The sequence below is a fragment of the Microvirga antarctica genome (assembly GCF_017921815.1).
GTDB classification, from domain to species: Bacteria; Pseudomonadota; Alphaproteobacteria; order Rhizobiales; family Beijerinckiaceae; genus Microvirga; species Microvirga antarctica.
The window spans coordinates 1-56,411 of the sequence record NZ_JAGEMM010000009.1; the positions used below are offsets into that span (position 1 = coordinate 1).

At 62.9% G+C, this 56,411-nt stretch carries 54 protein-coding genes, 1 tRNA gene and 1 pseudogene (1 of these 56 running past the window's edge); 33 read left to right on the forward strand and 23 right to left on the reverse strand.

Features of this window, described 5'->3' with window-relative positions:
* Positions 1–384: 384 nt before the first annotated feature.
* The 5 genes from J4G32_RS20010 to J4G32_RS20030 all read right to left on the reverse strand — a co-directional run bounded on the left by J4G32_RS20010 (position 385) and on the right by J4G32_RS20030 (position 6,380).
* The gene (locus tag J4G32_RS20010; protein ID WP_210497334.1) at positions 385–1,149 is read right to left on the reverse strand and encodes an SDR family oxidoreductase; all 765 of its coding nucleotides are present in this window, start codon (positions 1,147–1,149) and stop codon (positions 385–387) included.
* Entirely contained in the window at positions 1,146–1,949 is an 804-nt protein-coding gene (locus J4G32_RS20015) for an ABC transporter ATP-binding protein (RefSeq protein WP_210497335.1), read from the reverse strand. The genes J4G32_RS20010 and J4G32_RS20015 overlap by 4 nt, the downstream gene beginning before the upstream one ends.
* A gap of 5 nt (positions 1,950–1,954) precedes the next feature.
* Entirely contained in the window at positions 1,955–4,105 is a 2,151-nt protein-coding gene (locus J4G32_RS20020) for a branched-chain amino acid ABC transporter ATP-binding protein/permease (RefSeq protein ID WP_210497336.1), read from the reverse strand.
* Between the two features lie 18 nt (positions 4,106–4,123).
* On the reverse strand, positions 4,124–5,059 hold the full coding sequence (locus J4G32_RS20025; RefSeq protein ID WP_210497337.1) for a branched-chain amino acid ABC transporter permease: 936 nt from the start codon (positions 5,057–5,059) through the stop codon (positions 4,124–4,126).
* 76 nt (positions 5,060–5,135) lie between these two features.
* Positions 5,136–6,380, reverse strand: coding sequence for an ABC transporter substrate-binding protein (locus J4G32_RS20030; protein WP_210497338.1), 1,245 nt, complete (start codon positions 6,378–6,380; stop codon positions 5,136–5,138).
* 156 nt (positions 6,381–6,536) lie between these two features.
* Here J4G32_RS20030 and J4G32_RS20035 point away from each other — a divergent pair, with 156 nt between their 5' ends.
* Both J4G32_RS20035 and J4G32_RS20040 read left to right on the forward strand, forming a co-directional pair.
* Positions 6,537–7,259 (forward strand): SDR family NAD(P)-dependent oxidoreductase, encoded by a 723-nt coding sequence (locus J4G32_RS20035; protein ID WP_210497339.1) that lies wholly within the window; start codon positions 6,537–6,539, stop codon positions 7,257–7,259.
* A 12-nt stretch (positions 7,260–7,271) separates the two neighbouring features.
* Positions 7,272–8,342, forward strand: a complete 1,071-nt coding sequence (locus tag J4G32_RS20040; protein ID WP_210497340.1) for a Gfo/Idh/MocA family protein — start codon at positions 7,272–7,274, stop codon at positions 8,340–8,342.
* A 234-nt stretch (positions 8,343–8,576) separates the two neighbouring features.
* On the opposite strand, the gene J4G32_RS20045 is transcribed toward J4G32_RS20040, so the two are convergent.
* On the reverse strand, positions 8,577–9,356 hold the full coding sequence (locus J4G32_RS20045) for an aldolase/citrate lyase family protein (protein ID WP_210497341.1): 780 nt from the start codon (positions 9,354–9,356) through the stop codon (positions 8,577–8,579).
* Between the two features lie 126 nt (positions 9,357–9,482).
* On the opposite strand from J4G32_RS20045, the gene J4G32_RS20050 reads away from it, so the two are divergent.
* From J4G32_RS20050 to lldD, 5 genes are all read left to right on the forward strand, one after another.
* Entirely contained in the window at positions 9,483–10,175 is a 693-nt protein-coding gene (locus tag J4G32_RS20050; protein ID WP_210497342.1) for a GntR family transcriptional regulator, read from the forward strand.
* A gap of 79 nt (positions 10,176–10,254) precedes the next feature.
* Positions 10,255–11,256 (forward strand): phosphoglycerate dehydrogenase, encoded by a 1,002-nt coding sequence (locus J4G32_RS20055; RefSeq protein WP_246505385.1) that lies wholly within the window; start codon positions 10,255–10,257, stop codon positions 11,254–11,256.
* Positions 11,257–11,270: 14 nt separating this feature from the next.
* Positions 11,271–11,939: a cyclase family protein gene (locus tag J4G32_RS20060; protein WP_210497344.1), complete on the forward strand. Its 669-nt coding sequence runs from the start codon at positions 11,271–11,273 to the stop codon at positions 11,937–11,939.
* Between the two features lie 13 nt (positions 11,940–11,952).
* A complete protein-coding gene (locus tag J4G32_RS20065) occupies positions 11,953–12,396 on the forward strand; it encodes a RidA family protein (RefSeq protein ID WP_210497345.1) in 444 nt (147 codons plus the stop codon).
* A 147-nt stretch (positions 12,397–12,543) separates the two neighbouring features.
* Complete coding sequence (gene lldD, locus J4G32_RS20070) at positions 12,544–13,680, forward strand: FMN-dependent L-lactate dehydrogenase LldD (RefSeq protein ID WP_210497346.1); 1,137 nt, start codon at positions 12,544–12,546, stop codon at positions 13,678–13,680.
* A 234-nt stretch (positions 13,681–13,914) separates the two neighbouring features.
* On the opposite strand, the gene J4G32_RS20075 is transcribed toward lldD, so the two are convergent.
* Positions 13,915–14,934, reverse strand: coding sequence for a dipeptidase (locus tag J4G32_RS20075; RefSeq protein ID WP_210497347.1), 1,020 nt, complete (start codon positions 14,932–14,934; stop codon positions 13,915–13,917).
* A 48-nt stretch (positions 14,935–14,982) separates the two neighbouring features.
* A complete protein-coding gene (locus J4G32_RS20080) occupies positions 14,983–15,699 on the reverse strand; it encodes a helix-turn-helix domain-containing protein (RefSeq protein WP_246505387.1) in 717 nt (238 codons plus the stop codon).
* Positions 15,700–15,744: 45 nt separating this feature from the next.
* Here J4G32_RS20080 and J4G32_RS20085 point away from each other — a divergent pair, with 45 nt between their 5' ends.
* The 6 genes from J4G32_RS20085 (at position 15,745) to J4G32_RS20110 (ending at position 22,438) form a co-directional block, all read left to right on the forward strand.
* Positions 15,745–17,271 carry an ABC transporter substrate-binding protein gene (locus tag J4G32_RS20085; RefSeq protein ID WP_210497348.1) on the forward strand — a complete coding sequence of 509 codons (1,527 nt, stop codon included), beginning with the start codon at positions 15,745–15,747 and terminating at the stop codon, positions 17,269–17,271.
* A gap of 108 nt (positions 17,272–17,379) precedes the next feature.
* Complete coding sequence (locus J4G32_RS20090) at positions 17,380–18,297, forward strand: ABC transporter permease (RefSeq protein ID WP_210497349.1); 918 nt, start codon at positions 17,380–17,382, stop codon at positions 18,295–18,297.
* A 6-nt stretch (positions 18,298–18,303) separates the two neighbouring features.
* Entirely contained in the window at positions 18,304–19,230 is a 927-nt protein-coding gene (locus tag J4G32_RS20095) for an ABC transporter permease (protein WP_210497350.1), read from the forward strand.
* Positions 19,231–19,302: 72 nt separating this feature from the next.
* On the forward strand, positions 19,303–20,313 hold the full coding sequence (locus tag J4G32_RS20100) for a dipeptidase (RefSeq protein WP_210497351.1): 1,011 nt from the start codon (positions 19,303–19,305) through the stop codon (positions 20,311–20,313).
* 14 nt (positions 20,314–20,327) lie between these two features.
* Positions 20,328–21,371 (forward strand): ABC transporter ATP-binding protein, encoded by a 1,044-nt coding sequence (locus J4G32_RS20105; protein WP_246505389.1) that lies wholly within the window; start codon positions 20,328–20,330, stop codon positions 21,369–21,371.
* Positions 21,372–21,385: 14 nt separating this feature from the next.
* Complete coding sequence (locus tag J4G32_RS20110; protein ID WP_343232693.1) at positions 21,386–22,438, forward strand: ABC transporter ATP-binding protein; 1,053 nt, start codon at positions 21,386–21,388, stop codon at positions 22,436–22,438.
* Between the two features lie 80 nt (positions 22,439–22,518).
* Here the strand turns inward: J4G32_RS20110 and J4G32_RS20115 are convergent.
* From J4G32_RS20115 to J4G32_RS20125, 3 genes and pseudogenes are all read right to left on the reverse strand, one after another.
* Positions 22,519–22,743 (reverse strand): annotated as a pseudogene (locus tag J4G32_RS20115) (integrase catalytic domain-containing protein); the annotation flags it as partial.
* Between the two features lie 323 nt (positions 22,744–23,066).
* A tRNA-Ala gene (locus J4G32_RS20120) sits at positions 23,067–23,142 on the reverse strand.
* 83 nt (positions 23,143–23,225) lie between these two features.
* A complete protein-coding gene (locus J4G32_RS20125) occupies positions 23,226–23,606 on the reverse strand; it encodes a TIGR02300 family protein (RefSeq protein WP_210497353.1) in 381 nt (126 codons plus the stop codon).
* 169 nt (positions 23,607–23,775) lie between these two features.
* Between J4G32_RS20125 and aroA the strand changes: the two genes are divergently transcribed.
* Genes aroA through J4G32_RS20145 form a run of 4 tightly spaced genes read left to right on the forward strand, consistent with a single transcriptional unit; the run spans position 23,776 to position 27,024 of the window.
* The gene (aroA, locus tag J4G32_RS20130) at positions 23,776–25,125 is read left to right on the forward strand and encodes a 3-phosphoshikimate 1-carboxyvinyltransferase (RefSeq protein ID WP_210497354.1); all 1,350 of its coding nucleotides are present in this window, start codon (positions 23,776–23,778) and stop codon (positions 25,123–25,125) included.
* A gap of 8 nt (positions 25,126–25,133) precedes the next feature.
* Entirely contained in the window at positions 25,134–25,775 is a 642-nt protein-coding gene (gene cmk / locus J4G32_RS20135) for a (d)CMP kinase (protein WP_210497355.1), read from the forward strand.
* Between the two features lie 52 nt (positions 25,776–25,827).
* Positions 25,828–26,625 carry a DUF1194 domain-containing protein gene (locus tag J4G32_RS20140; protein ID WP_210497356.1) on the forward strand — a complete coding sequence of 266 codons (798 nt, stop codon included), beginning with the start codon at positions 25,828–25,830 and terminating at the stop codon, positions 26,623–26,625.
* A 21-nt stretch (positions 26,626–26,646) separates the two neighbouring features.
* Positions 26,647–27,024, forward strand: coding sequence for a methylglyoxal synthase (locus tag J4G32_RS20145; protein ID WP_210497357.1), 378 nt, complete (start codon positions 26,647–26,649; stop codon positions 27,022–27,024).
* A 3-nt stretch (positions 27,025–27,027) separates the two neighbouring features.
* Here J4G32_RS20145 and hrpB read toward each other — a convergent pair whose 3' ends face one another.
* The 3 genes from hrpB to J4G32_RS20160 are packed head-to-tail and all read right to left on the reverse strand — an operon-like array spanning position 27,028 to position 32,496.
* Positions 27,028–29,520 carry an ATP-dependent helicase HrpB gene (hrpB, locus tag J4G32_RS20150; RefSeq protein WP_246505391.1) on the reverse strand — a complete coding sequence of 831 codons (2,493 nt, stop codon included), beginning with the start codon at positions 29,518–29,520 and terminating at the stop codon, positions 27,028–27,030.
* Positions 29,521–29,546: 26 nt separating this feature from the next.
* Complete coding sequence (locus tag J4G32_RS20155; protein ID WP_343232694.1) at positions 29,547–30,164, reverse strand: HAD family hydrolase; 618 nt, start codon at positions 30,162–30,164, stop codon at positions 29,547–29,549.
* Positions 30,165–30,207: 43 nt separating this feature from the next.
* Positions 30,208–32,496, reverse strand: coding sequence for an NADP-dependent malic enzyme (locus J4G32_RS20160; RefSeq protein ID WP_210497359.1), 2,289 nt, complete (start codon positions 32,494–32,496; stop codon positions 30,208–30,210).
* A 153-nt stretch (positions 32,497–32,649) separates the two neighbouring features.
* Between J4G32_RS20160 and mutS the strand changes: the two genes are divergently transcribed.
* Complete coding sequence (gene mutS, locus J4G32_RS20165) at positions 32,650–35,373, forward strand: DNA mismatch repair protein MutS (RefSeq protein WP_210497360.1); 2,724 nt, start codon at positions 32,650–32,652, stop codon at positions 35,371–35,373.
* Between the two features lie 5 nt (positions 35,374–35,378).
* Here the strand turns inward: mutS and J4G32_RS20170 are convergent, their stop codons facing one another.
* Together J4G32_RS20170 and J4G32_RS20175 are read right to left on the reverse strand one after the other, a co-directional pair.
* Positions 35,379–35,831, reverse strand: coding sequence for a response regulator (locus J4G32_RS20170; RefSeq protein WP_210497361.1), 453 nt, complete (start codon positions 35,829–35,831; stop codon positions 35,379–35,381).
* Positions 35,828–36,946 carry a sensor histidine kinase gene (locus J4G32_RS20175; protein ID WP_210497362.1) on the reverse strand — a complete coding sequence of 373 codons (1,119 nt, stop codon included), beginning with the start codon at positions 36,944–36,946 and terminating at the stop codon, positions 35,828–35,830. The genes J4G32_RS20170 and J4G32_RS20175 overlap by 4 nt, the downstream gene beginning before the upstream one ends.
* Positions 36,947–37,161: 215 nt before the next feature.
* On the opposite strand from J4G32_RS20175, the gene J4G32_RS20180 reads away from it, so the two are divergent.
* Together J4G32_RS20180 and olsB are read left to right on the forward strand one after the other, a co-directional pair.
* Positions 37,162–38,700 (forward strand): YifB family Mg chelatase-like AAA ATPase, encoded by a 1,539-nt coding sequence (locus J4G32_RS20180; protein ID WP_210497363.1) that lies wholly within the window; start codon positions 37,162–37,164, stop codon positions 38,698–38,700.
* Between the two features lie 200 nt (positions 38,701–38,900).
* Positions 38,901–39,839, forward strand: a complete 939-nt coding sequence (olsB, locus tag J4G32_RS20185) for a l-ornithine N(alpha)-acyltransferase (RefSeq protein ID WP_425515541.1) — start codon at positions 38,901–38,903, stop codon at positions 39,837–39,839.
* On the opposite strand, the gene J4G32_RS20190 is transcribed toward olsB, so the two are convergent.
* The 3 genes from J4G32_RS20190 to J4G32_RS20200 are packed head-to-tail and all read right to left on the reverse strand — an operon-like array spanning position 39,827 to position 42,539.
* Entirely contained in the window at positions 39,827–40,702 is an 876-nt protein-coding gene (locus tag J4G32_RS20190) for an SDR family oxidoreductase (protein WP_210497365.1), read from the reverse strand. The genes olsB and J4G32_RS20190 overlap by 13 nt on opposite strands.
* Positions 40,699–41,850 carry a tRNA epoxyqueuosine(34) reductase QueG gene (gene queG / locus J4G32_RS20195; protein WP_281413596.1) on the reverse strand — a complete coding sequence of 384 codons (1,152 nt, stop codon included), beginning with the start codon at positions 41,848–41,850 and terminating at the stop codon, positions 40,699–40,701. The genes J4G32_RS20190 and queG overlap by 4 nt, the downstream gene beginning before the upstream one ends.
* Entirely contained in the window at positions 41,847–42,539 is a 693-nt protein-coding gene (locus J4G32_RS20200; RefSeq protein ID WP_210497366.1) for a glutathione S-transferase family protein, read from the reverse strand. The genes queG and J4G32_RS20200 overlap by 4 nt, the downstream gene beginning before the upstream one ends.
* A 176-nt stretch (positions 42,540–42,715) precedes the next feature.
* Here J4G32_RS20200 and J4G32_RS20205 point away from each other — a divergent pair, with 176 nt between their 5' ends.
* Complete coding sequence (locus tag J4G32_RS20205) at positions 42,716–43,513, forward strand: undecaprenyl-diphosphate phosphatase (RefSeq protein WP_210497367.1); 798 nt, start codon at positions 42,716–42,718, stop codon at positions 43,511–43,513.
* Between the two features lies 1 nt (position 43,514).
* On the opposite strand, the gene nth is transcribed toward J4G32_RS20205, so the two are convergent.
* Positions 43,515–44,264, reverse strand: coding sequence for an endonuclease III (gene nth / locus J4G32_RS20210; protein ID WP_210497368.1), 750 nt, complete (start codon positions 44,262–44,264; stop codon positions 43,515–43,517).
* 35 nt (positions 44,265–44,299) lie between these two features.
* Between nth and J4G32_RS20215 the strand changes: the two genes are divergently transcribed.
* From J4G32_RS20215 to J4G32_RS20270, 12 genes are all read left to right on the forward strand, one after another.
* Complete coding sequence (locus J4G32_RS20215; RefSeq protein ID WP_210497369.1) at positions 44,300–44,794, forward strand: DUF2244 domain-containing protein; 495 nt, start codon at positions 44,300–44,302, stop codon at positions 44,792–44,794.
* Between the two features lie 275 nt (positions 44,795–45,069).
* Positions 45,070–46,986: a molecular chaperone DnaK gene (gene dnaK / locus J4G32_RS20220; RefSeq protein ID WP_210497370.1), complete on the forward strand. Its 1,917-nt coding sequence runs from the start codon at positions 45,070–45,072 to the stop codon at positions 46,984–46,986.
* A 125-nt stretch (positions 46,987–47,111) separates the two neighbouring features.
* Complete coding sequence (dnaJ, locus tag J4G32_RS20225) at positions 47,112–48,248, forward strand: molecular chaperone DnaJ (protein ID WP_210497371.1); 1,137 nt, start codon at positions 47,112–47,114, stop codon at positions 48,246–48,248.
* Positions 48,249–48,313: 65 nt separating this feature from the next.
* A complete protein-coding gene (locus tag J4G32_RS20230) occupies positions 48,314–48,937 on the forward strand; it encodes a class I SAM-dependent methyltransferase (RefSeq protein WP_210497372.1) in 624 nt (207 codons plus the stop codon).
* On the forward strand, positions 48,934–49,677 hold the full coding sequence (pyrF, locus tag J4G32_RS20235) for an orotidine-5'-phosphate decarboxylase (protein ID WP_210497373.1): 744 nt from the start codon (positions 48,934–48,936) through the stop codon (positions 49,675–49,677). The genes J4G32_RS20230 and pyrF overlap by 4 nt, the downstream gene beginning before the upstream one ends.
* Before the next feature lie 51 nt (positions 49,678–49,728).
* Entirely contained in the window at positions 49,729–50,019 is a 291-nt protein-coding gene (locus tag J4G32_RS20240; protein WP_210497374.1) for a DUF1330 domain-containing protein, read from the forward strand.
* Positions 50,019–50,312, forward strand: coding sequence for a DUF1330 domain-containing protein (locus tag J4G32_RS20245; protein WP_210497375.1), 294 nt, complete (start codon positions 50,019–50,021; stop codon positions 50,310–50,312). Before J4G32_RS20240 ends, J4G32_RS20245 begins: the two co-directional genes overlap by 1 nt.
* A 64-nt stretch (positions 50,313–50,376) precedes the next feature.
* A complete protein-coding gene (gene dapB / locus J4G32_RS20250; RefSeq protein ID WP_210497466.1) occupies positions 50,377–51,174 on the forward strand; it encodes a 4-hydroxy-tetrahydrodipicolinate reductase in 798 nt (265 codons plus the stop codon).
* 106 nt (positions 51,175–51,280) lie between these two features.
* Entirely contained in the window at positions 51,281–51,901 is a 621-nt protein-coding gene (locus tag J4G32_RS20255; protein ID WP_210497376.1) for a 2,3-bisphosphoglycerate-dependent phosphoglycerate mutase, read from the forward strand.
* A complete protein-coding gene (locus J4G32_RS20260; RefSeq protein ID WP_210497377.1) occupies positions 51,898–52,413 on the forward strand; it encodes a GNAT family N-acetyltransferase in 516 nt (171 codons plus the stop codon). Before J4G32_RS20255 ends, J4G32_RS20260 begins: the two co-directional genes overlap by 4 nt.
* 24 nt (positions 52,414–52,437) lie before the next feature.
* The gene (locus tag J4G32_RS20265) at positions 52,438–53,055 is read left to right on the forward strand and encodes an alpha-ketoglutarate-dependent dioxygenase AlkB family protein (RefSeq protein ID WP_210497378.1); all 618 of its coding nucleotides are present in this window, start codon (positions 52,438–52,440) and stop codon (positions 53,053–53,055) included.
* Positions 53,056–53,151: 96 nt separating this feature from the next.
* Positions 53,152–54,087, forward strand: a complete 936-nt coding sequence (locus J4G32_RS20270; protein WP_210497379.1) for a hypothetical protein — start codon at positions 53,152–53,154, stop codon at positions 54,085–54,087.
* Positions 54,088–54,090: 3 nt separating this feature from the next.
* Here the strand turns inward: J4G32_RS20270 and J4G32_RS20275 are convergent, their stop codons facing one another.
* The 3 genes from J4G32_RS20275 to J4G32_RS20285 all read right to left on the reverse strand — a co-directional run.
* On the reverse strand, positions 54,091–54,723 hold the full coding sequence (locus tag J4G32_RS20275; protein WP_343232695.1) for a trimeric intracellular cation channel family protein: 633 nt from the start codon (positions 54,721–54,723) through the stop codon (positions 54,091–54,093).
* A 4-nt stretch (positions 54,724–54,727) separates the two neighbouring features.
* A complete protein-coding gene (grpE, locus tag J4G32_RS20280; protein WP_246505394.1) occupies positions 54,728–55,321 on the reverse strand; it encodes a nucleotide exchange factor GrpE in 594 nt (197 codons plus the stop codon).
* Between the two features lie 92 nt (positions 55,322–55,413).
* Positions 55,414–56,411: the 3' portion of a [protein-PII] uridylyltransferase gene (locus tag J4G32_RS20285; RefSeq protein WP_210497381.1), read on the reverse strand. The gene runs 1,720 nt beyond the window's last position; 998 of the gene's 2,718 nt are visible here — the last part of the coding sequence; its start codon lies off the right edge, out of view; the stop codon is at positions 55,414–55,416.

The window sequence follows — 56,411 nt, forward strand, 5'->3', positions numbered from 1 at the left end:
TTGGGGAAATACGGCTGAAGCCGTGCCATCTGCTCGTCCGTCAGCCAGTAAAGGTCGCTCATGCTCAGTCTCCTTGCGGAACCTGAATCAGATCGAGCATCTTAAATCAATGGGTCCTGACCCTAGGGGTGATTGGGAAATGGTTTCCGCTCCGGCGATTGAGACTCAGAGGCTCACACATCGGCTGAGCGATGATCCGGGTGACGTTTACCGGCGCAGCCCCGGCGATGTTCTACACAACGAACATCGGAATTTTTCCTTACGCTTTCGAAAACATGTTCAGCAGCGCCGATCAACATGGCGTCGTCGAATGCCGCAGGTATGGCGATATCAGGCGACATGGAGGGCGTATGGTGATCGGTGGCGCTGATCCAGGTCTTTTGGCTAACGCCCCCCAGAGATGTCGATCAGCGCACCGTGGATGTAGCTCGACTTGTCCTGAAGCAGGAAGAGAACCGTGTCGGCCACCTCCTGCGCAGTGCCAGCACGGCCGAGCGGCACTGTGGGAGCCATCCTGCGGATAGCCTCGTCGCCGCCATGAATGGAATGGATCGCCGTGTCGATTAGACCCGGCCTGATAGCATTGACGCGGATTCCCATCGGGGCGAGCTCCTTCGCAAGAGAGAGCGTGAGGCTATCAATCGCGCCTTTTGAGGAAGCATAATGGGCTTCCTGCGGCATGCCGCCGTGGCGTGCGGCGGCGGACGATACGTTGACGATCACCCCGCCTTCGCCACCTGCCTGCTTCGACATTTGCCGCACCGCCTCCGCCACGCAGTAGAAGGCACCGAACACGTTCGTTCGAAACACGAGATCAAGATGCTGTTCATCTACATCAATGATGGACCGAGGCTCTCCGATAATGCCTGCATTGTTGACGAGCGCATCCAATCGGCCGAATCGCTCTTTGGCCGAGGCGAAGGCGGCCCTGACATCGTCTTGCCGCGCCACATCGGCATAAACGGCGATTGCCTCGCTTCCGAGGGATTCAATCGCCGCCACGGTCTTTTCCGCGGCCTGTTGATCAGACCGATAGGTAAAGGCGATACGATATCGGGCCGCAGCAGCTGCCAGGGCGACCGCGCGACCGATCCCGCGGTTTCCGCCCGTCACCATCAGGACAGGAAATTCCTTGCTCTTGGCGTTCATTGGAGCTCCTTGCCACTTTGGGCGGGCTTTTGATGTTGCTGAACCGTATCTGAAGTTGAAGAGCCACCGAGATACGCGCTCACCACTTCGGGATTATTCTCGATCTCTTCGCTCCGGCCGGAAAGCCGGACCTCGCCGTTCTGGATGACGTAAGCTCGGTCGGAGACCGCGAGCGCCAAAGTTGCCATTTGCTCCACCAGAAGGATCGTCATGCCTTGTTTCTGCAGTTGGATAATGATCTCGCCGACTTGATGCACCAGCCGAGGCGCGAGGCCCATGCTCGGCTCGTCGAGCAGCAGAAGCCGCGGACGGATCATCAGACCTCGGGAAATCGCGAGCATCTGCTGCTCGCCTCCGGACAATGTGCCGGCACGTTGATGCTGCCTCTGCCGCAGGATCGGAAAGCGGTCGAGTTCGTGCTCGGCCCGTGCCCGTCCTTCGTCACGAGATAGGGTAATGCCGCCGAGAATGAGATTATCGTGGACAGACTGGTCACCGAAGACCTGCCTGCCTTCTGGCACGTGGGCAAGACCCATCTTGACGATGTCGTGGCCCGGGACGCCGGTGATGTCGTCTCCATTGAAAGTGACGCTTCCCGCGGCGGATGGGATCATCCCTGAGATCGCTCTCAAGGTGGTGCTCTTGCCGGCGCCGTTCGATCCAATCAGGCAGACGACTTCACCTTGATGGACATCGATGGACAATCCGTGGAGCGCTCGGACGTATCCGTATTCGACCACGAGGTTGCGCACGGAAAGAAGTGGAACCTTACCAGTCGGGTATTCGTCGACTGCGCTCATCGTCGTCACTCCGCCGTCTTTGACATCTTGGAGCGCCTCAGCTCCGCAAAGGAATGCTCCGCGCTTCCGAGATAGGCGTCGATGACACGGGCATTGCGCTGCACGTCACCCGGAATACCTTCGGCGATTTTCTGGCCATAATCGAGAGCAGTGATCCGACTTGACACCCCCATGACCAGTTCCATGTGATGCTCGATGATCAACACAGTCACACCGGCATCCCGGATACGTTCGACGACGCGGGCAAGTCTGCCGAGCTCACTCGAATTGATGCCTGCGGCGGGCTCGTCGAGCAGCAGGATGGAGGGAGACGTTGCAAGCGCCCTGCCAATCTCGACGAGTCTCTGGAAGCCATACGGAAGTGACTCCGCCTCTTCGTGTGCAAGGTGGCGAATCTCAAGAAATTCGAGGAGTTCAAGCGCGCGTGTACGAAACGCGTGCTCTTCCCTGGCAAAGCGTCGCGTCCGAAGTGCCTGGTCGAAGAACGTCGCCGAGCGATGCTTGGAAAAGCCCATCATGACATTGTCCAAGACCGACAGGTCCTTGAAGAGCTGAATGTTCTGAAAGGTTCTCGCAATCCCCAATCGTGCGATTCGGAATGGCGCCAAGCCATCGATCCTTCGCCCTCCCAACCGAATCTGGCCTCCAGTCGGCGCATAGACGCCGGTCACGATGTTGACGAGCGTACTCTTACCCGAACCGTTGGGGCCGATAAGCCCATGAACCGTGCCGGGCTTCACGACGAGGGTAATACCGTCAAGTGCCTTAACGCCGCCAAAATTCATCCGTCCGTCATTGATCACGAGCTCATCGCGCGATGGTGCAGCGACAATGGGATTCTCAACCTCGCCGGTGAGACGAGCGTCGAAACGAGGCTGCCAATCCGCTTTCGACAAGGTCTTTCGACCGAAGTAAAAGAAGCCGGACAGAAACCCTGCCATACCTGTCGGCATCGTGATCAGGAACAGGATTAGAAGCACCCCGTAGACGAGCAGATAGTGCTCGACGATCTGCGGCGTGACCAGCATGAAGCCGATAAGACCGACGACAACTGCGACGCCAGAAACAAATCGAAGCGAACGGATCCCTCCTCCTTGTCTGGCAAAAACAAACAAACCCAGGGAACCGAAAAGGGCAAGAACCAAGAGTGTAACTTGTATCGTCAAGTCCGAGCTTGGAAGGATCCCGTATGCGCTCACAGTCTTCAACGCTTCAGGCAGCACGACGAGGACTGCCGTTCCAATCAGTGGGCCAAATAGGCTGCGGGCTCCGCCCAGAATGACGAACACGAGAAACTCCACGGACTTTTCGAACGTAAACGTATCCGAGACGATGTATTCCTGCTGATGCGCGAACAGCGAGCCGGCAAGGCCAGCAAATGCCGCACTCAACGTGAATGTCGCGAGCTTTACTCGGTATACAGAAACGCCGACAGATTCCGCCGCTATCTCGGACTGTCGGACGGCGCTCACGGTTCGTCCCCAGTTTCCTGTCAGCAGATTGATAGCCAGAAGCTGCGCGAGAACGAGAAAGCCTGCGCAGACCCAGAAGTAGAGGACCTGTCCGGTCAGGATCGGGCCGTCTGCTCCAAAGGGACGAAACTTTCGGAGCGACCCCATCGTGGTTCCGAACCAATCGGGCCGCGGGATTCCCCCTAAACCAGCAGGACCGCCCGTAAGATCCGTCCACGTCTGCGCGATAACGAACGTGACGATTGCCAATGCGATCGTGACCATCGCAAGGAAGTGACCTCGTGCCCGGAGCGTCGGAAGGCCAATCAGGAAGCCAGCCAGTGCAGCGATCGCCGTCGAGAGCGCGAAGGCCAACCAAACGGATATGCCGAGGCTCGTCGTCAGGAGAGCGGATGCATAGGCTCCGATCGCGAACAGAGCGCCATGGCCAAGCGACACCTGTCCCTGATAACCGACGAGGATATTCAGGCCGATTGCAGCGATGCTGTAATAGGCGATCGTTTGGAGGATCTGCTGAAAATATCCATCGGAGAGCGCGAGCGGTGCTACCACAATGCCGACGATTGCCAGGAGAAAAAGCCCGATTTGTCCGATGGAGACGTCGTTAAAAATCGGCAGGTTCAATCGCTTTCGGAGAATCCCGCCATTTGGCTCGAACCCTCGCTTCTGCACTTCGACCTTCATCAAATGGGAAACCATAGGTTATACCTTCTCGCGGCCGGATTTATCGAACAAACCCATCGGACGCCAAGCAAGGATGGCGATCAAAATCAGGAACGTGACCGCATCCCGGAGCGATGCATTGAAGATCGCGACCACAAATTCCACGATACCAAGAGCAAGACCGACGACCAGAATACCAACAGGATTGCCCAGACCCCCAATGATGCCGACTGCAAAGGCTTTCAATCCGGGGAGAGTTCCCATATGCGCGTGGGCGAAGAGGACTGGCGCAACGAGTACGCCGGCCAAGCCCGCGAGGACGCTGGACAAAGCGTAGGAAAGGACGACGATGTGGCGCACGTTGATCCCCATCAGCGCTGCAGCCGGCGCATTGAACGCGACGGCCGCCATCGCCTTTCCAAGGCGCGACTTCTTCAAGAAGAATAATACCGCGATCATCGCGCCGAGGGACGCTGCAAGGATAAAGACTTCCTGCGGCAGGATCCCGATTTGGACCGTCCCAAGATTCAGCCGTATCGGAACGTCCCCGAAAACCGAGGGAACGCGCATATGCTCGCGCCCCCAGATGATTTCCGCCATCTGCCGCAGGATCACAGCCACGCCCACCGTGCTGAGAATCCAGCCGAACGAGAAGATTCCTCGGAGGGGCCGAATGGCGATGCGCTCGACGGCTATTCCCATCAGCGCCAGCACGACAACGACCACAGCGATCGCCGCCAGGAGGGCGAGCCACAGGGATACGCCTGACAGCGCTAACCCTCCGAGCACCGTGAAGCTCAGCATGGCGGCGATCATGAGAAAGTCGCCTTGGGCAAAGTTCAGAGTGTCGGTCGTCGAAAAGGTGACGTAATAGCCCTGGGCGACCAGCGCATAGATGCTGCCATAGACCAACCCACTTACGATGGCCTGCGGCAATCCTTGTGCCAGCATTTCGGCTATGGACGCGAGATCCAAATGCCCCTCCCACTCTCATCAAGATCTGTAAGAGCTGGCGTCCGATTTTTATCGCGAACGCCAGCGAGTGAGCCTGCTACTTGGCTTTGACGAGATCGCCATTGCGCCACGTGGCGACGAACATGTCGTTGGAGTCGAGCGAATGATGACGAGTGGGAGAGAAAGGACGCGAGGGGATTGAGGAGACGCCGCTGAAACCCTCGAGTGTTTCGATAGCGTCCCTGAGTTTGACCTGATCGGGGCCTGACTTGGCAAGTGCCGTCAACATGAGCTTGGCCGCGTCGTAGCCGAGCGCGGCGGTCATCGGGAAGGGGTTTTCGTTGAAGGACTTGAGCATCTTCTGATGGAAGTCAGCGGCAGCCGGGCTGCTATCGATTGTGAATGAAGCGACTGCCAGCACACCCTCCATCAACTCTTGGCCCGCGAGGCGTCCGACCGCAGGATCTGCGTATCCCCAGGGACCGGCCCATTGGACCTTGTAGTCAATTTTCTGAGCGCTTCGGAGAAGACCGGCAAGCTCCGCTGCCAGTCCGAAATTGATGATCTGCTTCACGCCGGCGGATTTCATCTTCTGAAGCTGCGAGGTCATGTCGGTGTCGCCAACATTGTAGGTTTCCGTCGCGAGAATCTTCAGGCCCTGGCCGGCGATGATCCGTTGGGCGGTGGCTTTCGCCTGCGATCCGTAACCGGAAGTATCGTGCATGATTCCAATCGCGTCCCAGCCCGCCTGCTTGGCGTAGGCCAGCACGGTTTCGATCTGGAAGTCGTCTTGCATGGACGTGCGGAAAGTATACTTGCGCGGCTTTGCACCCGGTGCCGTGGAATTGGCGACTGGCTTGCCGTCAGCATCCACATAGACAATGCCAACCGATGAAGCGATGGGCACGATAACGGGCGTTTCGGCCTCTTCTGTCTTGGGCAGGAACGCGAGCGCATTGCCGGAATTGACCGGACCCAGGATACCGACAACCTTGTCACGTTGGATGAAGCGGCTGATATTGTTGATCGCAACTTCTGGTTTGGCCTGGTCGTCCAGATAGATCATCTCGACCTTGCGGCCCTTATAGCCACCCGCATCGTTGTATTCCTTGGTGCAGATTTCGATGCCGCGTTTCATTCCCTGACTGAAGCTCGCCGATGGCCCTGTAAACCCGCCATTGACGCCTATCGTGATGTCAGGCCCTCCGGCGCCTTGGGTGGCAGCGTCGGCGCAGCTCACATTGCCTTGCGCCCCTGCGCTTGAAGCTCCGAAGATCGGCGCAAGACACAGCGCCAGGACGTATCGGCGAACGCGCAATCTGTCATTCGAATTCACGATCATCTGCTTCTCCTCCGGCTGGTTGACGAGCCATGTCGCACAGAAGGCGCCCTCTGTTGCGCCAGCTTGCTAACATATTTCACATATGATATTTGAAATTCAAGAAGATTCTTCAATGGATCTGATTTCACTGCAGCCTTTTTTCAGGAGAGTGGGCCGATGCGTATTGTGGTGACCGGGGGATGTGGAGGAATTGGCCAGAGCGTGGTCGAGCTGCTTGACGAGAGAGGTCACGAGGTCATTCGGCTGGACCGTCGACCCAACGGGCGGCCGGGTGGCGCCATCATCGAGACCGACCTGACGGATCTAAGAAGCACCCAGGCTGCGTTCGATGAGATTGCAACCGGCGGAGCCATTCAAGGGCTGGTGATGGCCGCCGGTCTTGGCGCAGGCCAAGCTGGAGATTCGACCGTGGAGATGTTGGACCCCGAGGTGTGGTCAAATCTTATTGCCGCCAATCTGAGCAGCGTTTATTTCAGCCTCAGGTGTGCTCTGCCTCTTCTGCGCGAAGGCGCACCTTCCTCGGCGGTCACCATCGCGTCGGTTGCGGGATTGGTCGGGTCGCCGGGCGGCGTCGCGACACACGGCTATGCCGCCTCCAAGGGCGGCGCAATAGCCCTTACACGAGCAGCAGCGGTCACCTATGCCCCTGAGCGGATCCGCTTCAATTGCATTTGTCCGAGCGCTGTTCAAACACCGTTGATCGATGCATTCATTAGTGCCCATCCCGAGCGGGAAAGCGCCTTGCGCTCGCGCCACCCCATCGGACGAATCGGATTGCCGCGCGAAATCGCCGAAACCGTAGCCTTTCTGCTGGACCCGGGTGCGGGGTTTCTGACCGGCGCTACTGTGCCCGTCGATGGTGGCCTGACCGCCCAATAAGGAAGTCTGCTCATGACACTGCGTGTGGCCGTTGTCGGAACGGGCTTTGGTGCAAACATTCATATTCCGGCGTTTCGTCTGCTTAGAGATGTAGACGTCGTCGCGATCGTCAGTTCCCGTCGCAACAGAGCGCAATCAATCGCAGAGCGCCACGGGATCCCGAATGCGTTCGATAACTACAGCGAGATGCTCGCAACCGTTGCGCCAGATCTCGTCACGATCGCGACTCCGCCCTACCTGCACCATTCGATGGCTCTAGAGGCGATCGAGCGCGGGATTCATGTGCTTTGCGAGAAGCCGCTGGCGCTGAACGTCCAAGAGGCGAGAGAGATGGTGGCTGAGGCGGAACGACGGGGCGTCATCGCCGCCGTCAACCATGAATTCCGCTTCCTCCCTGTTCGCGCCGCCTTTCGGGAGCGCATCCGGCGCGGTGATATCGGAACGCCTCATCAGGTTCAGATTCAGTGGCACGCCATCCTTGGCCCGAATGGGCAACCTGGCCCGTACGATTGGTGGTCCAGCGAGACGAAGGGTGGGGGGATTCTCGGAGCGGTGGGTTCTCACTACATCGATTGCCTGCTGTGGTGGTTCGGTCCGATCGTAGAGGTCGCTTCGGTACTCGATGCCCGGGTGCCATTCCGTCCCGATTCTCATACGAATGAATTGCGCGCTGTGACGAGCGACGACACAACAGCAGTCCTCCTGAGGATGGAGAGTGGGGCTGTCATCAATCTCAGCCTCACGGCTGTCGCTGGCGTACGTGGGAGCCGTGTTGAGGCCCACGGGCCGAAAGGTTCGCTCGTGATCGAGAACGACGAGCGCCTTCTTTATGGCGCCGCCGGGGGCGCCATGAAACTGCAGGAGCTATCTCTTGGCAATGGGCTTGCCGATGCAAGCCACCCGCCGATGCTCGCTGCCTTCATCGAATTGGCCACCCACGTCGTCGGCCTGATCAAGGGAGATCGGTCGACGATCGTTCCCGGCTTTCGTGACGGTTTGGCGGTCCAGGCGGTCATGCACGCGATCCAACAGGCGGGTAGAAATCGGCGCTGGGCGACTGTTGACCGTGTCGATGGGCCATAGATTTCGCACGCCCGCTGCGGTCCAGCGATATACCCTCTTGGCGCCCGGTGGGCCCGGGTATGAAGGTCCCAAGGTCCGACAGCCACGCACTCGGTCGCTGCCGAAGTAGCGCCGATGTAGCAGTTGCTCCCTCCAAGGCGTGATCTTTGCTCTCCGCATAAGACAGCGCAGGCCTATGAGTACGCGCTGTCGCTCGATCAATAGGTGATACCCGCCATGTTTCGGAAAAGGCTGCTATCCATTCCTCACAGGATCTTTGAATGCACTGCAGAGCTTTTCCGATCCGCGCGCCAGAAGACCGACGTCGGAACCGACAGCCGTAAAGAGACAGCCGGCCTCGATATAAAGTCGTGCCAGTTCCTCATTGGCAGTCACGATTCCGGGAGCTTTTCCGAAGGCGCGGATACGACGCATCGCATTCTCGATCAGCGGGACAATAGTCGGGTTTTCGACTTCACCATTCAAACCGAACGAGGCATGTAAGTCGGCCGGGCCGATGAACACGCCGTCGACGCCCTTGACATTGGCGATAGCCTCCAGCTGGTCCAAGGCGGCCTTGCTCTCGATCTGGACCAGGACGCAGAGCTCTTCGGCGGCCTGCGAAGGATAATTCCTGACGCGGCCAAAGCGGTTGGCGCGAACGGCGGCCGCGACGCCGCGCACGCCTTCTGGCGGATAGCGGGTATAGGCCACGGCCATAGCAGCCTCTTCGGCGTTCTGGATATAAGGAAAGAGAAGCGTCTGGACGCCAATATCGAGCAGTCTTTTCACCGTAACCATATCATTCCAGGGAACTCGGACGATCGGGTGGGTGGGATAAGGAGCGACCGCCTGGAGTTGATTGAAAACCGTATCGATCTCGTTGGGTGAATGTTCCATGTCGATGAGTAGCCAGTCGAATCCGCTGCCCGCGATAATTTCCGTCGAATAGTTCGAGCATAGGCTGCACCAAATCCCGATTTGCTGGTGATCGGACTGAATGGCGCGTTTGAACGCATTGACCGGCAGATCCATTGTCTTCCCCGTAAAGTTGAGCCACAGACGCGACATTTCAGCCTGAGTCTGCAATCCGCGGACATTAGATGATTTGACAGAATCTTTCAAATATGATTTACGATAATTATGATTGGGTTGATCAAGATGGATGAGAATCTCGGATACCGCTCGCTCCAGGAAATTCTGCGGCAGAAATTGCACCAGGCCATTCTCGGCGGACAGTATCAGCCGGGCGAGCGGCTAAACATCAACAAGCTCGCCAAGTACTACAACGTAAGTCCCGTCCCCGTGCGCGAAGTACTCAGGGCGCTCGAAGCGGAAGGGCTAATTTCCTTCACCCCGAATCGGGGAGCCGTCGTGAAGGCCCTCTCCATCGACGAGCTCCGAGAGACGTTCGCCATACGGATCGTTCTGGAAAGTCTCGCGGCCCGGGAGGCAGGATCACATCTCACCAAAAATGATCTGAAGCGGCTCGATCAGCTCATAGCCGAGATGGACAAGACGGTCGACACCTCTGCTTGGCTCAGTCTGAATCAGGACTTCCATCTTCTGATTTATCAGGCCGCGTCTCTGCCGCGACTCTGTCATATCATTGTCAGTCTGTGGGCCATAGCCCGCCCGTATCTCGGCGTGTTCATGACGGAAGTCGACAACCTCGCCAAGGCTCAAACGGAGCACCGCGAGATCGTGGATGCTTATCGCCGCAATGATGCGGGCATGGCGTCAGTGATCATCGAGCAGCATCTCACGGATACGCGCAATGTGGTGATGAGCGCATTCGAGCGTGCTGAACGAGTGAAACAGTCGCTGCCAGCCGATCTGACGCAGAAAAAATGATCTCTGCCAGGCAGCTTCCCTCTTCCCATTCAATGCAGGAGGTTCCAATCCCGGACCTGCATCTATCGGTTCAAAGGCGATGACTGTGCGGAAGGTCTGTATCGTTTCCAAGACAGCACGATACCCGGACATCTTGGAGCGCTTCGCTGCCCGGGGCTGGCAGGCGGAATTTCGGACGCTCTCGGCGCGGCCAAGCGAAGACGAGGTACTCGCGGCACTACAGGGCGTCCACGGTGTCATTGCGGGTCCCGAACCTTACTCCCGACGCGTCCTGGAGAGCTTGCCCGACCTTCGTGCCATCGCCCGGACGGGCGTCGGATACGATGAGATCGATGTTGCCGCAGCGACCGAACGGGGCGTGGCGGTCTGTACCACGCTGGGCACCAATGACCGCGCGGTCGCCGATCTCACAGTCGGGTTGATGATCGCACTGGCGCGCGGAATCGTGCCGGCCCACGCCGATATCGCTGATCGCGGTCTCTTCCAGCGGCCCAACGCCATCGATTTCTCAGGCAAGACAGTAGGGCTGGTCGGGACGGGGGCGATCGGGAGGCATGTCGCGCGGCGGGTGAGAGCCTTCGATTGTGCGGTGCTCCTATACGACGTCACACAAGATCCGGCCTTCGCGCGTGAGGTCGACGGATCCTATGTCGACTTCGAAAGGCTCTTGCGGAAATCGGATTTCATCTCTCTGCACCTTCCCCTGTCACCCAGGACGCGCAACATCATCAACACCGATGCGCTGATGCGGATGAAGCGGAGTGCCTTCCTTGTCAACACGGCGCGTGGCGGCGTTGTGGACGAGCATGCCTTGTGGCGCGCCTTGAGTGACGGAGTCATCGCGGGCGCCGCGCTCGATGTGTTCGAGAAGGAACCGCTCGTTGCGGAGAGCCCGCTCCGCTCACTGCCCAACGTAATTCTCACGCCGCATATGGGCGGCATCACCGCTGAAGCCATGCGTCGCGCCGCTCTACTGGCCGCGGAGCACGTGCATCATTTGCTTGAAGGCAGTCGCCCGTCATCATGCATCAATGCTGAGGTACTCGACCATCCTCAGCCAATCCCCGCCAATCAATCTTAGCCTCCGGAGATCCGATGCGCAGGCTCCTGTCCTATCCCTTCAGTCAGAATACGCCAACGTACCGCTTCAGCCCTCCAATCGTGATGTATGGGGTCCGGCTTATCGAGCGCGGCGATCTGTTCAACAGCTACCGGCTCGAAATGTGGAACCATCACGGCACCCATATCGACGGCCCGAACCATGCCGACGATTCCTGGAAAAAGCTGCATGAGTTTCCTTTGGACAGCTTCTTCTTCGAAAGGCCTGCGCTCATCGACATCCCGATGGGCGACTCGGACCTGGCCTCGCTCGAAGCGATGCAGGTCGCGACCGCTGATCTCGTCGATCCGGACGTGATTTTGGTCAGGAGCGGATGGACCGAGATCCGCCGGACCGATCCCGAGCGCTACACCAGCAGCAATCCAGGCATCAGCCCCGACGCGATCCGTTACCTGTTGGAGCGCTTTCCGAGCCTGAGAGCAATCGGCTTCGACAACGTCTCGCTTGGCGCCATGAAACGCTATGACGAAAATCATGAGACGCATCGGCTCTGGTTAAACCCCAACCAGCCGCGCACCGACCGCATGATCATCGAAGATCTGAATCTCCCAGCAGACCTGCCAACTCCGAAGAGCCTGAGCGCGATCCCGCTCTTCATCGAAGGCATCGACAGTTGCTGGGCCACCGTTATCGCAGAAGTTTGAAGGAGACGGAGTTATGCATCCGGTCAACGGCCTACCCGTGGATGGCGATCGCCAATATCTGATGCCGCCTGGACTCAACACGGCGCGCGCGCGGAACGCTGCCTATTCCTATGGCGTTCGAACAGGCGACGTGGTGTGGCTTGCGGGCCAGATCTCGCGAGAGGCGGACGGTAGCCTTGTCGGCTCGGGCGACATCGCGGCACAGACCATCCAGTGTTTCGAGAATATGCGTAAGGTGGTCGAAGAAGCCGGCGGAAGCATGAACGATATCGTCATGACAACCACCTATATCACCGATCGAGCGCATCGAAATATTGTCAACGATATCCGACTGAAGTATTTCCACGCGCCCCATCTGCCGGCATCCACATTGATCGTCGTCGCTGCTCTCGCGTTGCCGGAATACCTCATCGAAATCGATGCTATCGCCGTTGTAAACCAGGGATCTCGATCGTAAAGCGGCACCGCCTCGTTCATCAATTGAAGCGCGGCATGACCGATTCTAAAACTCTTCCTGCGATTTGACACTCTCATGCAGCGATGGATGAGCGTACATTTGTGTAAAGTATCTTGTCTCGCTTTAATGCATGGCTGATTAGCGCTGATGATCATTTCTGGACCCAATGACTACCGCGCCGCCGCGAGGCGTCGCCTGCCTCCATTTCTGTTTCACTACGCGGATGGGGGTGCCTACGCCGAGACGACGTTGCGCCGGAATGTGGACGACCTCGCGTCCATCGCGCTCAGCCAGCGCGTGCTGCGAGATGTCTCCGGCGTCAGCACGGAAACCCTGCTGCTTGCTCAGAGTATTGCGATGCCGGTCGTCATCGCGCCCGTAGGTCTCGCAGGGATGTATGCGCGGCGAGGTGAAGTCCAGGCCGCCAAAGCAGCAGAGCGAAAGCGCGTTCCCTTCACACTTTCGACTGTCGCCGTCTGTTCAATCGAGGAAGTCCAGCGCGCTACGGCACAGAGAATCTGGTTTCAACTCTATGTGCTGAAAGATCGCGGTTTCATGAAGAATGTGCTTGAGCGGGCGAAGGCCGCTGGTGTCGAGACGCTCGTCTTTACCGTCGACATGCCTGTGCCAGGCGCGCGGTACCGCGATAGGCATTCCGGGATGTCCGGCCCGGCCGGCCCGGCACGGCGCATTCTTCAAGCGATGGCTCATCCGGCATGGGCATGGGATGTCGGCGTTCGCGGACGGCCACACGACCTCGGCAACATCTCATCTTACCTGCAGAAGACCATCGGGCTGACAGATTACATTGCGTGGTTGGCGGAAAATTTTGATCCTTCGATTTCGTGGAAGGATCTCGAATGGATCAGGGACTTCTGGCAGGGGCCGATGATCATCAAAGGGATCCTCGATCCTGCCGATGCAAAGGAAGCACTCGCATTCGGTGCGGACGGCATAGTCGTCTCTAACCACGGCGGACGCCAGCTCGATGGCGTCCTTTCAAGTGCCCGCGCGCTGCCGGCGATCGCAGAGGTAGTGAAGGGTAGACTGACACTTTTTGCTGATTCGGGTGTGCGCTCGGGTCTCGACATCATCCGGATGATCGCGCTGGGCGCCGATGCGGTCATGATCGGTCGACCTTTTGTTTACGCGCTGGCGACTGCCGGCGAGGCTGGCGTGCTCAACCTTCTCGATCTTCTGGAGCGGGAAATGCGGGTAGCGATGGCGCTGACCGGTGTCCGGACTGTCGGCGAGATCTCGTCGAACTGCTTGGCCGCAGCATAACGCGAGTGATGCCGGTTCGGCGTTTCCGTAAAATTTGTAGGATGGTTGGGTTCCTGGTTCGTCACAACGATCGCAAGCCGCTGCGCGCGACCGCGGAAATGTCGGCACGTCCTATCGAGAAATCGGCCGAATCCGGCAAGATCAGCCTTGTCGGAAACACCTGTCCTGGCTTCGTCGATTCAGCAGTGGTTGTCTGCTAGGTCTGAGCGACACCCGTCGACCGTTGATTGAGAGCTAGCTCCAAACATCCTTTAGCACCCGGAGCCAGTTGCCAGACATCAACCTTTCCACATCAGCTTCCGAGTAGCCTCGCTGACGCAGGCCTTCAACGACGCGCGGAGTGGAGACGATCGACTGAAAATCGATGTTGAGGCGGGTGTCCCATTCGTACCAGGATCCAAGGATACCAGTGATGTTGGGATAAAGGCCCCGAGGGCCGAATGACTTCTCCCATTTGTCCCGATTCGGTGTGTAACCTTCAGCGATATCACTTGCGAAGGCCACGTGTTCGATACCTGCGATATTCACCATGTGATCCACGTGGTCGAGATAATCGCTCAATGTCGGTCTTGTCTCGTGCTTCACAGCGGGCGACCAGAGAACTGCGCCGATCAGACCACCGTTCTTGGCGATTCCGCGAAGCAGATCATCCGGTTTATTGCGGGGGCTTGGGCAGACCGCGAAGGCGTTGGCGTGGCTGAAGACGACAGGTTCCTTCGATTCAGCCAGATAGTCTGCGCTCGTGCGGTGCCCGCAATGGGATAGGTCGATGAGAAGGCGTTGACGATGCATCTCGGCGACCCAGGCCCGACCGGCCTCGGTGATTCCCTTATCGGCCTCGCCCATATCAGGCGCTCCTTGCCCGAAAACGGAGGGCTCGTTGTAGGTGGGTTGCAAGATCCGCATCCCGAGCCGCTTGAATGTTGCAAGCAGCGCGACATCGTCTGCGACCATCAGCGAGTTCTGCGCGCCGACAATCACTCCGAGCTTGCCCTCTCGATGCGCCGTGGTGATATCGTCGACCGATCGGACCACCAATGCGATGTCGTCCATTGCCTCGATGGCGGCGAGATTGGCCTCAAGCTCCTTCAGGCTCTTTGGCAAATCCGACCATGGCTCCACGGCGGTGAGATTTATCGCCGAGATTCCTCCCTGCAGCGTCCGCTCGAACTGTTCGCGCGTTACCGCTGCGCAGTTGAGGCCGTCAACAATCAACGGCTGGCGGGTGGGCATAGTGGCGGTCTGCAAAGACATCAAGTTTCCCCCGTGATGGATGCTGGAACAAAGGTGGCGACGGCCGCGTCAGGCCGGCATGTCGCGGTAATTAACCCATAGGATGCGCGCAGTTCGAGATCCGGCGTTCAGAAAGCGATGCGGTCTGTGGCTAGAAAAGCGGAAGGTGTCGCCCTCCCCAAGCACGTGCCTGCGTCCGTCGACGATGAGCTCCATTCCCCCCTCCAGGATCATTCCCGCCTCTTCACCGTCGTGGACGTACGCTTCGTCACCGGAGCTTCCTCCCGGCTCCAGCGAGATCAGGTAGAGGTCCAGTCGCGGTATCTGTTCGAACGGCGTAATCCACCGCTTCTCCGCGCCGGTGCTCGGCATTTCCAGACTCTTATGCTCCGCCGGGCGTGCAACGATACGATGATGGGCATCGACTTCGTCGTCTGCCGGTCCGAACAACTCTCCAATTCCAACCTCGAGCGCATCGGCGAGACGCGCAAGGGTCCGCACAGACGCTGAAGATAGCCCGCGTTCGATCTGGCTGACGAAGCTGATGGAGAGGCCCGTCTCGATGGAGAGATCCTTGAGAGATTTCCCGCGCGCCTTGCGCAAATGGCGGATCCGCTCGCCGAGCGCTAGATTCGTCGGTTCGCCGCTGGCTGGCTCGACACGCACTTGTGCTCTTTCGGACAACGTTCCCTCACCTCCAGCTACAGAATGCGAGAATAAAGTGAAAAATCTGTTTGTAAATTCATTGACGCTGCGTATCATAAAAAAAATTACAACACGGTCCATCTCAGGGGTCAGCTTCGGATCACGCGCCGCAACGGGAGATTATCCATGCACAAAGCACTACGTTCGCTCCTTGTCGCCTCCGCTTTGCTTGCGGCTGCCGGCCTAGCGCCCGCAGCTCGGGCCCAGGCGCCCAAAACCCTGACGATCGCTCAGGGCTTCGATCCGCAGACGCTTTGGCCCAATGGAACGACCGCGTCGGATAATCTCAATGCGGGAGGCGCGATTGTCGAGTCGCTTCTGTGGACCAACCCGGCAACCGGGAAGAACGAAGGATTGCTCGCCGAGAAGTGGGAGCAAACCTCACCGACCACGATGAAGCTGACGTTGCGGGGCAATGTCAGCTTCAGCAATGGCGAGCCAATGAATGCAGACGCCGTGGTGCACAGTTTCCGGGTCTTTATGGACCCGAAGCAGGCGCCAGCCTACGCGAATTATGCAGCGGCGCTGGACAAGGTGGAGAAGATCGACGACCTGACGGTCGCGGTGCACACGAAGCATCCCTATCCGCCGTTCGAATTGATGCTGACCCAGGTCTATGTCACTCCGCCCGATTACTGGGCCAAAATCGGCCTTGAGGCGTTCGGGCAGAAACCGGTGGGGACAGGACCATTCAAGTTGACCGAATGGGTCAAGGACAATCGCCTGGTGATGGAACGAAACAGCGCCTACTGGGGTAAAGGTCCGTCCGGCATAGACCGGATCATCTGGCGTCCCGTCCCCGATGACACGTCGCGGGTCGCAGGGTTCGTTACGGGTGAATATGATCTTGCTACCAATATTCCGATCTCGGCTATCGAGGAAATCAACAACCAGCCTGACCGGAAGGTGGTGGAGACTCCCAGTTATCGAATCTTCCAGCTGATCCAATCATCGCTTGAAGAGCATGGGAGCCCACTCGCCGACAAGCGGGTGCGGCAGGCCCTGAACTATGCGATCGACAAGAAGGCTATCATCGATAATCTGTTCGCCGGACGTGCCTTTGCGCTTAACGGACAATTGCTGCGAAAAGAGCAACTCGGCTTCGATCCTTCGCTCAAGGATTATCCCTATGATCCGGAAAAGGCGAAGGCGCTCCTGCGTGATGCAGGATTTGCTAATGGTTTCGAGATCGTTTTCAAGTTTCCGTCAGGACGCTACGCTCAAGACAGGGAAGTGTCTGAAGCGATCGCCGGAATGCTTGCGAAAGTGGGGGTGCGTGCGAAGATGACTTCGCTGGAACCTGGTGAATTTCTTCGCCAGCTTCGCGCCCGTGAGCTTTGGCCCCTGGCCTATCTTGGACTTGCGCCTCTCGACGATCCTGATTTCCAACTCGCCCAATATCGCTCCACCTGGCGCTACTCCTACATTCGGAACGCAGCTCTCGACGAATTGATCGATGCTGGCGCGAAAGAGGTCGACCGCGACAAACGCGCGGCCATCTACCGGAAAGCTGCACAGCTCATGCATGATGAGGCCCCGGTCGTGTTTCTCTTCGGGGGATACGATTTCTACGGCGTCAGCAACAAGCTTGAAGGTATCGTGCCGCGGGGCGACCAGAGGTTCTTCCTGCAGAACGTTTCTCTCAAGCCCTGAAACGCTCATCGCCACGGATGCTTCCGGATCCGCGTGGTGCGCGACTTTGGTTGAGACCCTGCCGAAGCCCGAACTTCGGACGACGAAGCGGAGAAGGAGTCATCGCTCATGGGAGCCTATATCGCGCGACGCCTCCTTCTCACAATACCGGTGCTGGTCGGCATCCTGGTGATTACCTTCTTGCTGACGCGTCTGAGCGGTGATCCCACCGACCTGATGCTACCGCCGAATGCGACCGACGAAGCCCGCGAGGCTTTTCGCATCGTGCACGGTCTCGACCAGCCCTTATGGACCCAATTCGTTCGGTTTGCCGGCAACGCTGTTGTGGGAGATTTCGGCGCATCCCTTCGGTTTGGACAGCCAGCCATGACGTTGGTGCTGGAGCGCCTTCCCGCCACGGCCGAACTCGCGGCCGCAACGATGGCTCTGGCGCTTCTTTTGGGAATACCAGCCGGTGTAGTTGCGGCCGTGTGGCGTGGAACGAGCACGGACGTTTCAATCCGATTGGTGACCCTGCTCGGTCAGGCGGTGCCGTCCTTCTTCTTGGGAGTGGTGGCCATCATCGTCTTTGCGGTCTGGCTGCGGTGGTTGCCGACCGGAGGAAGGGGCAGTCTCGGCCAGTTGGTGCTTCCTGCCGCAACGCTGGCCTTCAATCTGGTGGCGCTCATTGCGCGCGTGACACGGTCCTGCATGTTGGACGTGCTGAAACAGGACTATGTGCGCACGGCGCGTGCCAAAGGTGTTTCAGAAACGAAGGTGGTGTGGCTGCACGCTTTGCGCAATGCGTTCATTCCTGTTCTCACCGTCATCGGTCTGCAGGTAGGCCTGTTGTTGGGAGGAGTGGTGGTGACGGAAACGATCTTCTCGTGGCCTGGCGTCGGTCGACTCGCAATTCAGGCGATTTACGCGCGTGATTTCCCGGTGGTTCAGGCGGTCGTTTTTGTCTTTGCGGTCATCTTTGTCGCGGTGAACCTCATCGTCGATCTGCTTTACGCAGTCCTCGACCCGCGCATCAGTTACCGGTAAGAACAGATGGCTCAACCAAACGAATTGACCGACACTTCGCGCCTGCTCACTCCGGCAGATGAGATCCCCATCAGTCGTTTCAGACTGGTTGCATCACGGGTGATCGAATCCTGGCCCGCGAAGATCAGTTTGGCGATTCTCGTCCTTGTTGTCATCTGCTCGCTCGTCCCCGGGCTTGTTGCCCCGCGAGACCCTTTCGCGCAGGATCTATCGCTTCGACTTGTACCACCAGCCTGGTCTGAGCGCGGTGTTCCTGGGTACTGGCTTGGGACCGACCAGCTCGGCAGGGACACCCTCTCGCGGATCATCGAGGGAACTCGCATTACAGTTCTGGTCAGTCTGTTCGCAGTGTCGGTTTCAGGGCTCGTGGGCGTGGCGGCAGGTCTCGCCGCCGGCTTCTACGGCGGCAAGACGGATGCGATTATCCTGAGACTGATCGATATTCAGCTCGCATTTCCTCTGATTCTCTTGGTCATCGCTGTCGTGGCGGTCGTAGGGCCCTCCTTGACCAACCTGATAATCGTGATGGGATTGTCCGGTTGGCCCCGTTTTGCACGCGTGGTCCGCGGCTCGGTTTTGACTGTTCGCCATCTCGAATTCGTCGATGCCGCACGGTCGATCGGCGCCAGTCGGGTGCGCATCATGAGCCAACACATCCTTCCGAACATAATGTCGGCAATCATCGTTTATGCGAGCTTCGAGATTGCGCGGATGATCCTCCTGGAGGCGACGCTGAGCTTTCTAGGCCTCGGCGTGCAGCCACCCACTCCCACATGGGGCGGAATGATCAGTGACGGCCGCAAATACATCAGCCAGTCCTGGGCCATTTCGCTGATACCTGGAGTTGCGATCGCCCTTGTCATTCTGGCTTTCAATGTCCTTGGCGACAGCTTGCGTGACGCGCTCGACCCTCAACTCGACGAACGACTCTAAAGCAACATTTCAATCGGGCCGTGCCGACCAGTACCAGTTCGCGATTATCGCAACATCAGGGGAGACCGGATTATGCACAATGCCAGTTCGTCGCAAAACGCCATCGTTGTCGATGGATTAAATTGCGCGCCCACGACAAGGGATCAAATACTCCGTACCCTTGAAGGAGGAGTTACGGCCATCAACCTGACCGCTATAAGGCCTCCGCACGATTTCGATACTGCGATGAGGGACCTGTCGCGGACCTTGTCGAACATTGAAATGAATTCGGATGTCGCTTGTATCCCACGTTCCGTCCGTGACATCGAGAACGCCCAAGTGGAGGGTAAGCTCGCGATCATCCTGGGTGCGCAGAATTCGGTTGTTGTGGAAGAGGACGTGGAACTACTGCGCATTTTGCAACGGATCGGATTTCGCATTCTGCAACCCACCTACATGGAACGAAACAGTCTCGGCTGCGGTGTGCTTGCTAAAGGTGGGGATGACGGGCTCACCGAAAAAGGGCGGCGTTGGTTGGAGCTCATGAACGAACTCCGTCTCCTGATTGATCTTTCGCACGTAGGATATCGCACGGCCGCGGACGTACTGGCCCTTTCCAAGCGTCCGGTGATCTTCAGCCATTCCAACGCCCGCACGCTTTGCAACAGCCTGCGTAATATTCCAGACGATCTCATCCGTGCGGCGGCCAAAACCGGTGGAACCGTGGGCGCTACCCTTTGGCCCCCAATGGTCCGTCACGAATCTCGCCCGACTGTTGACGATTGGGCCGAGCAAATTGTCTATATGGTCAACCTTGTGGGCATCGAGCATGTGGCCTTCGGGAGCGACCTTTCGGAGAACAAATACAAATCTGAGGCGGAATGGCAGGAGAGCTTCGGTCCCCGCGGAATCTATCCGGAAGTGACCGCGGTGCTCGGCCCATGGTTCCAGTTCGAGGCCCGACTTACTGAAGGGTACGAGAGTCTCGCCCAAACTCCACGTCTGGTGGACGCGCTTCGGAAACGAGGCTTTGCTCTTGATGCCATCGACAAGGTGATGGGCGGCAATCTGTTGCGTGTCTACCGCGAGGTCTGGGGCGAATGATCCTGGGTCCGAAGATGAACTCGGCTTCTCCAGCGACTCCCGTTCTTCTGAGTGACGAGGACGTTCTTCAGGTCGAGGATCTCAAAGCACATCTGCATGTGGGAAACGCAGTGGTCCGCGCTGTCGATGGCGTCTCCTTCACCATCAGCAGAGGCGAGACGCTGTGCATTGTCGGCGAGTCCGGATGCGGCAAGAGCATGACCGCGCTAGCCATCATGGGCTTGCTGCCAAAACCCGCAGGCCGGATCGTGGGCGGACGCGTTATGCTGCAGGGAGTGGGTGATCTTGCCCAGCGAACTCCGCGGCAAATGCGTGAGATCCGCGGACAATCCGTCTCCATGGTGTTTCAGGAGCCAATGACGTCGCTGAATCCCGTTTTTCGGATAGGTTGGCAGATCGAAGAGGCCATCCGCGTTCATGAACGCATCCCGCAGGCGCAAGCGCGTGAGCGCGTGATTGCGATGCTGGATCTTGTGGGGATCCCATCGCCCCACGAACGGTATAAGGCCTATCCACATCAGCTCTCCGGCGGAATGCGACAGCGCGTGATGATAGCTATTGCATTGGCTTGCCGCCCGAAGCTCATGTTGGCCGACGAACCGACGACGGCACTCGACGTCACGATTCAGGCACAGATCCTCCGGTTGATGAATCGCCTCAAGGCGGAGACGGGCGCGTCACTTCTCTTGATCACTCATGATCTCGGGGTCGTCGCGCGGATGGCGAAGCGAGTCTGCGTGATGTATGCGGGCGTGATTGTCGAAGAGGCCGATGTCGGTGCCATTTTTGCAACGCCCCTCCATCCCTATACGCAAGGGTTGCTTGATTCCATTCCCTCCGCTCGGGCGGGTGGCGAACGTCGACGCCTCCATACGGTACCGGGGCTCGTGCCCAACCTCGCGAAGCTGCCGCAAGGGTGTCGCTTCGCCGACCGCTGTCCCCACGTCTATGGTCGCTGCCGGGAGGAAGAGCCGCCCCTGTCCCAGCCCACGGTTGGGCCTCTTGCGGGAAGTGCCCAGAAGGTGCGGTGCTGGTTGCACCTCGATCACCGCCAATGACTGGAGACAGAGTCGTGATATCAAAGCCGCCTGTTTCTGCCGAGGCATCGCCGGATTCCGGCAGGCACGCTGACAACGAGGCGAGCCAAGAGCCGTTGCTCATCGCAACGGACTTGAGGCGGTATTTTTCGTTGCCTGACGGCCTTTTTCGAAAGAGTTCCCGGAAAGTCAAGGCCGTCGACGGAGTGAACCTCACGATTGGTGCAGGCGAGACATTAGGGCTGGTTGGTGAGAGCGGTTGCGGAAAGTCAACCTTGGGTCGAATGCTGGTGCGCCTCGACGAGCCAACTGCTGGCGACGTCATCTTCGAAGGACAGAACATCTCGATGTTGTCCGAAGGCGAGTTGAAGCCTGTGCGCCGCCGGATCCAGATGGTGTTCCAGAATCCCTTTTCGTCACTCAATCCGCGGAAGACGATCGGCGAGACCATTTGCGAACCGCTGATCGTTCACGGGGTTGGCGACGCGCGCAGCCGACAGGCGCGCGCTATGGAACTCCTGGATATCGTCGGTCTCCGCAGGGAGCATTATAATCGCTATCCGCATCAGTTCAGCGGCGGCCAGCGTCAACGCATCGGGATCGCTCGGGCCTTCGCACTCGAGCCCAAACTGATCGTTTGCGACGAGCCGGTATCAGCCCTTGACGTTTCCATCCAGTCTCAGATCCTTAACTTGATCGAGGACCTACAACGGGCTTTCGGCGTCTCGTATCTCTTCATTTCGCATGACCTTCGTGTGGTCGAGCACGTGAGCGACCGCGTTGCTGTGATGTACCTCGGTCGAATCGTGGAAGAGGCACCGACGGCCATTCTCTATCGCTCGCCCCGGCATCCTTATACCCAGGCTCTTCTAGCGGCTGTCCCTGTACCAGACCCAAGCGTCGAGCAAACGGATATCGTGCTGGAAGGTGGCGTTCCAAACCCCATAGACCCCCCGCAGGGTTGCCATTTCCACCCGAGATGCCCGCTTGCCGTAGACCGTTGCAGAATAGAGATGCCACCTCTTTTCGAAAGCAACGGTCACAAGGTACGCTGCTGGATCAATGGGCCTGGGATGCATGAGGCCTAAGCCACGGATTGCTCGAAGGCAAAAGGCCGGAACAGTCCGGCTGGGCGATCGTAGTTCTGCTGCGCCAGATCGACCTGCAGACTTCCCGGCTCGATACAGGCTGCCCTCGCGCCCGCCGCATTGATCAATCGCGAACCGCTTTGACGATAAATTCCTGACCGATATCCGATCGAACGTGGCCCGGGACGCCCCGCAAGAGGAACAGGTCCGAGAGCACGTCAATCACATCGACAGCTTCCGGCTGACCTGATCGCGATGCATTCGCGAGTGAACGCGTCGATGAGATCGAGCATGCGGCCCCTGCGGTTCACAGGGGTACAATGCTGACAATGAGAGGAATTATCGCGATCGGTGCCAAAGCCAAGTTGGAGAACAGGACTTTTGGATCACCACCGGACCTGCTGCGCATGATAGCCGGGCAGCGAATCAAACCGGCCTCTGAAAGGAGTGAAGGATTGCGAAGAAAATCCGCGAACCACCCTCGGGAACCCGCCCCCCAAAAGGCCAACTGCGCCCCGCCTGCTCAGCCTGCAGAGACCGCGAATTTCGGACCGCGACGCGGCCAAGCACCTGAGAAACCGTCATTTTGGGGAATCACCCAGAAACCATTGGTTCACTGGGGAGTGTTTGGTGGAGCCAGGCGGAATCGAACCGCCGACCTCTTGAATGCCATTCAAGCGCTCTCCCAACTGAGCTATGGCCCCACTGAGCCGCGGTGTTTTGGGGACACTGCGGAAGGTGCGCCGCCGAAGCAGCGGCGCTTCTATAGTCGGGTCCGACGCGAGACTCAAGTCTCTTCGTCGTCTTCCAGGTCACTATCGATCAGATCGGAAACGTCGTCGTCGCCTTCCTCTTCGTCTTCAAGGAAAGTGTCGTCCGCCGCATCCTCGTCCGCCACGTCGATATCGTCGTCAGAGACGGTATCCTTCTCGGCCTCTTCAGCCTCGACCTCATCGAGAGAAACCAGCTCGGGACCGCTTGTGTCGATCTCGGCCTCTTCATCGTCCTTCGCTGCGCGCGCCACGACGGGAGCCGCTGCGCGGCTCAAGGCAACCGCTTGAAAGACCGTGCCGCATTTCGGGCAGATCGCCGGGTCCTTGTTCAAGTCGTAGAATTTCGCGCCGCAGCTCATGCACTGGCGCTTCGAGCCGAGTTCAGGTTTGGCCACGGGTGATTGCCTTCACGTGAATTGAAATGGAAGCGCTCCGTTAGTCGCGGGGGGATGCCTTGTCAAATGGGAAATTTCCATACGTCGCCTCACTTGGCCCCGCTTCGGGATGACGTCCCTGTAACACCGTGTTAGGAGCCGCCAAGCGGACGTCGGATAGGAAGCGGGAATGTCGCACGAGCACGCCCCGGCAGCGCCGGTCACAAGCATGCCAGGAACACCTCTCACGGGGCGGATCCGTGTTCCGGGCGACAAATCCATTTCCCACCGATCGATGATTTTCGGTCTTCTGTCGATCGGCGAGACCCATGTGGAAGGGCTGCTGGAGGGCGAGGACGTGCTGCGGACGGCCGCCGCCTGCCGGGCGCTGGGCGCGACGGTGACGCGCGAGGGCCCGGGGCAATGGCGCGTCGTCGGAGTCGGCATCGGCGGCTTGCGCCAACCCGCTGAAACTCTCGATTTTGGCAATGCCGGGACCGGCGCCCGCCTGATGATGGGCGTTGCCGGCAGCCACCCGATCACGGCGACCTTCGACGGCGACGCATCCTTACGCAAGCGTCCCATGCGCCGCATTCTCGACCCGCTGGTCAAGATGGGGGTCGGCGTGGTGAGCGAGGCCGAGGGCGGCCGGGTTCCGCTGACCCTCAGGGGGCCCCGCGAGACGATTCCCATCACGTACGAAACCCCGGCGGCCTCGGCCCAGATCAAATCCGCCATCCTGCTTGCCGGACTCAACGCTCCCGGACGCACCACGGTCATCGAGAGCGAGGCGACCCGGGACCATACGGAGCGCATGCTTCGCCTGTTCGGCGCCAAGGTCGAAGTGGTCCCGCACGGGGCGGATGGCCGGTCGATCACCCTCGAGGGACAGCCGGAATTGCGCGGCGCACGGGTCGTGGTGCCGGCAGATCCGTCCTCTGCGGCTTTTCCCCTGGTGGCCGCCCTGATCACACCAGGCTCCGACATCGTCATCGAAGGGGTGATGATGAATCCCCTCCGAATCGGCCTGATCACCACGTTGCTCGAGATGGGAGCTTCCATCGAACGGCTGAACGAACGCGAGGAGGGCGGCGAGACGGTCGCAGACCTGCATGTGCGCGCCAGCCGCCTGACGGGCGTGACCGTTCCGGCCGCGCGGGCCCCTGCCATGATCGACGAATATCCCATTCTGGCGGTCGCTGCTGCCTTCGCCACGGGAACCACCCGGATGCAGGGCCTGCATGAGCTGCGGGTCAAGGAATCGGATCGCCTTGCTGCCGTTGCGGCAGGCTTGGCCGAAACCGGGGTCGATTTTTCGATTGAAGGCGACGATCTCATCGTGCGCGGCAGCGACGGAAAGGTCCCGGGCGGCGGACGACCGATTGCGACCCACCTTGACCACCGCATCGCCATGGCGTTCCTGGTGATGGGCCTGGCCACAAGTGCGCCGGTGACCGTGGATGACGGCGCCATGATCGCCACAAGCTTTCCCTCCTTTCTGCCGCTGATGCGCGCGCTCGGCGCGGCGATCAGCGACTGAGGCCGCAGATGATCATCGCCATCGACGGGCCCGCGGCCTCCGGCAAGGGAACCCTCGGCCGGCGTCTCGCCGACCATCTCGGCCTCGCCCATCTCGATACCGGGCTGCTCTACAGGGCCGTTGCCTGCGCGCTGATCGACCGGAAGACCGCCCTGTCCGACATCGCGGCAGCCACGCACGCGGCCGAAACCCTGACGCCGGAGCAATTGGCCGATCCCCGCCTGCGCGGCGCCGCCATGGGAGAGTTCGCCTCGGTGATTTCCGCCTACCAGCCGGTCCGCGACGCCTTGCTGGCGTTCCAGCACCAATTCGCCCGACAGCAACCCGGCGCAGTCCTGGACGGCCGCGATATCGGGACCGTGGTCTGCCCGGACGCCGATGTGAAACTGTTCATCACGGCAGCCCCGGAGGAACGGGCGCGCAGGCGTCATCTCGAGTTGCAGAACCGCGGCGAGAATACGGCCTACGACACGATTCTCAGCGATATTCTCAGGCGCGACGGACGCGACATGACCCGCAGCACCGCTCCTCTCAAGGCGGCCGCCGACGCCCTGACCCTCGACACCACCCATCTCGACGCCGAGGCCGCCTTCAAGGCGGCGCTGGCGCTGGTGGCGGCCAGGACCGGCAAAACGGACCTTGCGTCGTGACGAGAAGCTGCCACACTTCCCGAACCGGTTCGGCTCCTCAAAGGAGACAACGATGGTTCGGCAAGGCCTCGCGCGTCTCGCCACGGGTCTAGCGCTCGCATTCACCTTGTGGATCCCGGCTGCGCGCGCGGAGACGGAGGTCGATCTGGCCCTCGTCGTGGCCGTGGACATCTCGTTCTCGATGGACCCGGAAGAGCAGAGTCTCCAGCGGGAGGGCTTTGCCCAGGCCTTTCGGTCGCGTCTCGTGCAGGACGCCATCCGCGGCGGATTGCTCGGCAAGATCGCCGTGACCTACATGGAATGGGCCGGCGTGACGGACCAGAAGGTCATCATCCCGTGGACAATCGTGGATGACCCCGAAAGCCTGATGGCACTGGCCGATCGGATCGCCGCGACGCCCCTCAGCCGCGCCCAGCGGACCTCGATTTCCAGCGCCATCGATTTCAGCGTGAAGCTGCTCGACCAGAGCGGTGTGGAGGCGACCCGTCGGGTGATCGATGTTTCGGGCGATGGGCCGAACAACCAGGGCCGCGCAGTGGAACAGGCCCGCGACGACGCTGTCGCCAAGGGCATCATCGTGAACGGCCTGCCGATCATGCTGCGCAAACCGGGCTATCTCGACATTTCGGATCTCGACACCTACTACAAGGATTGTGTGATCGGAGGTCAGGGATCCTTCATGGTTCCGGTTCGTGAGCGGGATCAGTTCGTCAATGCCATCAAGACGAAGATCCTCCTCGAAGTGGCCAACCTGATGCCGGCCCCACATCTGATCGAGCCCATCCAGAATACGCCGCGCGCCAATTGCTATACGGGCGAAATGCAGTGGCGGGAGCGCTGGAACAACTAGACCGGCCAGTTTGGACTGAGAATGAAACAACTCACGTTGGCGATCGTCGCGCACGACGCCAAGAAGGACGACATGGCGGATTTCATCGCCATGCACGAAACCACGATCAACCAGTTCTCCCTGTACGCGACCGGAACCACGGGTGCCCGGGTCATGGAGCGCTGCCCCGGCCTGTCCGTGACCCGCCTCAAGAGCGGGCCCATGGGCGGCGATCAACAGATCGGCGCGATGATTGCCGAGGGCAAGGTGGACGTGCTTTTCTTCTTCGTCGACCCCCTCTCGCCCCATCCGCACGATGTGGACGTGAAGGCCCTCATGCGGGTCAGCCTCGTCTACAACATCCCGATGGCGCTCAACCGCGCCACGGCCGATCGGCTGATCGCCAGCTTCGTCCTGTAGCCTCTAGGTTCCGCGCGGCTTGGCGCGCCGGGTCGGCGGAGCCGCGGCCGGGTCCTCCGGCCAGGGATGCCGCGGATACTGGCCGCGCATGTCGGCCCGGACAGCAGCCCACGAACCCCGCCAGAAACCCGGCAGGTCGCGGGTGATCTGGATCGGGCGCTGCGCCGGTGAGAGCAAATGGAGGATCAGCGGCACGCGGCCGCCGGCGAGCGCCGGATGCGTCGTGAGACCGAACAGTTCCTGGACCCGGACGGCAAGAACCGGGCCCTCCGCACTTCCGTAATCCACGGGAATGCTCGATCCGGTCGGCACCTCCACATGGGTGGGCGCCTCGATGTCGAGGCGGCGCTGGAGCGCCCAGGGCAACAGCGCCCGCATCGCCTCGCCGAGAATCTCAGATGAGACGTCGCTCAACCCGCTTTTCCCGACAAGGTGGGGCGCAAACCAGTCGCTGGCCGTGGCCGCAAGGGCAGCGTCGGACAGGTCCGGCCACACGTCGCCTTCGACCTTGCGCAGGAACATGACGCGCTCGCGCCATTGCGCCAGGCCCTTCGACCACGGCAGGGCGTCGATTCCCAGCGCGACGATCCCCTGCGCCAGAGCACGGGCGGCCTCCTCCGTCGCGGGCACCGGCAACGGCCGCTCCTTCAGCGCCAGAGCTCCGTAGCGTCGGATCGCCCGCGCCCGCAGCGCACGCGCCTGCCGGTCAAACGTCACCTCGTCGCGCTGGACGATGTCGTCACCCAGCGCCTCTTCGATCTCGTCGGCACTGATCGGAGCAGCCGCCAGAATGCGGGCCGCCGCAGATCCACCGGCAATCTCGGCCACTGCCAGGAAAGGCTCTTTCGCGAGGCGATCATGGGGCTCGGTCGCGCCCCCGCGGCCGTTGGCCATGAGAAACTCGCCGGGCTTGCCCCGGGCCTTGGCGATGCGATCGGGATAGGCGAGCGTCAGGAGCGCGCCCAGCGAGAGAGGGGCGGACAGCGCGACCGGCTTGGCGGCCCGGCCCGTCTGCGCCCAGCCTTGAGCGAGACGCCGCATGTCGTCTGCGCGCTTTGCGCGGTCGCGCCTGAACCGGTCGACCCGCTCCCCCAGATCCACCATGTCGCCACCAAGGCCGCGCTCCACGAGAACTGCCGCCAGATCGGCCGCATCCCGCTCCTGGCCCCGCTCGCCGGCGCTCAGGACCATGCGGGCAAGCCGCGGCGGCAGCGGGAGTTCGCGCAGCCTGCGGCCGGTTTCGGTGATACGTCCGTCGGCATCGAGAGCGTGGAGCTGCTGAAGAAGCTGCCGCGCTTCCTTTAGGGCAGGCGCCGGCGGCGCATCGAGAAACGCGAGGCTCGCCGGATCGGTGACGCCCCAGGCCGCGCAATCGAGCAGGAGGGGCGCCAGATCGGCCGAGACGATCTCGGGCCGGGCGAACGCCTCAAGCGCGCCGGTGCCGGCCTCCTCCCACAGGCGGTAGCAGATGCCGGGCTCGGTGCGTCCCGCCCGGCCGCGACGCTGGTCGGCCGCAGCCCGCGACACGCGTACGGTCTCCAGGCGGGTCAGCCCGATATCGGGCTCATAAATCGGAATGCGGGCGAGGCCTGAATCGATCACGACCCGCACACCCTCGATGGTGAGGGAGGTCTCCGCAATGGACGTGGCGAGCACGATCTTGCGGCGTCCCGGCGCGGTTGGCCCCACCGCCAGGTCCTGCTCGGCGCGATCGAGCGCCCCGTAGAGCGGCGCCAGATCAACCGCCGGGTCGGAAAGGCGCTCGCGCAGCAGCCGATCGACTCGCCTGATCTCGCCCTGCCCCGGCAGGAAGACGAGGATCGAGCCGGTGTCGGCGCGAAGCCCCCGCAGGACCACATCCGTTACCTGCTCTTCGATGCGCCGGTTCGGATCGCGGGCGACGTACCGGGTCTCGACCGGGAAAGCCCGGCCCTCCGAGGTGATGACGGGGGCATCCCCCAGGAGACGGGACACGCGGGCGCCGTCCAGCGTCGCCGACATCACGAGAAGCCTGAGATCTTCCCGCAATCCGCCTTGGGCATCGATGGCAAGCGCGAGGCCCAGATCGGCGTCGAGGGAGCGTTCGTGAAACTCGTCGAAGATCACTCCGGCGACGCCGTCGAGCGTCGGATCATCGAGGATCATGCGGGCGAAGACGCCCTCGGTGACCACCTCGATCCGCGTCTTCCGGCTGATCTTCGACCCCAGTCGAACCCGAAGACCCACCGTTTCGCCCACCCCCTCCCCGAGGGTCCGGGCCATCCGGTCGGCAGCCGCGCGGGCCGCAAGGCGGCGCGGTTCGAGCAGGATCAGCTTTCGGCCTTCGGCCCAGGGTTCGTCGAGGAGGGCCAGCGGCACGCGCGTGGTCTTGCCGGCGCCCGGGGGCGCGACGAGCACGAGGTTCGCACGCGCCCGCAAACTGGCCGACAGATCGGCCAGCACATCGTCGATGGGGAGAGAGGTGTCGAATTCCCGCATCCCTGCGTGATCGCCCATGCGGGGCTGCGGGGCAAGCCGTCTGGTCAGGCAGCGATTCCGTGGGCGCGCAGTTCCGCTGCCAGATCCATCGGCTCGACGAAATGGATGGCCTGCATGCCCACCGCCCGCGCGCCTTCGACATTGGCCCCGGAATCGTCGATGAAGATGCAGTCCTGCGCCTCAAGGCCGTAGCGGTCCAGCAGCAGATTGTAGATGGCGGGCTCCGGCTTCAGGAGGCACTCGTCGCCGGACACGATGATCCCGTCAAAACCCGTCAGAAACGGATACCGCGCCTGCGACAGCGCGAATTTCGGGCTCGAGAAATTGGTGATGCAGTAATTCGGAATGCCGGCCGCACGAATCCGGGCCAAGAGCGAGACGTTCTCGTCGATAGGGCCCGAGACGGTCTCCTCCCACCTTTCATGGAAGGCCCGGATTGCGCTCTCGTGGGCCGGATGGTCCTTCGTCAGGAGAGCCACCGCCTCCTCCCAATCCCGCCCCCGATCCTGCTCCAGATTCCAGGGCGGCGTGCAGACGGAAGACAGGAACCACTCCATCTCCGCGTCGTCGTCGAAGATCGCGCGATAGAGATGGCGAGGGTCCCACCGCAACAAGACGTTGCCGACGTCGAAGACCACGGTGGTGGGATTGCGGGCGCTCACGGGCACTCCCGGATGGTGACGCGGGGATTCATCGCGGAAAGCCTCATCCGCCAATGTTGTAGGCGGCGAGAGCTGCCATGTTGACGATATCCGCATCGGTTGCGCCCAGCGACACGATCTGCACGGGGCGATCAAGGCCAATGACCATGGGACCCAGCACCATGGCGCCACCCAGCTCCTGAAGCATCTTCGTGGCGATCGACGCCGAGTGGAATGCCGGCATCACCAGCACGTTGGCCGGCCCAGTCAGGCGGCTGAACGGGTATTGGGCCATCAGTTCCGGGTTGAGGGCGACATCCGCCGACATCTCGCCATCGTACTCGAAATCGACCCGCATCGTGTCGAGGATACGCACCGCCTCCTGAATCCGCTCCGCCCGTTCGGCCTTGGGATGACCGAAATTCGAGAAGGACAGGAGCGCGACCCGGGGCTCGTAGCCAAGCCGGCGGGCGACGCCTGCCGATTCGATGGCGATCTCCGCCAGTTCCTGAGCATTGGGCATCTCGTGAATGGCGGTATCGGCCACCAGGACGGTCCGGCCGCGCGCCAGGCACAGCGAGATGCCGATGACCCGGTGGCCGGGCTTGGCGTCGACCACGTGCCGCACGTCGTCGAGCGCCGTCGAATAGTTGCGCGTCGCGCCGGTCACCATGGCGTCGGCATCCCCCAGCGCCACCATGGAGGCGGCGAAATGGTTGCGGTCCTGGTTGATCAGGCGCTGGCAATCGCGGAACAGGAACCCCTTGCGCTGCAGGCGCTCGTAGAGGAACTGCGCGTAGGTACTGTTGCGCTGCGACAGGCGGGCGTTGTGAAGCTCGATTCCCTCGCGACCTTCAAGTTCGATGCCCGCATTGGCAGCGGTCTCCAGGATGCGGTCTTCGCGACCGACGAGGATCGCCCGCCCGAGGCCCTGATTGACGTAGGAGATTGCCGCGCGGATGACCTTCTCCTCTTCGCCTTCGGCGAACACCACCCGTTTCGGGAACCGCCGCACGCGTTCGAAAATACCGTTCAGCGTTCCGGCGACCGGATCGCGACGGGCGGACAGCTGGGCCTTGTAGGCGCGCATATCGACGATGGGACGGCGGGCGACGCCCGTTTCCATGGCGGCGCGGGCCACCGCCATCGGAATGGTGTGGATGAGGCGCGGATCGAACGGCACCGGGATGATGTATTCCCGCCCGAACCGGGGGCGCGAGCCCTGATAGGCCGCCGCCACCTCGTCGGGCACGTCTTCGCGGGCGAGCGCCGCCAGCGCCTCGGCGGCGGCGATCTTCATCTCCATGTTGATGGTGGTCGCCTGCACGTCCAGCGCACCGCGGAAGATGTAGGGGAAGCCCAGGACATTGTTGACCTGGTTGGGATAATCCGACCGGCCGGTGGCGATGATGACGTCGTCGCGGATATGCGCCACGTCCTCGGGGGTTATTTCCGGGTCCGGATTGGCCATGGCGAAAATGATCGGATTGGGGGCCATCGAGCGGATCATCTCGTCCGTGAACGCGCCCTTGGCCGAGAGCCCGAAGACCGCATCGGCGCCCTTCATGGCATCGGCGAGGGTCCGCGCGGGCGTGTCGGCCGCATGAGCCGATTTCCACTGGTTCATGCCCTCGGTGCGGCCGCGATAGATCACGCCCTTCGTGTCGCACAGAACGACATTGTTGGGCGCAAAGCCCATCGCCTTGAGCAGATCGGTGCAGGCGATGCCGGCCGAACCCGCCCCGTTCACCACGAGCTTCGTCTTCGACATGTCGCGGCCGGTCAGATGCAGCGCGTTGATGAGACCCGCGGCCGCAATGATCGCGGTGCCGTGCTGGTCGTCATGGAAGACCGGAATGTCCATCAGCTCGCGCAGGCGCTCCTCGATGATGAAGCACTCGGGCGCCTTGATGTCCTCGAGATTGATGCCGCCGAAGGACGGGCCGAGATAGCGCACGCAGTTGATGAACGCGTCCGGGTCCTCGGTGTCGACCTCGAGATCGATGGAATCCACATCCGCAAACCGCTTGAAGAGGACGGCCTTGCCTTCCATCACGGGCTTGGACGCCAAGGCGCCAAGATTGCCCAGGCCCAGAATCGCGGTGCCGTTCGAGATGACCGCCACCATGTTGGACCGGGTCGTGTAGTCGAAAGCCAGCGACGGATCGGCCGCGATCGCCAGCACCGGCACCGCGACGCCCGGCGAATAGGCCAGCGACAGGTCCCGCTGCGTCGCCATCGGCTTGGTGGGAACCACTTCGAGTTTGCCGGGACGCCCCTGCGAGTGGAACTGCAGCGCCTCCTGGTCCGTGAAGGTGGGACGCGTGCGGCGAATCGGCGGGGTGTCGGTCATGAGGTTATCTTGCGACTTTATGGTTGGGCGTTTCCAGGTGGGGCTGCGACCTTAGGCCATTGACGCGCAGAACCTCAAGACTTGTCCACATGCCCGGCGCCCAAGTCCAATCGGCGGATGAAACAAACGGCCGGGTTTGCTAGGACAGGCGGGATGTCATCCCAAGCGCTCTGTCAGCCCCCCGAAGCCAGCCCGCCCGACGACGCGGCCGCGAAAGCAGCCCCCGCCGATCACCGCGTGACGCCCATGATGGCGCAGTATGTGGAGATCAAGGCCGCCAATCCGGATTGCCTGCTGTTCTACCGGATGGGCGATTTCTACGAACTGTTCTTCGAGGATGCGGAGACCGCCAGCCGGGCACTGGGCATCGTCCTGACCAAGCGGGGCAAGCATCAGGGCCAGGACATCCCCATGTGCGGGGTACCCATCGACCGCGCCGACGATTATCTCCAGCGTCTCATCGGTCTCGGCCATCGGGTGGCGGTCTGCGAGCAGATGGAGGACCCTGCCGAGGCTAAGAAGCGGGGCGCCAAATCGGTCGTGCGTCGCGACGTTGTCCGGCTCGTCACCCCCGGGACCATCACCGAGGAGCGCCTTCTCGATCCCGGCCGGCCGAACTTCTTCCTCGCCATCGCGCGGCGGAGGCTGTCGGAGACGGCGTGGCGTTACGGGTTGGCGGCGGTGGATATCTCGACCGGGCATTTCGCCCTGAGCGAGACCGATGCGGCAGGCCTTCCGGCCGAGATCGCGCGCTTCGAGCCGCGGGAGATCCTTCTCCCCGACAGCATCGCCGAGGACGCGGACCTTGCGGCCTTCTGGCGTGAGACCCGCGCCTCGCTGACGCCCCTGTCGCGGGATGGGCTTGACCCTGCCTCAGCCGAACGACGGCTCAAGGAGTATTTCGGCGTCGCTACCCTCGACGCGTTCGGGGCATTCGACCGCGCCGCCATCGCGGCGGCGGGTTCGGCGTTGTTCTACATCGAGAAGACGCAGATCGGCAGCCGCCCGGTCCTCCACCCGCCGACCAGCAACCAGACTGGGGCTGCGCTCGCCATCGATGCGGCCACGCGCGCCAATCTCGAGCTGACCCGTACGCTCTCGGGCGAGCGTGCCGGCAGTTTGCTCGCGACGATCGATTGCACGGTCACGCCGGGCGGCGCCCGCCTTCTGGCCGAGCGGCTTGCCGGGCCGCTGACGCAGACCGGCCTGATCCGCGATCGCCACGACGCGGTCGCCTACCTGGTCGAGAACGCTAGCCTGCGGGACGCCGCGCGGCGGAACCTCAAACGCGCGCCCGATCTCGCCCGGGCCCTGTCCCGTCTCGGACTGGGCCGTGGCGGCCCCCGCGATCTCGCCTGTGTCCGCGACGCCCTGTTCGCCGCGCGCGATCTCGGCGCGTTGCTGGCCCGAAGCGCCCTGCCGACCGAACTCGCGGCCGCTGCCGCGACGCTCGGCTCGCTGCGGACGGAGATCGCCGACACGCTGCAGGCGGCGCTGGCGGACGAGATGCCGCTGCTGAAGCGCGACGGGGGCTTCATCCGCGCGGGCTACGACGCCACCCTCGACGAGCTGCGTGAGCTGCAGCAGGATTCCCGCCGGTTCATCGCGGCCCTGCAGGCGCGCTACGCGAGCGAGACCGGCTGCCGCACGCTGCGCGTCAAGCACAACCACATGATCGGCTATTACGTGGAGGTGCCGCAGAATATCGGCGAGGACCTGCTCAAGGAGCCGTGGAAGGAAACCTTCGTGCATCGCCAGACCATGGCGGGCGCCATGAGGTTCTCCACCGTGGAGCTGGGCGAACTCGAATCCAAGATCGCCTCCGCGTCGGACCGCGCAATGCGGATCGAGCTCGGTCACTTCGACAGCATGGCCGCGGGCCTCGTCTTGCAATCCGCCGAGATTTCCGCCGCTGCCGAGGCGATGGCGGTGGTCGACGTCTGTGCGGCGCTGTCAGAACTTGCCGTCGATCGGGACTGGGTTCGGCCGGCAATCGACGACAGCCTGTCGTTTTCCATCAAGGCCGGCCGACACCCTGTGGTGGAGGCCGCGCTCAAGCGCGACGGGACGGCCTTCATCGCCAACGATTCGGAACTGTCCGGCGATGATGCGGGCCATATCCTGCTGATTACCGGCCCGAACATGGGCGGCAAATCCACCTATCTGCGCCAGAACGCCCTGATGGTGGTGCTCGCCCAGATGGGCGCCTTCGTGCCCGCGAGATCCGCCCGGATCGGGATCGTCGACCGGTTGTTTTCGCGGGTCGGGGCAGCGGACGATCTTGCCCGCGGGCGCTCGACCTTCATGGTCGAGATGGTGGAAACCGCCGCTATCCTGAATCAGGCAACCGCGCGCTCGCTCGTGATCCTTGACGAGATCGGGCGCGGCACCGCCACCTTCGACGGCCTGTCGATTGCCTGGGCGTCGATCGAACATCTGCACGAGACCAATCGCTGCCGTGCGCTGTTCGCCACCCATTTCCATGAGCTGACGGCGCTTGCCGACAGGCTCGATCGGATCGAGAACGTCACGCTGAAAGTCACCGAGTGGAACAACGAGGTCGTGTTCCTGCATGAGGTGGTGCCGGGGGCGGCCGACCGGTCGTATGGGCTGCAAGTGGGCCGACTGGCGGGGCTGCCGGCCATCGTCGTCGAGCGCGCCCGCGCGATTCTCAGCGAGCTGGAGCGGACCGACCGGGAAAGTCCCAAACAGGCGTTGCTCGACGATCTCCCGCTGTTTGCCGCTCCGGTCAGGGCACCGCCCAGCCCGCCGCAGAGCGACACGCTGAGGATCGCATTGCAGGAGATCGATCCGGATCAGATGACGCCCCGGGAGGCTCTGGAGGCGCTCTATCGATTGAAAGCGACCGCCGGCTGAGGTGATCAGACGACCGACGGGGTGTCGGCGCGTGCACCCGCCACGAACGGGATGAAGGTCGTGGTGGGCGGCGCAGGTGACCTGCCGCTCTCGGCCGCCAGAACGTAGGCCAGGGCCTCTTTGACACCCCGCTCGGTATAAGGCTTCGAGAGAACGCCGCTGGCGCCGGCGAAATCGGCCGGAATGCGCTTGGCGTTGGCGGTCATGAACACCACCGTGATGCCGCGTTCGGCCGCGAGCCGGCGGGCGACGTCGACCCCGGTGGGCCCATCCGTCAGGTGAATGTCAACGAGCGCGAGGTCGGGGCTGAACTGCTCGGCCTGCCGCAGGGCTTCGACCGAAGAGGTCGCGACGCTCACCACATCGTGGCCCGCATCCAGCAGCAGGCTTTCCAGCTCGAGAGCGATCAGGACCTCGTCCTCCACGATCAGGATACGAAGCGATCTTTCGGTGTTCACGCGCGAATCTCCTCTGTGCCGACGGGCAGCACAACCTCTGCGCGGGTTCCTGCGCCGCGATCGCTCCAGGCCAGCTCTCCGCTGGATTGCCGCACCAGCAGGTCGATCAAAGTCCGGCCGAAGCACCCTTCGGGCGGAGGAGCGTGGTCGATGCCGACGCCGTCGTCATCCACCACGATGTGGATCCGGTCGCCCCGATTGCGGATCTCCACAGTCAGGACGCCTTTGCGCCCGTCCGGGAACGCGTGCTTGACCGCATTTCCCACGAGTTCGTTCAGGAGCAGCGCCAGGGACGCTCCCTTCGCAGCGGGGATTTTGACAGCATCGACGTTAAGATTCAGTGTGACCTGATCCGGATGAAGATGGGACGCCATCTCGGTCACCAGTTCGCGGGCAAACAGACCGAGGTCGAAGCGTCCGAGATCGCCGCCCGTATACAAAAGTCGATGGACCGTCGACAGGGCTGCCACTCGCTCGGCGAGTTCGTTCAGCACGCGCCGGGTTTCAGGACTCCGGACACGCCTTGCCTTCAGCAGCACCAGGGAGGCGATGACCTGGAGGCTGTTCTTGACGCGATGATCGACTTCGTGGAGCAAGGCGGTCTTCTGGTCGAGAGCGGTCTGAAGATCGGCCGTCCGGCGAGCAATCTCGCGCTCAAGCATGCGCCGCGATTCCGCACTCTCCAACGCCTGATGCCTCATGGGGGTCACATCGCGCTGTGACACGGACACATAGATCAGTTGGCCGTCTGCGTCGGCGATCGGACGAATGGCGACCGCGCTCCAGAACGAAGACCCATCCTTGCGGTAGCTGAGAATCTCGGCCTCGATCGCTACGCCGGACGCAAGCGCCCGATGGATAGCAGCTGCGGTTTCTGGATCCGACTCGGGGCCGTGGAGGAAATCTCCCGGTCGCCCCTGCGTTTCCGCAGAGTCATAACCGGTCAGCCTCGAGAAAGCCGCATTGGCGAATACGACCGGCGTGTTGTGCGTGTGAGGGTCCAGCATCGAAATGGCGACAGGAGCCGTGTCGAAGATGGCCTTGTAAGGGTCGCTGATTGTCCTGTCCGGGGGTGGCCGAGCCATTTGATCGAGAGGGCTGGACTTGGCCGGCATGATATTCCCTGGTTTGACGCCACGCTCCGTGAGAAGGGCCGGCGGCCGTGTAGGCCACGACGGGGCCTGCCGCGACAATATCTCTCACAACGGGCGAGAATCCCCACGGTTCCCAGCCCTTTTGCGCTGCGACAAAACTCGTCATCCCGTGAATTGAAACACTATCGCATTTCCTGCGCGTTCGGTACACACGTCGAACGGCAGGGAGGCCAACCATGGTCACGCGGGTTTCAACCGTCGCCTTTGAGGGCATCGAGGCGCGACCGGTCGACGTTCAGGTCCAGATTGCGCCCGGGAACGTCGCCTTCATGATCGTCGGGCTTGCCGACAAGGCGGTGGCAGAATCGCGCGAGCGCGTCCGCTCGGCGCTCATCGCATCCGGGCTCTCGCTTCCCGCCAAGCGCATCACCGTGAACCTTGCCCCGGCAGATCTGCCCAAGGAGGGCAGCCACTACGATCTGCCGATCGCGCTCGGGGTCATGGCCGCCATGGGGGCCATTCCGGCCGACGCGCTGAACGGCTTTACCGTGCTGGGAGAGCTTGCCCTCGACGGCTCGATCACGGCAGTGGCGGGCGTCCTGACCGCCGCCATCGCGGCAAACGGAAACGGTCATGGGCTGATCTGCCCCCATCCCTGCGGACCGGAGGCTGCGTGGGCCAGCAGCGACCTCGAGATACTGGCGCCGCGGTCGCTGATTCAGCTCGCCAATCATTTCAAGGGAACGCAGGTGATGGCCCGCCCCGAACCCGCCATCTTGCCGAGCTCCGGTCCGCAACCGGATCTGCGCGACATCAAGGGACAGGAAAGCGCCAAGCGGACCCTCGAGATTGCGGCCGCCGGCGCGCATAATCTGCTCATGAGCGGTCCGCCGGGCGCCGGCAAGTCAATGCTGGCCCAACGCCTGCCGTCGATTCTGCCGCCGCTGACGCCCCGCGAACTGCTCGAGGTCTCGATGATCCAGTCCGTGGCGGGCCTGCTGGCGAACGGCGCATTGTCGAGCCGTCGGCCGTTCCGCGCGCCCCATCACTCCGCCTCCATGGCGGCGCTGGTGGGCGGGGGGCTCAACGCCCGTCCCGGCGAGGCCTCGCTTGCGCATCATGGCGTCCTGTTTCTCGACGAGATGCCGGAATTTCAGCCGCAAGTCCTGGATTCCCTGCGCCAGCCTCTCGAGGCGGGCGAAATCCTCATCGCGCGCGCCAATCACCGGGTTACCTATCCGGCCCGCTTCCAGCTCGTGGCGGCCATGAATCCGTGCCGGTGCGGACAGGCGAGGGAACCGGGATACGTCTGTCGCCGTCAGCCGAATGAACGCTGCATGGCGCATTATCAGGCCCGTATCTCGGGACCGCTGCTCGATCGCATCGACCTGTCCATCGAGGTGCCGGCCATTGCAGCCTCGGATCTGATCCTTCCACCGCCGACCGAGGGCTCCGCCGAGGCGAAGGCGAGGGTCAAGATCGCACGGGACCGGCAGGCGAGACGCTTCGCGGCCCTGGGACTCGACAGCATTTCCACGAACGCCGCCTGCCCTGCTGCCGTCATCGAGCAGATCGCCCAACCGGATCGCGAGGGGACCGCCCTGCTTCACGACGCCGCCAATGCGATGCGCCTTTCCGCGCGCGGATTTCACCGGGTGCTCAAGGTCGCGCGAACCCTGGCCGATCTCGACAGCGAGGAGCATGTTCGCCGGATTCACCTGGCCGAGGCCCTGTCGTACCGGGCGCAATCGGATCGCCGGCCAAACGCCGCCTGACGCCGCGAAAGAGGGGATGCAACGACGCCGGTTTGTGACAGTTTTTTATCGAAGGACGGGTAACCCTCTCGTCATCCACGGAATTCGTCGTCACATTACCGTTTGAAATGAGCCCTATGTCACGAAACAAGACGGTCTCACCGTCCGATGGCCCGGGAACTGGCGCGCGGGCGAGCGAGGTTTCGATGATCCCCTCCCCGATGACCCCAACGGTTTCACCTCTCCCGGTCCTGACACCGGCCTATCCGGTTCCGCTCCTGCGTCCAGGGCGCATGGGCGATCTTCTGCCGGGGCGAACCCGCATCGTTCGCGACCATGGCACCCTCAATCCGCTGCTGGGCCGACTGGGATCCCTGGAAGTGCGGCTTGCCACCACCACCAAGGATATCCGCCGCGCCCAGAAGCTGCGCTACAAGGTGTTCTTCGAGGAGATGTCGGCCGCTCCCAGCGCCTCTGCCAGGCTGTCCCGCCGCGATATCGACGATTTCGACCTTCTGTGCGACCACCTGCTGGTCCTCGACCATGCGGTGAAGGCGAAGCGCTTTCGGACTGCCAAACCCAAGGTCATCGGCACCTACCGCTTGCTGCGGCAGGAGGTGGCCGACCGCAACTGGGGCTTTTATACCGCTGGCGAGTTCGACGTCGCTCCCATGATCGCCGCTCATCCAGACCTGCGGTTCCTGGAACTGGGCCGGTCCTGCGTGTCGAAGCCCTATCGCAACAAACGGACGGTGGAACTGCTGTGGCACGGCATCTGGGCTTATGTGCTGCACCACCGGGTGGATGTGATGATCGGATGCGCCAGCCTCGAGGGCACCGATCCCCGCAAGCTCGCGCTGCCGCTGAGTTTCCTGCATCACCATGCGGGCGCCAGCGCGGAGTGGCGGGCGCCGGCCCTGCGAGATCGGGCCATTTCCATGGACTTGCTGCCGCCCGAGGGGGTCGACCCGAAATCAGCCCTCAGAGCCCTCCCGCCGCTGATCAAGGGCTACCTGCGGATCGGCGCGACTTTCGGCCAGGGGGCGGTGGTGGACCGTCAATTCGGCACCACCGACGTGCTGGTCGTGATGCCGGTCGCCCAGATCAATCCACGCTATATCGACCATTTCGGCCCCGAGGCCACCCGTCACCTGGCCTGATCGGCGGCCCCTTCGGCAAAGAGGGCGTCGAGCCCTTCCCGGTAGGTCGGGTAGCGCAGGCGCACATTCAGCTCGGACAGGATGAGCCGGTTGGAGATGCGTTTGTTCTCTGCATAAAAGCTCTGCGACATGGGACTGAGGACCGCGTCCGCGAAAGCGATGGCCGGCGGCACCGGAATTCCCGCCCGCTCGGCCGCATAGGCGATGATGTCCTGCGGCGGGGCAGGTTCGCAATCCGACACATTGTAGATGGCCCCCCGGCGCGGCCGACGCATAGAGGCTGCCAGGACGGTGGCGATGTCATCCACATGGATGCGGTTGGAGACCTGCCCTTCCTTGACGATTCGCTGCGCGGTTCCGCGCGCCAGGGACACGAAGGCATTCCGGCCCGGCCCGTAAATGCCGGACAGCCGGAAGATCGCAACGGCCGGCCCGGCGGCCTCGCCCCAGGCGAGCCACGATTGCTCGGCCGCAACGCGGCGTGCCGAACGCTCGCTGCGGGGCTCGGCGGGCGCCGTCTCGTCGACCCACGCCCCCTTGTGGTCACCATAGACCCCGGTGGTCGAGAGGTAGCCCAGCCATGAGGCGTTTGCGGCAGTTGCTGCCACGATGGGCGCGTACGCCGCAAAGGCCGGGTCCTGGCCGGTCGATGGCGGGGTCGAGACGAGGATGGCGTCCGCGGAGCGTAAGGACGCGGTGACGGCCCTCACGTCGTCAAAGACCAGCGCGTCAATGCCCTCGGCCCTCAGGCGATCCGCCTTCTCGGCATCCCGCACGGTCCCGGCCACCGATGTCCAGGGGAAGTCCTCGCGCGCGATGAGCGCCTGCGCCGCGTAGCCGAGGCCGAAAACAAAGAGATTCATGGGGCGCTTTCGCGGGCGGCATGAGAGGGGGAGATCCGGGACCATTCCCGCAGGACGTCATCGTCGGTCTCGCGCGCCTGGCGGGCGTCGCGCAAGGCGGTGATCTCGCCGGGCGTCAGCAGGCGGGCGCTTGCCCAGACGGCCATGGCCCGCACCAGCGGAGACGAATCGTCGAGGTGCGCCACCGCGTCGGCCGCCAGGGCCGGATCGCCGGAATTGCCGATGGCGATGAGGACGTTGCGCAGGAAACGGTCCCGCCCCGCACGCTTGATCGGCGTGCCGGCGAACCGGATCCTGAAATCCGCGTCGTCGAGACGGGCGAGTTCCGAGAGCGGAACAGCCGCGAGATCCTCGCGCTGCATGAGCCGCGCCTCGCGGCCGGCCTGCGCGAACTTGTTCCACGGGCAGACCGCCAGACAATCGTCGCATCCGAAGATGCGGTTGCCGATCGGCGCGCGAAACTCCTCGGCGATATGGCCCTTATGCTCGATGGTGAGATACGAGATGCAGCGGCGCGCATCGAGTTGGTAAGGCGCCGGGAAGGCGTTCGTCGGGCAGACATCGAGGCAGCGACGACAGGAGCCGCAATGGTCCGTCTCCGGCTCGTCCACCGGCAAGTCCGCAGTGGTGAAGATCGCCCCCAGAAACAGCCAGTTGCCGAATTCCCGCGACACGACGACCGTGTGCTTGCCCTGCCAGCCGAGCCCTGACGCCTCAGCCAATGGCTTTTCCATCACCGGTGCGGTGTCGACGAAGACCTTCACGTCCGAACCGCCGCGGACCGCCAGGAGGCCCGCGGCCTCCTTGAGCTTTCCCTTGATGACATCGTGATAGTCGCGGTTGCGGGCATAGACCGAGATCGACGCCCGGTCCTTGAGGGCGAGTGCGGCGAGCGGATCGGTCGTCGGGCCGTAATTCAGCCCCAGCAGGATGACGCTCTGGACCTGTGGCCACAGAATGCGCGGGTCGGCGCGCCGGTCGGCCGTGTCGGCCATCCAGTCCATCGATCCTTGGAAGCCTTGCGCGAGCCACGCGGCGAGCCGTTCGGGCGCCAGCGGCATTGCGTCAGGGCGCGTGACCCGGACGGTGTCGAAGCCGAGCGCCCTCGCGCGCTCAACGAGGGCGCGCTTGAGGCCCTCGCCGGTCAGAAGTCGAGGTTGTCGTATTGTTCGGAGGCCGCCATCCCCGGAACCCGATCGGCCAGCAGGGTGCGGAAGGACGGCCGGGATTTCACCCGCGCGTACCAATGCTTCGCCGTCTCGTTCTCGTCCCATGGCACGTCGCCGAGGTAATCCACCACAGAGAGGTGGGCCGCCGCCGCAAGGTCGGCGTAAGTCAGTTGGTCGCCCGCAAGCCAGTTCCGCGAGGCGATGAGATATCCGATATAGTTGAGGTGATATCGCACGTTGGCCCGTGCCGCGCGAATCGCCCCCATATCGGGCGGGCCTCCGCCCAGATCCAGCGGCATGAAGCGCTTGTAGATCTTCTCCGTGGCGAGATAGTCCGAGACCTCCTCGTTGAACTTCACGAGGAACCAATCCATCAGCCGGCGGACCTCCATACGCGCCGCCGCGCCCGGAGGCAGCAGGCGTCGGTCGCCCATCGCCTCGCCCCGCGTATCCTCGAGATACTCCGCCATCACATGGGCGCCGGGCACCGCCAGCCCGTTCTCGTCCACGAAGACCGGCAGGTTGCCGCCCGGGTTGATCTCCAGCAGCGGCACGCGGCGTTCCCACGGCTTCTCGTCGGCGATCTCCGGCTCGATGCCGTGTTCGCCAAGGACAAGGCGTGCGAACCGCGATTGCGGGCAGAAGGGATAGGAATGCAGGATGGCCATGAGCGTGTCAGACGCGAAACAGGCGGCGAGAATAAGGCCGTGTTTCCTTAAGAGTTCGTAAGGAATTTTGGTGAATCACATGTCCTCGACGCAGGCGTCGGGCGCGTGGTGCGCAATCGACCTTGACAGGGTTATGAAGCCCCCTGCAAGTGGCGCCGGTCTGAGGAATGTCAACGATGTCGCAAATGTTCGAGGCGCTCTTTCTCGGCCTTGTCGAAGGCCTGACGGAATTCCTGCCGGTGTCCTCCACCGGGCACCTCCTCCTGATCGGTCATTTCCTCGGATTCGAATCCACCGGCAAGACCTTCGAGGTCCTGATTCAGCTGGGCGCCATCCTGGCGATCCTGGCGGTCTACTTCAATCGGCTGTGGGCGATTGCCCGCGCCCTGCCCTACGACCCGGACGCGCGCCGCTTCGTGATCGGCCTCCTGGCGGCCTTCCTGCCGGCCGCCATCATCGGGGCGGCGCTTCACAGCTTCATCAAGGACGTGCTGTTCAATCCCTGGATCGTCTGCATGACGCTGATCGCCGGCGGCTTCGTGCTGATGATGGTGGATTCCATGCCGCTTCGCGCGACCTACAAGGACGCCACCAAGTTCCCGATCGCGATGTATATCAAGATCGGCTTCCTGCAATGCCTCGCGATGGTGCCGGGGGTGTCGCGCTCGGGCGCGACGATCGTCGGCGGCATGCTGCTCGGGGCCGACAAGCGGGCGGCGGCCGAATTTTCGTTCTTTCTGGCGATCCCCACCATGGCGGGCGCCTTCGCGTATGACCTCCTCAAGAATTACAGCATCCTGACGGCCGACGACGTCCGGATCATCACGGTCGGGTTCATTGCGGCGTTCGTGTCCGCACTGTTCGTTGTCCGCACCCTGCTGAATTATGTCTCCCGGCACGGCTTCACGCCGTTCGCCTGGTGGCGGATCATCGTCGGGTCGGCGGGTTTGGCCGGCTTGATCGTCTTCGGCTGAGCTATCCCGGGAGGGTCTTGTCCGGGTAGCGGCACAGATCGGCGATCAGGCAGCGCCAGCATTCGGGCTTTCGCGCCTTGCAGACGTAGCGCCCATGCAGGATCAGCCAGTGATGGGCATGGAGCCGGTAGGCGTCCGGAATCCGCGCCTCCAGCGCGACCTGCGTCTCGAGCGGGGTTCTGGTGATCGCAAACGGGATGCGGTTTGTGACCCGGAAGATATGCGTGTCCACAGCGATTCGAGGGTCGCCAAACGCGACATTGACCAGCACGCTCGCGGTCTTGCGCCCAACGCCCGGCAGGGTTTCCAGGATCTCCACGCTGTCCGGCACCTCGCCGCCGAATTCATCGACCAGGCGCCGCGCGAGGGCCATGACGTTGCGCGCCTTGGTGTTGAAGAAGTTCAGGGTTTTCACATGCTCGCGCAGGCCCTCCTCGCCGAGGTCGAGCATCTTCTGCGGCGTGTCCGCGACGGCAAACAGCGCCCGGGTCGCCTTGTTGACCCCCACATCGGTGGATTGCGCCGACAGGGCGACGGCGACGAGCAGGGTGTAGGGGTTGGTGTAGTCCAGTTCCCCCTTTGGCTCGGGATTTTCGGCGTGGAAGCGCCGGAAGATCTCCACCAATGTCGCCTGGTCGACGGGCTTTGGCGGACGAACGGCCTTGGCGGGCCGGCGCGCAACCGTCGGCTTGGCCGGGGACTCGCCTGGGGTCTTCGGGATGCGGCGTGGCGACCGTTTCAGTTCGGGCATGAACGCGTTATAACCACCGCGAAGGGACCGGCAAGATGGCATACGATTCCCCGCATCGATCGGACAGCCCCGTCTTCTGCGCCGAGATCCGGCCCCATCGCTCCCTCGGCCCGCAGGGCTTCCGGGTCCTGATGATGCTCCTGTGCGTCGCCTCGATCGTTGTCAGCCTGCCCTTCGTGATCCTCGGCTTCTGGCCGGTGGTTGGGTTCTTCGGCCTCGATTTTCTCGGGCTTTATATCGCGTTTCGGGTCAGCTACCGGCAGGGCCTGGCGTTTGAGGTTCTCGAACTGACCCCGGTGCGATTGCTGCTGCGCAAGGTCGATCCCCGCGGGGTGGCCCGGGAATGGCTGTTCAACCCCCTCTGGACACGGCTCGACCGGCAGGACGATGCCGATTTCGGGCTCCAGCGCCTGGCGCTCTCCTCGCGTGGGCAGGAGGTCGTCATCGCCAGGGACCTTTCGCCCCCGGAACGGGAGAGTTTCGCCGAGGCGTTCAGTCGGGCCCTGGCTGAGGTCAAGCGCGGCCTGTGACCGGCCACCCTCCACTGGCGAGCGATTGAAAATCAAGGGCTTGCGGGCAATTCGAACACCCGTTTGACGCATGCCCGCCCTGCTTTGGCGCCCCCATTGGCGAATTGAAGCAAATGAGGCCGCAAGATCGACTTGCGGCCATCTCGGCCCCTTCTTATATCAGCGATTGCACCGGGGGCGCTTCATTGGAAGGGCTCCCGACTATCATCAACGTCCAGCCATGGGCCGTGCCGCTTCGGGGCTCGGCGGTCTGCTTGAAAGTGAGGGATCCCGCCATGGGTAAAGTTATTGGTATCGACCTCGGAACCACCAATTCCTGCGTTGCCGTCATGGAAGGCGCGCAGCCAAAAGTAATCGAAAACGCCGAAGGCGCGCGGACGACCCCGTCCATCGTCGCTTTCACGGATGACGGCGAGCGTCTCGTCGGGCAGGCCGCCAAACGGCAGGCCGTGACCAATCCAGAGCGCACCTTCTTCGCCATCAAGCGCCTGATCGGGCGCACCTTCGACGACCCCATGACCAAGAAGGACATGGGCCTTGTCCCCTACAAGATCGTCAAGGGACCCAATAGCGACGCGTGGGTCGAGGTCGACGGCAAGCAGTATTCGCCGTCGCAGATCTCCGCCTTCATCGTTCAAAAGATGAAGGAGACGGCCGAGGCTTATCTCGGACAGCCCGTCACCCAGGCGGTGATCACCGTTCCGGCCTATTTCAATGACGCCCAGCGTCAGGCCACCAAGGATGCCGGCAAGATCGCCGGCCTCGAAGTGCTGCGCATCATCAACGAGCCGACGGCGGCAGCGCTGGCCTACGGCCTCGACAAGAAGCAACACGGCACCATCGCGGTCTATGACCTCGGCGGCGGCACCTTCGACGTCTCGGTTCTCGAGATCGGCGACGGCGTGTTCGAGGTGAAGTCCACCAACGGCGACACCTTCCTCGGCGGCGAAGATTTCGACATGCGTCTCGTCGAGTATCTGGCGGCCGAGTTCAAGAAGGAGCAGGGCATTGACCTGACCAAGGACAAGCTTGCCCTGCAGCGCCTCAAGGAAGCGGCCGAGAAGGCCAAGATCGAACTGTCCTCGACGCAGCAGACCGAAATCAACCTGCCCTACATCACGGCAGATGCCTCCGGTCCCAAGCATCTGGCGCTCAAGCTGTCGCGCGCCAAGTTCGAGTCCCTGGTCGACGATCTCGTCCAGAAGACCATCGAGCCGTGCAAGAAGGCCCTTAAGGATGCCGGTCTCACCGCCGGTCAAATCGACGAGGTCGTTCTCGTCGGCGGCATGACCCGCATGCCGAAGATCCAGGAAGTCGTGAAGTCGTTCTTCGGCAAGGAGCCTCACAAGGGCGTCAACCCGGACGAAGTCGTGGCGATCGGCGCTGCCATCCAGGCCGGCGTCCTCCAGGGCGACGTCAAGGATGTGCTGCTTCTCGACGTCACCCCGCTTTCCCTTGGCATCGAGACCCTGGGCGGCGTGTTTACCCGTCTGATCGAGCGCAACACGACCATCCCGACCAAGAAGGGCCAGGTCTTCTCGACCGCCGAGGACAATCAGAACGCGGTCACGATCCGGGTCTTCCAGGGCGAACGCGAGATGGCGGCCGACAACAAGATGCTCGGTCAGTTCGACCTGATGGGCATTCCGCCGGCCCCGCGCGGCGTGCCGCAGGTCGAGGTGACCTTCGACATCGACGCCAACGGCATCGTCAACGTGACGGCGAAGGACAAAGCCACCAACAAGGAGCAGCAGATCCGCATCCAGGCATCCGGTGGTCTGTCCGAGGCCGACATCGACAAGATGGTCAAGGACGCCGAGGCCAACGCCGCCGACGACAAGAAGCGTCGCGAGATGGTGGAAGCCAAGAACCAGGGCGAAAGCCTCGTTCACGCCACCGAGAAGTCGCTCGCCGAATACGGCAGCAAGGTCTCGGAGAGCGACCGCCAGGGCATCGAGACCGCCATCGAGGCGCTCAAGCAGGCCTTGGCCGGGACCGATGCCGAGGTCGTCAAGGCCCGTACCACGGATCTGATGCAGGCCTCCATGAAGCTGGGCGAGGCCATGTATCAGGCAACCCAGGGCGCTGAAGGGGGCGAAGAGGCTCCGGACGGCGAGGCCAAGAAGAAAGACGATGTCATCGACGCCGACTTCCAGGAAGTCGAGGACGACGACAAGAAGAAGCGCGCCTGATCCAGAAAACGACGCAATCCCCGGGCTGGTCCCGGGGATTGCTCATGAAGAGGGGCACCCTTATCTGACCGTTTGGGCTGCGTGATCTCAGCCCGGACGTCGTCGGGTCCAGGGGGCGGAGCACAATGTCCAAACGCGATTTTTACGAGGTCCTCGGGGTGTCGAGGACGGTCACGGAGGTGGAGCTCAAGACCACCTTCCGCAAGCTTGCGATGCAGTTTCACCCGGACCGCAACCCCGGGAATGAAGAAGCCGAGCTGAAGTTCAAGGAAATCAACGAGGCCTACCAGACCCTGTCCGACGGGCAGAAACGGGCGGCCTACGACCGCTACGGTCACGCGGCCTTCGCCAATGGCGGCGGCGCGGGCGGACCGGGATTCGGCAATGATTTCTCCGAATTCATGACCGATATCTTCGAGAATTTCTTCGGCGAGACCCGCGGGCGCGGGCGCAGTACGGGCGGCCGCGAACGTGGCGCCGACATGCGCTACAATCTCGAGATCACTCTTGAGGAAGCTTTTCTCGGCAAGACCGCCGAACTCAAGATCCCGACCTCCATCACCTGCGAATCCTGTAGCGGCAGCGGCGCCAAGCCCGGCTCCAAGCCCAAGCAATGCCCGACCTGCGGCGGCGCGGGGCGCGTGCGCGCCACCCAGGGCTTCTTCTCCATCGAGCGGACCTGCCCCAATTGCCACGGCCGCGGCGAGGTCATCGACGATCCGTGCGCGGATTGCGGCGGCGCAGGGCGCGTGACCCGCGAGCGCGTTCTGTCCGTGAACATTCCGGCCGGTGTCGAGGAAGGCACCCGCATCCGGCTTGCCGGCGAGGGCGAGGCCGGAACACGCGGCGGCCCGGCAGGCGATCTCTACATTTTCCTGTCGATCCAGGCGCATCAGTTCTTCCAGCGCGATGGAGCGGACCTGTTCTGCCGTGTGCCGATTTCCATGGTCACGGCAGCCCTCGGCGGCGAGCTCAAGGTCCCGACCATCGGCGGAGCGGATACGAGCCTGAAGGTCCCGGAAGGCACACAATCGGGCAAGCAGTTCCGTCTCAAGGCAAAGGGGATGCCGGTCCTGCGCTCGCGGGATGTCGGTGATCTCTACATCCAGGTCGCCGTGGAAACGCCGCAGAACCTGTCCAAGCGGCAGCGCGAACTCCTGGCGGAGTTCGATGAGGAATCGTCGAAGGACAATCATCCCGAGAGTTCCGGCTTTTTTGCACGGGTTCGCGAATTCCTCGACGGGTTCAGTGGATCAACTTAGCTTGACGGTCGTTTTCATTGAGTTCTAAAGAACCTTCGTGATCTGCCGTTCAAGGGGCTAACGCAGTGCTACAGTCGTTCCAACGACCCAGTCACCGAAAATTGCCCCTTGGCAAGGATCGTTTCAAAGACGAAGCGCAGTTTCTCAGGCTCTGGCTGGAACGTCCGCTCGCCATCGGGGCCGTCATGCCCTCCGGCAAGGCGCTGGCCAGGACCATGGCGTCCTACGTCGATCCCCGTATCCCCGGCCCGATCCTCGAGCTCGGGCCCGGCACGGGCCCCGTCACCGACGCCCTCATCCGCCGCGGGGTCGCCCAAGACCGGCTGGTCCTCATCGAATTCAATCCCGAGTTCTGCCAGCTTCTCAAGCGGCGCTTTCCGAAGGCGACGATCATCCAGGGCGACGCCTACGATCTCAAGGAGACCCTGTCGGGGATCCTGACGGAGCAGCCAGCCGCCACCGTGTCCAGCCTGCCGCTCTTCACCAAGCCGATGGACCAGCGCCTCGACCTGCTGGAGACCGCCCAGGCGATGATGCATCCGGACGCCCCGTTCATCCAGTTCACCTACGCGGTCGTCCCGCCGATCCCGGCCCGGTCCGAACTCTACGACGCGCGCGGGTCCAACCGGGTCTGGCGCAACCTCCCGCCGGCACGGGTCTGGGTCTACAACAAGGTCAAGACCCCGTGAGCGCGACAGCGGCCCATGCCGGTGAGCCTTTCCCGGTCAAAGACCCTCGCGATTCCCTCATCATCGGCCTCGATCTCTCGTCCGTGGAGGACGCTCGCGCGCTGGTGCACCGGATCGGCGATGCGGGGACCTTCTACAAGATCGGCTATCAGCTCGGTTATGCGGGCGGGCTTTCTTTCGCGCGCGAGCTGGTCGAGTCCGGCAAGAAGGTCTTTCTGGACCTGAAACTCCACGACATCGGCAACACGGTCGAGGCCGGTGTTCGCGCCGTGTCCCAGCTCGGCGTCACCTTCCTCACCGTTCATGCCTATCCCCAGACCATGCGGGCGGCCGTGGCGGGGCGGGAAGGGACGGCGCTCAAGATCCTCGCCGTCACCGTGCTCACCTCATATGACGACGATGATCTCGTCGAGGCAGGCTACGCCCCCGGCCACGCGGCAGACCTCGTGGCGCGCAGGACGGTCCAGGCGCGCGACATCGGCATTGACGGCATTGTCTGTGCTGCCCCCGAAGCATCGCGGGTGCGTGCTCTTCTGGGGCCTGACAGGCTCATCGTGACACCGGGCATTCGCCCCGCGGGCGCCGCGACCGGCGATCAGAAGCGGGTGATGACGCCGCAAGAGGCCATTCGCGGCGGCGCCGATCATCTGGTTGTCGCACGGCCCATCATCCAGGCTGTCGATCCCAGGGCGGTCGCGCAGGCGATCGTTGCCGACATTTCCGCCGCCTCGGCAGGTTGACGCCGGGGTGTCCCTGGCGTTCCGTGCCGATCCGACACCGAGGAACCATCCATGCCCAAAGCTTATGTGATCGCGCGCGTGACCGTGACAAACCCTGAAGCCTATGCGGAATATGCCAAGGGGGCGACGGCGGCCATCCGCCAGTATAACGGCAAGCCGCTCGTGCGCGGCGGCGCCTTCGAGGCGCTGGAGGGCGAGGCGCGGGCCCGCAACGTGGTGATCGAGTTCGAGTCCATGGAGCAGGCCCGGCGCTACTATCACTCGCCCGAATATCAGGCCGCCAAGGCCAAGCGCGATGGCGCCTGCGTGGCCGAGTTCGTGCTCGTCGAGGGAGCCGACTGATGAAGAAGGGGTACTGGATCGGACGCGTCGATGTGGCCAATCCGGAGGCCTATCAGGCCTATGTCGACAGCAACGGCCCGGTCTTCGCCAGGTTCGGCGGGCGCTTCCTCGTACGCGGCGGCCCGTTCCGGGCGGTCGAGGGCCCCAGCCGAAGCCGCAACATCGTGCTCGAGTTTCCCTCCGTTGAGGCCGCGCAGGCCTGCTGGGATTCCGCCGACTACCAGGCCGTGAAGGCCAAACGCGACGGACACGCCACCGCCGAGATCATCGTGATCGAAGGCACCGAGGTCTGAGAACCCGCCGGACCGGCTTGACCCGTCTGGCGCAGGGATACGGGAGTCGAGAGCCATGACCGAGATGCGTCTCGTCGTCGTCGGCGCCGCTGGGCGCATGGGCCGGATCCTCATCCGGGCGATCGCTGAAACCGACGGCTGTCGCCTGGTCGGCGCCATCGAACGCGGCGGATCGGAGGCGCTGGACCACGATGCGGGCCTCATCGCCGGCGTCGGCCTGCTCGACGTCACCATCACCGACGACCCGCTGCCGGTTTTCGCCGCGGCCGATGGCGTCCTCGACTTTACCAGTCCGGCCGCAACCGCCGCGTTCGCGGGGCTCGCGGCGCAAGCTCGCATCGTCCACGTGATCGGCACCACCGGCCTCCAACCGGCGGATTTCGAGACGCTGGAGGCGGCCGCCCGCCATGCCCGCATCGTCCAGTCCGGCAACATGTCGCTAGGCGTCAACATGCTGGCCGGTCTCGTGCGCAAGGCCGCCGAGACCCTGGGCGAGGATTTCGACATCGAGATCGTCGAGATGCACCACCGCATGAAGGTGGATGCCCCGTCGGGAACGGCGCTCCTGCTGGGCGAGGCCGCAGCAGCGGGGCGCGGGATCTCGCTCGAGGATCGCTCCGTGCGCTCGCGCGACGGCCATGTGGGCGCACGCCGCAGCGGCGATATCGGCTTTGCGGCCCTGCGCGGCGGCACCGTGGTGGGCGACCATACGGTCACGTTTGCGGGCAACGGAGAGCGCATCGAACTCACCCACCGGGCCGAGGACCGCAGCCTGTTCGCCCGGGGGGCCGTGAAGGCGGCGCTCTGGGCCTTCGACAAGAAGCCCGGCTATTACACCATGGCGGACGTGCTCGGCTTTTGACGCCGGGCGGGAACCGCCGGTAAAGAGGGCTCCGGCCCCGCCCGGTCTTTGAAACCGCAAACCTGTCCGCCCTCGCTCTTTGTTTCCCTGTCCCGGAGTTCTCACGATGAACCGCCTTCTCGTCCTCGTCCGTCACGGCCAGAGTGATTGGAACCTCAAGAACCTGTTCACCGGCTGGAAGGACCCGGACCTCACCGACCTCGGAATCGAGGAGGCGATCACCGCCGGGCGTCGCCTGAAAGCCATGGACGTGCAGTTCGATGTGGCCTTCACGTCCAACCTGTCGCGGGCGCAGCGGACCTGCACCCTGCTGCTCGAGGCGCTCGGCCAGCCCGGCCTTCCGACGCTCGCCGACGAGGCGCTCAACGAGCGCGATTACGGCGACCTCTCGGGGCTGAACAAGGATGACGCGCGCGCCCGCTGGGGCGAGGACCAGGTCCACCTGTGGCGGCGCTCCTACGACGTGAAGCCTCCGGGCGGCGAGAGCCTCAAGGACACGGTGGCGCGGGTGCTGCCGTACTACCTGCGCGAGATCCTGCCCCGGGTCATGCGCGGCGAGCGTGTGCTGGTGGCAGCCCACGGCAATTCCCTGCGGGCCTTGGTGATGGTGCTGGACGGACTGACCCCTGAGACGATCCCGTCGATGGAGCTTTCGACCGGCATCCCGCTCGTCTACCGCCTGAAGGCCGACACCACGGTCGAGGACAAGAAGGTTCTCGACGCGTGATCGACGTCCGCATGCTCGACGCTGAGAGCGCCCGTCGCGAGCAGCGCCGGCTTGCGGAGGTTCTGGCCGATTGCGTCGAGGGCGGCGCATCGGTCAGTTTTATGTGGCCGTTCTCCGTGGACGATGCCGCCGCATGGTGGGTCGGGGTGCTCGACTCGGTTGCGGCCGACAAGACGATCCTGTTTGGGGCCTATCGCGACGATGTCCTGGTGGGCACGGTGCAGCTCGGGCTCGACGGCCCCTGCAACCAGCGCCATCGCGGCGACGTGAAGAAGCTGCTGGTCCACAGGTCCGGACGCGGCCAGGGTGTTGCCGGGCGGCTGCTGAGCAGTTTGGAGGACGAGGCCCGGCGGCGAAACCTGTGCCTGCTCACCCTGGACACCGTCACCGGCTCGACCGCCGAGCGGCTTTACGCCCGGCTGGGCTGGACGAAGGCCGGTGTCATTCCCAATTACGCCTTGTTCCCGGACGGAGCCTTTTGCGACACCACGATTTTCTGGAAGGCCGTCTGATCATCTCCAGGGAGGAGCCGTCGCGTGGGTTTGAGTCTGGCGCCGGGTTTCACGTATTACCCCGATTATCTCGACCGTGCGGTCCAGGAGGCCCTGCTCGACGCCATCCGGGCGATAACGCGGGCTGCACCGCTCTACACGCCGCGCATGCCGCGCACCGGCAAGCCGTTCTCCGTGCGCATGACCAATTGCGGCCCGCTGGGCTGGGTGTCGGACCAGACGGGCTATCGCTACCAGCCCACCCATCCCGAGACCGGCGCGCCCTGGCCGCCCCTGCCGCCGGTTCTGCTTAAGGCCTGGACAACGCTCAGCGATTTCCCCCATCCGCCGGATGCCTGCCTGATCAATTTCTACGAACCCACGGCGAAGATGGGCCTCCATCAGGACAAGGACGAGGATGAACTGGGCGCGCCCGTTGTCTCCCTGTCGCTCGGCGACACCGCCCTGTTTCGCTATGGCGGCCTCGACCGCAAGGACCCGACCCGCTCGATCCGGCTGAAATCCGGCGACGCTGTGGTGTTCGGCGGGCCGGCGCGGCTCGCTTTTCACGGCATCGACCGGCTTCTGCCGGGAAGCTCGGACCTCCTGCCGCAAGGGGGGCGGCTGAATCTCACCTTGCGCAAGGTTGTGCGGGCGCTCTAAGCCTGAGGGATCGGGCATCGTTCGCCCGCGTGAGATAGCCGAGGCCGCGCCGGGCATTTCCTATGGGCGCTTCTTCGAGAGGGTTTGGAGACCACGATGAAAGCTCCCCTGGCCGCCGCCTTTGTTCTGCTGTCGCTTCAGGCGGCGTTTTCAGCCGAGCCGGTCTTTCCCCCCGCTTCCCGGGTCGGTCTCGTGCCGCTCGACGACATGGTGCTGTCGAAACGCTTCAGCGGGTTCGAGAATGCGGAAAAGGCCGCTGCGATCACGATCTCGGAAATGCCGCGGGAGGCCTACGACCAGTTGGTCGTAGGCCTCACCAAGGACGCCCTCAAGCGCCAGGGCCTGACCGTGACGTCGCGCGAGACCGTGAAGGTCGGAGCGTCCTCGGGCCTCCTCATTTCGGGCGCCATGACAAGCCCGGTCAAGGGGCGGAAATGGGTGCTGGCCGTCAAGGGCGCCGACATGACGGCGCTCCTGATTGCCCAAGTGGAAGGTGGCGGGGACGGCTACAGCGAACAGCAGATGCGCAAGGCACTGACGAGCGTGGCCCTGCGCGGGCCGGTCTCCCTCGACGAGCAGATCTCCGCCCTGCCCTTCCGCATCGCCGACAGGGCCGGCTTCCGGCCCGTGAGGGTGCTGGCGGGCAATTCCGTGCTGCTGACCGAGGGCCCGCTCGATACCATCAAGGCCGTGGAACAGCCCGTCCTGATCCTGGCGGTTTCCGTCGCGCCGCCGCCCTACACCACCGAGCAGCGGGACCGTTTCGCCCGCAACGCGCTCACCTCCAACCAGAGCATCAAGGATGTGGCGATCGAACGCGCCGAGTCGTTTCGCCTGAAAGGGCAGGATTGGCACGAGATCGTCGCCAAGGCCGTCGACACCGCTTCGGGCGAGCCGATCATCGTCATGCAGAGCATTCGGTTCGATCCGGACCGCTACGTGCGGATGGTGGGGATCGCCCGGGTCGCGCAGCGAGCCGACACACTCCCGCGGTTTCGCAACGTCATCGACAGCGTCGACATGGCCCCGTGACGGTCAATCCCGGCGCGGGAACGCGGGAAGCGACCAGCCGCGACTGATCGCGAGCGCCCGCAGCACGAAAGCCGCCGCAAAGCCCGCGATCGCGCAGATCTGCGGATCGAGTCCCAGGCTGCTCAAGCCGACCATGACGCCAGCCCCGAGAGCCGCTGCGGTGACATAGATTTCCTGTCGCAGCACGAGGGGCGTGGTACCCGCGAGGATGTCCCGCAGGATGCCTCCGAACGTGGCCGTGACCGTGCCCAGCACGATGGCCGACAGGGCTGGCGCGCCCGCCGCCAGTGCCTTGGCCGTCCCCATCACGGCGAAGAGCGCCAGGCCGAGGGCATCCGCCCACAAAAGGGCAAGGCCCCGCCGGCCGCCGTCAAAGACGCGGACTCGGCGCGGCCCGAGCAGAAACAGCGCCCCGGCGACGAACAGGCAAACCAGCAGGTCGCGTGGCTCGCTGACCCAGAAGACCGGGCGAGTCCCGATCAGCAGGTCCCGCAAAGTGCCGCCGCCGATCCCCGTAACGGTCGCCAGCATGGCAAAGCCGAACGGGTCCATGCCGCGCCGGGCAGCCACAAGGGCACCCGACAGGGCGAACACCGCGACCCCGACAGTTTCCGCGCTGACGGGGTCGGGAAACACGCGCCTAGTTCAGCGGCGGGGTCGTGTTGTCCTGCGCGTCGCCGCCCCCGGCCTTCGGGCCGCCCTTGGCGACGCCGACCAGAGCCGGACGCAGGACGCGGTCGCCGATCACATAGCCTGACTGCACCACCTGCACGACCGTTCCGTTCGGGACATCGGGATTGGGAACCTCGAACATCGCCTGGTGGACATGCGGATCGAATTTCTGGCCCTGCGGATCGAGCTTGCGCACGCCGTGGCGTTCAAGCGTCTTGAGGAGGTCGCGCTCGGTCAGGTCGATCCCCTCGAGAAGACCCTTGAAGGCGCCCTCGGCGCTCTCCCGCGCGTCGGCCGGGACATTCTCGATGCCACGCCGCACGTTGTCCGCCACGTTGAGCATGTCGCGGGCAAAATTCGCGACCGCATAGGTCCGCGCGTCGGCGACCTCGCGCTCGGTGCGCCGACGCAGGTTTTCCATATCGGCCATGAGACGGAGGAACTTGTCCTTGAGTTCAGTCTTTTCGGCCTCGAGCGCCGCGATGGGGTCGGCAGCCGGGGCATCCGCGACGGAATCGGGCTGGGCGGTCTGGTTTTGCGGGTCGGTGTCGTTTTGATTCATCATACATCAACTGCAATCGAGGAATGGGTTTCAACGCACATATCAGACCGTCGCGCCGACAAATCAAGCGCCTGCACCACGCCAAGGGCCCGCTAGCGCTTGAACACGTCCAGAACGGCGCGGCGGATGGCGGCCTGGCGGCCCGCATGGGTGACCTTGGTGCCCGTCAGATCGGTGACGTAGAAGACGTCCACGGCCTTCTCGCCGAAAGTCACGATATGGGCTGACGCGATGTTGAGGTTGAGCTTTCCCAGCGCCGTCGTGAGGTCGTAGAGAAGACCCGGGCGGTCGAGGCCCGAAATCTCGATCACCGTCTGCCGGTTCGACAGGGAATTGTCGATCGTGACCTCAGGCGGCACGTTGAACGGCTTCACGCGGGGTTGCGCGGGTCGCTTGCCGTCCACCAGATCGGCGATCCGGACTTCTCCCTTCAGGGCGCGCTCGATGGCGTTGGCGACGCGGCCTGCCCGGCGCAGCTCGTCCTCGTCCCGGTCGAAGGCCCGCGACAGGACGATGGTGTCGAGCGCCATGCCGTCGCTCGTGGTGAAAATCTGCGCATCGACGATGTTGCCGCCGGCTGCCGCGCAAGCGCCCGTCACGATGGCGAGCAGGCGGGGATGGTCCGGCGACAGCACCGTCAATTCTGTGACGCCCCGGAAGGGATCGGTCTCATAGTGGGTCGTCACCGTCCGTCCGGCTTTCTCCGCCTCGCGCACGAACCTCGCCTGCTTGATGCGCCGGGACAGGTCGGTCTTGAGCCAGTAGCCCGGCGAGAGACGCGCCGCATACACGTCGAAATCCTCGGCCGTCCAGCTCGGAAGTTCCTGCCGGAGTTCCTCCTGTGCCAGCCTCACGCGCTCGGAGCGGGCGATATCGGCCGTCCCGCCGCCGAGAAGGATCTCGGTCTCGTGGTACAGGTTGCGGAGCAGCTGCCCTTTCCATCCCGTCCACACCCCCGGGCCCACGGCCTTGATGTCGACGATGGTCAACACGAGCAGCAGCTTCAGTCGCTCCATCGTCTGCACCACGGCGGCAAAGGCCTTGATGGTGGCAGGATCGGACAGGTCTCGGCTCTGGGCGGTGTTGGACA

Excerpts from the sequence above, each read along its gene's own strand:
- J4G32_RS20010 (WP_210497334.1), bottom strand. The coding sequence starts at position 1,149 with ATGAACGCCAAGAGCAAGGAATTTCCTGTCCTGATGGTGACGGGCGGA.
- J4G32_RS20015 (WP_210497335.1), bottom strand. The coding sequence starts at position 1,949 with ATGAGCGCAGTCGACGAATACCCGACTGGTAAGGTTCCACTTCTTTCC.
- J4G32_RS20020 (WP_210497336.1), bottom strand. The coding sequence starts at position 4,105 with ATGAAGGTCGAAGTGCAGAAGCGAGGGTTCGAGCCAAATGGCGGGATT.
- J4G32_RS20030 (WP_210497338.1), bottom strand. The coding sequence starts at position 6,380 with ATGATCGTGAATTCGAATGACAGATTGCGCGTTCGCCGATACGTCCTG.
- J4G32_RS20035 (WP_210497339.1), top strand. The coding sequence starts at position 6,537 with ATGCGTATTGTGGTGACCGGGGGATGTGGAGGAATTGGCCAGAGCGTG.
- J4G32_RS20040 (WP_210497340.1), top strand. The coding sequence starts at position 7,272 with ATGACACTGCGTGTGGCCGTTGTCGGAACGGGCTTTGGTGCAAACATT.
- J4G32_RS20045 (WP_210497341.1), bottom strand. The coding sequence starts at position 9,356 with ATGGATCTGCCGGTCAATGCGTTCAAACGCGCCATTCAGTCCGATCAC.
- J4G32_RS20050 (WP_210497342.1), top strand. The coding sequence starts at position 9,483 with ATGGATGAGAATCTCGGATACCGCTCGCTCCAGGAAATTCTGCGGCAG.
- J4G32_RS20055 (WP_246505385.1), top strand. The coding sequence starts at position 10,255 with ATGACTGTGCGGAAGGTCTGTATCGTTTCCAAGACAGCACGATACCCG.
- J4G32_RS20060 (WP_210497344.1), top strand. The coding sequence starts at position 11,271 with ATGCGCAGGCTCCTGTCCTATCCCTTCAGTCAGAATACGCCAACGTAC.
- J4G32_RS20065 (WP_210497345.1), top strand. The coding sequence starts at position 11,953 with ATGCATCCGGTCAACGGCCTACCCGTGGATGGCGATCGCCAATATCTG.
- lldD (WP_210497346.1), top strand. The coding sequence starts at position 12,544 with ATGATCATTTCTGGACCCAATGACTACCGCGCCGCCGCGAGGCGTCGC.
- J4G32_RS20075 (WP_210497347.1), bottom strand. The coding sequence starts at position 14,934 with ATGTCTTTGCAGACCGCCACTATGCCCACCCGCCAGCCGTTGATTGTT.
- J4G32_RS20080 (WP_246505387.1), bottom strand. The coding sequence starts at position 15,699 with ATGGACCGTGTTGTAATTTTTTTTATGATACGCAGCGTCAATGAATTT.
- J4G32_RS20085 (WP_210497348.1), top strand. The coding sequence starts at position 15,745 with ATGCACAAAGCACTACGTTCGCTCCTTGTCGCCTCCGCTTTGCTTGCG.
- J4G32_RS20090 (WP_210497349.1), top strand. The coding sequence starts at position 17,380 with ATGGGAGCCTATATCGCGCGACGCCTCCTTCTCACAATACCGGTGCTG.
- J4G32_RS20095 (WP_210497350.1), top strand. The coding sequence starts at position 18,304 with ATGGCTCAACCAAACGAATTGACCGACACTTCGCGCCTGCTCACTCCG.
- J4G32_RS20100 (WP_210497351.1), top strand. The coding sequence starts at position 19,303 with ATGCACAATGCCAGTTCGTCGCAAAACGCCATCGTTGTCGATGGATTA.
- J4G32_RS20105 (WP_246505389.1), top strand. The coding sequence starts at position 20,328 with ATGAACTCGGCTTCTCCAGCGACTCCCGTTCTTCTGAGTGACGAGGAC.
- aroA (WP_210497354.1), top strand. The coding sequence starts at position 23,776 with ATGTCGCACGAGCACGCCCCGGCAGCGCCGGTCACAAGCATGCCAGGA.
- cmk (WP_210497355.1), top strand. The coding sequence starts at position 25,134 with ATGATCATCGCCATCGACGGGCCCGCGGCCTCCGGCAAGGGAACCCTC.
- J4G32_RS20140 (WP_210497356.1), top strand. The coding sequence starts at position 25,828 with ATGGTTCGGCAAGGCCTCGCGCGTCTCGCCACGGGTCTAGCGCTCGCA.
- J4G32_RS20145 (WP_210497357.1), top strand. The coding sequence starts at position 26,647 with ATGAAACAACTCACGTTGGCGATCGTCGCGCACGACGCCAAGAAGGAC.
- hrpB (WP_246505391.1), bottom strand. The coding sequence starts at position 29,520 with ATGGGCGATCACGCAGGGATGCGGGAATTCGACACCTCTCTCCCCATC.
- J4G32_RS20160 (WP_210497359.1), bottom strand. The coding sequence starts at position 32,496 with ATGACCGACACCCCGCCGATTCGCCGCACGCGTCCCACCTTCACGGAC.
- mutS (WP_210497360.1), top strand. The coding sequence starts at position 32,650 with ATGTCATCCCAAGCGCTCTGTCAGCCCCCCGAAGCCAGCCCGCCCGAC.
- J4G32_RS20175 (WP_210497362.1), bottom strand. The coding sequence starts at position 36,946 with ATGCCGGCCAAGTCCAGCCCTCTCGATCAAATGGCTCGGCCACCCCCG.
- J4G32_RS20180 (WP_210497363.1), top strand. The coding sequence starts at position 37,162 with ATGGTCACGCGGGTTTCAACCGTCGCCTTTGAGGGCATCGAGGCGCGA.
- olsB (WP_425515541.1), top strand. The coding sequence starts at position 38,901 with ATGACCCCAACGGTTTCACCTCTCCCGGTCCTGACACCGGCCTATCCG.
- J4G32_RS20190 (WP_210497365.1), bottom strand. The coding sequence starts at position 40,702 with ATGAATCTCTTTGTTTTCGGCCTCGGCTACGCGGCGCAGGCGCTCATC.
- J4G32_RS20200 (WP_210497366.1), bottom strand. The coding sequence starts at position 42,539 with ATGGCCATCCTGCATTCCTATCCCTTCTGCCCGCAATCGCGGTTCGCA.
- J4G32_RS20205 (WP_210497367.1), top strand. The coding sequence starts at position 42,716 with ATGTCGCAAATGTTCGAGGCGCTCTTTCTCGGCCTTGTCGAAGGCCTG.
- nth (WP_210497368.1), bottom strand. The coding sequence starts at position 44,264 with ATGCCCGAACTGAAACGGTCGCCACGCCGCATCCCGAAGACCCCAGGC.
- J4G32_RS20215 (WP_210497369.1), top strand. The coding sequence starts at position 44,300 with ATGGCATACGATTCCCCGCATCGATCGGACAGCCCCGTCTTCTGCGCC.
- dnaK (WP_210497370.1), top strand. The coding sequence starts at position 45,070 with ATGGGTAAAGTTATTGGTATCGACCTCGGAACCACCAATTCCTGCGTT.
- dnaJ (WP_210497371.1), top strand. The coding sequence starts at position 47,112 with ATGTCCAAACGCGATTTTTACGAGGTCCTCGGGGTGTCGAGGACGGTC.
- J4G32_RS20240 (WP_210497374.1), top strand. The coding sequence starts at position 49,729 with ATGCCCAAAGCTTATGTGATCGCGCGCGTGACCGTGACAAACCCTGAA.
- J4G32_RS20245 (WP_210497375.1), top strand. The coding sequence starts at position 50,019 with ATGAAGAAGGGGTACTGGATCGGACGCGTCGATGTGGCCAATCCGGAG.
- dapB (WP_210497466.1), top strand. The coding sequence starts at position 50,377 with ATGCGTCTCGTCGTCGTCGGCGCCGCTGGGCGCATGGGCCGGATCCTC.
- J4G32_RS20255 (WP_210497376.1), top strand. The coding sequence starts at position 51,281 with ATGAACCGCCTTCTCGTCCTCGTCCGTCACGGCCAGAGTGATTGGAAC.
- J4G32_RS20270 (WP_210497379.1), top strand. The coding sequence starts at position 53,152 with ATGAAAGCTCCCCTGGCCGCCGCCTTTGTTCTGCTGTCGCTTCAGGCG.
- grpE (WP_246505394.1), bottom strand. The coding sequence starts at position 55,321 with ATGAATCAAAACGACACCGACCCGCAAAACCAGACCGCCCAGCCCGAT.